Raw genomic sequence first — 54,926 nt, 5'->3', positions numbered from 1 at the left:
ATCTTCGCCTTGAGGTCCGGCAGGGCCTTCGCGACGGCGGAGGCGGCACCGGTCTCGGTGATCACCATGTTGAGCGGCGCGGACCGGCCGCGACGGTCGGCCTTGTGGTAGTTGTCCAGCAGGTTCTGGTCGTTGGTGAAGGAGTGGACGGTCTCCACGTGGCCGCGGAGCACGCCGTACTCGTCCTCCATCGCCTTCAGCGGCGGGACGATCGCGTTGGTGGTGCAGGACGCGCAGGAGATGATCTGCTCGTCCGGCTTGATGGTGTCGTGGTTGACGCCGTGCACGATGTTCGGGACGTCGCCCTTGCCGGGGGCGGTCAGCACGACCTTGGCGATGCCGGGGCGCAGGTGCTTGGACAGGCCCTCGCGGTCGCGCCAGCGGCCGGTGTTGTCGATCAGGATCGCGTCGTTGATCCCGTACGCGGTGTAGTCCACCTCGCTGGGGTCGTTCGAGTAGATCACCTGGATCGCGTTGCCGTTGGCGACGATGGTGTTGGTCGCCTCGTCCACGGTGATGGTGCCCTGGAACTGGCCGTGGATGGAGTCGCGCCGCAGCAGCGAGGCGCGCTTGACCAGGTCGTCGGCGCCGCCGCTGCGGACCACGATGGCGCGCAGCCGCAGGCCGCCGGCCTTCTCGACCAGCAGGCGGGCCAGCAGGCGGCCGATCCGGCCGAAGCCGTACAGCACCACGTCGCGGGGCGCCTGGCGCTCCAGCTTGTTCTCGCCGGTGGCGCCGGCCACTGCCTCGGCGGTGAACTCCTCGACGCTCAGGCCGCGGTCGTCCGCACGGTACGCGGCGGCGAGCAGGCCCAGGTCGATCTGGGACGGGCCGAGGTCGAGGGCGGTGAGCGCCTGGAGGAACGGGAAGGTCTCGGTGATCGAGAGCTCCTCGCCGGCTATCTGGCGGGCGAAGCGGTGGGTCTTCAGGATGCTGACCACCGACTTGTTCACCAGGGAGCGGCTGTGCAGCAGGACGGTGACGTCCCGCTCGCGGTGCAGCCTCCCGATGATCGGGATCATCGACTCCGCGAGCTCCTCGCGGTTCTTCCAGTCCGTGAACACGTCGTCGTTGACAGTCACAATTCAACTTTCGAGGGTAGAGCCAGGGCTAGGCGCCCCCATGCTAGCTTCGGCCAACCTGTCGGCGGGGCGCGGTCCCCCCGCTGACCAGCGGCGGTACCCGCGCGGAGACCGTTCCGGACGTGATCGCGGCCACACCCGCGACACTCCCCGACCGCTCCGGTGCAGCTCGGTACCGAATCTGACGCCTCGTCAGCTCTGTTCCGGGCCCGAGGGGGCGTGACCAAGCTCACCCACGTCTAATTCATCACCCCACGGGGTGATGTCTCATCATTTTCGGCCACTTGGCGCCTGCGGATGGAGGAGAGTGGGAGCCCCGGCCGGGCGGCCGCCCGATACCGGGGGGTGCAGGTCCGGCCGTCCGAGGCCGGGCCGCCGCGAGGAAGGGACGGCCGTCCATGCCACACCTGGCCTACCAGCGGGCCGCGCTGGTGTTCACCCTGTTCGACGCCAACGACAACGGGGTGCTCGACGCCGAGGACTTCGATCTGATGACCGAGCGCGTCCTGGCCGTCGCCGGCGATTCGTCGGAGGCCGACCGGCAGGCGCTGGCCGACAGCATCAACAACTACTGGGAGGTGATGGCCAAGACACTGGACATCGACGGCAACGGCCTGATCACCCCCACCGAGTTCCGCGGCTTCGTCCTCAACCCGGAGCTGTTCGGCGCCACCGCCGCCGTGTTCGCCGACGCGCTGGCCGCGCTCGGCGACCCGGACGGCGACGGCCTGATCGAACGGCCCCGCTTCCTCGCCCTGATGACCGCGATCGGCTTCGAGAAGCCCAACATCGAGGCCCTGTTCGACGCCTTCGGCCCGGACGCCACCGACCGGATCACGGTCGCGGTATGGGCCCAGGGCATCCGCGACTACTACTCCCCCGAAAAGGTCGGCATCGCCGGCGACCGCCTGGTCCCGAATCCGCTCTGACCTCTTCCTCCGCTTGTGAAGGAGCCCGTTTTGACCGCACCGCTCATTGCCCTGGCCGTCGGCCACGGCACCGGCCCGGACCTCGCCTCCGTTTTCGAACGGGTGCTCCGCCGGATCACCCGACTGCACGGTGTGGAGGCCGAGTTGGTGCGGTCACCACGGCTCTACCACTCGTACCTCTCGCTGCGCGCCGAGTGCGCCGACACCGCCGAGATCACCCGGATCACCGCGCAGGACGCCGCGCACTACGAGCAGTTCTGCCGCGAGCAGGCGGCGGCCGGCGTCCGGGCCGTGTTCCGCACCGCGATCAACGCCCAGTCGCTGTACCTGGTGCGCCAGCGCCTCGCCGCCGTCAAGGTCGAACCGCTGGCCGCGGCGGGCGCCCGGCTGCTGCTGGTCCGCGACCAGGCCCAGGGCTTCTACACCGGCGAGAACCGGCACACGCCCGGCAAGGTGGTGCGCACCATGGAGTTCAGCCGCGCCGTCACCGAGCAGGTGGTGCGCTACGCCGTCCGCCGGGCCCACGACCTGTGGCCGGAGGGTCCCGCGCGGGTGCAGATGGCCTACAAGTTCCACCTGCTGGACGGCGCCCTGGACGACTGGACGGCCGAGCTGTCCGCCGAACTCGGCATCGAGATCGCGCTGTTCCAGCCCGACACGGTCAACCGCAATCTGATCACCCACGGCCCCGAGGACCGCACCGTGCTGGTCGCGGGCAACGAGTGGGCCGACATCATGCACGTGGTGCTGCTCGACCGGTACGGCTCGGAGCGACAGGAGAATCGTTGCACCGAGAACGTCCACCTCCACCCGGAGCTGCACGGCCTCACCGAGTACCAGACGGTGCACGGCTCCGCCGACGCCCTGGCCGGCCTCGATGTGGTCAACCCCGTCGCCACCGTCCGGGCCGCCGCCCGGATCGCCGAACGCCACGCGAACTGCCCCGGCGCCGAGGCCGCGGTCGAGGCGGCGCTGGCCGCCGCCCACGCCCGCGGGGTCCGCACCCCCGATCTCGGCGGCACCGCCGGCACCACCGAGGTGGTGGACGCGGTGCTCGGCGAGCTCCGGGTCGCGTTAAAGCCCTTCGTGCCCGCCGCCAGGTCGGGCGCGACCCGCGTCGCCGCCGCCTCGGGCACCGATCGGGCGGGCGCCCGGTGAGTACCATCGCCACACCGACGGCCCTGGTGGTCGTCGACGTCCAGAACGACTTCTGCGCCGGCGAGGTCGCCGCCGCCCGCTTCCCCGGTGACCCGGCCCGGCTGGCCCGGGTCGCCGAGCGCACCGCCACCGCCGTCGACCGGGCCCGCGCGCTCGGCGTCGAGGTGGTGTTCGTCCGTTTCCTCGGTGATGTCGCCCACCAGGGCCCGGCCTGGCGGCGGCGGGACGCCGCGCTCGGCAAGCGGCCCAAGTGCCTGGAGGGCAGCTGGGGCGCCGAGTTCCACGCCGCCCTGCCCCGCCCGGAGGAGGCGGTGTTCACCAAGCTCGCCTGCTTCGACGCCTTCCTCGACCCCGCGTTCGAGCCGTACCTGCGCTCCCGCGGCATCCAGCACCTGGTGCTGGCGGGCGTGTTCACCGACGTGTGCGTGGACTCCACGGCCCGCACCGCCTTCCAGCGCGGCTTCCACCTCACCGTGCTGCGTGACTGCACCGCCGCACTGCACCTCGCCGACCAGGACATCCTGCGCTTCATGACCAAGGTGTACGGTGCCCGGATCACCGACCTCGGGGACGAACAGCCCTTCGTGCTCCCGGAGTTGACCACCCCTGCTACCGCCGGGGCAGGGCAGTCGTGACCATGAGCGCCACCGTCCTGGACGACCCGGGCGTCACCGCCGGCGTCGGCCGCACCGCGCTGCTGGTCGCGCACGCCCGCGCGCTGGAGGCCCGCCGGCCCGACGCGCTGGCCGTCGACCAGTTCGCCGAACACTACGTCCGCGCCGACCCGGGCTGCGCCGACTGGCCACTGAACCCGGACGAGATCGCCCCGGGCGACCCGCTGTGGGGCCGGCTGGCGAGCTACTTCGCGCTGCGCACCCGGGTGCTGGACGCGCACCTGCTGACGGCCGCCCGGGCCGGGGTGCGCCAGGTGGTGCTGCTCGGCGCGGGGCTGGACTCGCGCGCGCACCGCCTGCCCTGGCCGCCCGGCACCACGGTGTGGGAGCTGGACCGGCCGGAGGTGCTGGCCTTCAAGCAGCGGGTGCTGGACGAGCTGGAGGCCGTCCCGTCGGCCTGCCGCCGCACCGTTGCGGTCGATCTGCGCGGCCCGTGGCCGCAGGCGCTGACGGACGCGGGGCTGGACCCGCGGCTGCCGGTGGCCTGGCTCGCCGAAGGGCTGTTCCTGTACCTGCCCGCCGAGGCCGAGCTGCAGGTGGCGGGCGCGCTGGACGAGCTCAGCGCGCCGGGCTCCACGCTGGCGTACGAGGTCAAGATCGGTCTGGAGGCGGCCAAGGTGCGCGCCAACCCGGTGTACCAGGCCGCCCGGACCAGGATCGGCGTCGATCTGCTGGGGCTGTTCGCCCCCGGACCTCGCCCGGACACGGCGGCGCACCTGGCCGCGCTGGGCTGGGCGACCACCGTCCGCACGCCGTTCGACCACGCGGCCGGGCTGGCCCGGGCACCGCGCCCGGAGCCGGACGACGCGCTGGCCGCGAACCGGTGGGTCACCTGCGTCAAGGGCCGATAATGCAACAGCGGGGCCGGGTGGTTGACGCCCGGCCCCGCTTCGGTGCGAGGGACGGTCAGTACGGCTCGACCAGCACGTGCGCGGCGCCTGGGACACCGATCTTGAGGAGTTCGTCCTCCTCCGGGGTGGTGGGCGTGCCGGTCTCCTGCTTGAGGATGGCCCGGGACAGCGCCTGGACGAACATCGCGCGCGGGCGGCGGCGGTCCTCCCAGGCCCGGAGCGCGGCGGGCACGTCGGCGGCGGCCTCCAGCTCCTGGGCGAGCACCAGGGCGTCCTCGACGGCCATCGCGGCGCCCTGCGCCAGGTGCGGCGTGGAGGCGTGCGCGGCGTCGCCGGCCAGCACCACCCGGCCGACGTGCCAGGGCGCGTCCACGGTGACCTGGGAGATCCGCGAGTAGACCACGGTGGACGGGTCGGTGATCTGCGCGAGCGCCTCGGCGACCGGGCCGGTGAAGTCGGCCAGCCGCTCGGCGAGCTGCTCGTGGGCGCGCTCCGGGTCGGGGCGGAAGTCCTCGGCCTCGGCGAACACCGAGCCCAGGTACATCAGTTCCTCGGTGATCGGGGTGAGCAGCGCCTTCGCGGCCAGGTTGCCGGTGCTCATCAGCACACCCTGCAGGTCGGCCCGCCGGGGCAGGGTGACCCGCCAGTTGGCGAAGCCGGTGTACTCGGGGCGGAAGCGGTCGCCGTACAGGCGGGTGCGCAGCGGGGAGCCGATGCCGTCGAAGCCGACCACCAGGTCGTAGCGGCCGGTGCTGCCGTCGGACAGCGTGACGTCCACGCCCTCGCCGTCGTCGGCGAGTTCGGTGATGGTGGTGCCGAAGTGGACGCGCGTGCCGGCCTCGGTGGCGGCCCGGCCGAGCACCTGGGCGAGCGCCGGGCGGGGGATGCCGTTGTTGGCGGGGGCCCCGTCCATCCGCGGCTGCGGGATCTTCGCGACGGGGTGGCCGGCCGGGTCGCAGATGGTCAGCACCTCCCATTCGAAGCCCACCGCCAGGCAGTCCTCCAGGATGCCGAGTTCGCGCATCACGTGCAGGGCGTTGGAGGGCTGGATGATGCCGACGCCGAGCGCGTCGAACTGCTCGCGGAGCTCGGCGACCTCGACGCTGTGGCCGCGGCGGGCGAGGGCGACGGCGAGGGTGAGTCCGCCGATGCCGCCGCCGTGGACGAGGACACGCAGGGGTGTTGCCATGGTCATCTCCGATGGGTTCGGGGGTGGGGGCGCGGTGGCCCCGCAGGAAGGTCAGCCGACGGGCAGCGCCATCAGGTGATCGACCAGGGAGAGCAGCACGTCCCGGCCGAAGGCCCGCTCCCGGACGTCGCCGACCAGCATCGGCACGTGCGGGTCGAGGTCGAGCGCGGCCCGGATCTCCTCGTCGGTACGGGTGTTGACGCCGTGGAAGCAGTTGATCGCGACCACGAACGGGATGCCCCGGCTCTCGAAGAAGTCGATCGAGGCGAAGCTGGACTCCAGCCGGCGGGTGTCGGCGATGACCACGCCGCCGAGCGCACCGTTGACCAGGTCGTTCCACATGAACCAGAAGCGCTCCTGGCCGGGCGTGCCGAACAGGTACACCACCAGCTCGGGGCTGACGGTGATCCGGCCGAAGTCCAGGGCCACGGTGGTGGTGGTCTTCTGATCGACGCCGGCCAGGTCGTCCACGCCGACACTGGCGGTGGTGAGGTACTCCTCGGTGCGCAGCGGGGCGACCTCGCTGACGGCGCCGACCAGGGTGGTCTTGCCGACGCCGAAGCCGCCGGCGACCAGGATCTTGACCGCGGCGGCTCCCGCCTGGGTGATCGTCATCTCAAAGCCTCCTCAGTCCCTCACGTACGGCGGCCAGCAGGCCGCGGTCGGCGCCGCCCGAGGCCCGGGCCACCGAGATCGGGGCCCGGGCGGTCAGGAGGCCCTGGTCGACGAGGTCGCCGAGCAGGATCTTGGTCACGGAGACCGGCAGGTCGAGGTCGGCGGCGACCTCGGCGACGGCGGCGGGGGTCTGGCAGCGGATGAGGATCAGCCGGTGCTCGGGCTGCAGCCGGCCCGGCCGGATCGGCGCGCCGAGGGCGTCGACCGGCTCGGCCACGGTCGTGAGCAGCGTGATGAGGCTGAAGTCGTCCCGCTCGGGCGCGGTGCGGCCGCTGGTGATGGTGTACGGGCGGACCATGCTGTCCGCGCCGTCGTCCGCCTCGTCGTCGTCCCAGTAGGGGCTCACCCGCGCTGCCCGCCCCGGGCGGCGAACGCGTCGAAGTCGCCGCGCTGCGGGGTGCTGAGCTTCTGGCCGACCTGTTGGACCAGGTTGTGCATGGCCAGCGACATGACCTCGGCATCGACGTCCTGAGAGGCGACGACGGCGAGGTGGGTGCCCTGGCCGGCGGCGATCACGAACAGCCACAGGTCGGCGAGTTCGACGATCACCTGGTGGACGGGGCCGCCGGTGAACAGCTGGCCGACGCCGCGGGCCAGGCTCTGCTGGCCGGTGGCGATGGCGGCGAGGCGCTCGGCGTCGGGGCGTTCGATGGTGCGGGAGTGGCTGACCACGAGACCGTCGTCGGAGAGCAGGACGGCGAGCCTCGTCCCGGCCACCGAGTCCACCAGGCCGTCGAGCAGCCAGTCGAGGTCCTGGTGGGTGGAGGTTGTGCGCGTCATGACCGGTCTTCTCTCGTCGGGATGGTCTGGGTGTTCCAGGTGTCACCGGGCTCGGGCCGCTCGGCGGGCTGCGGGGTGGTGTCCGCGGTCGGCTTGGCGGCTTCGGCCCGCGCCTCTCTGGACCGCCGCTGGAACGCTCCGACCGCTGCCCCGGCCCGTCGGGGGGCCGGTCGGAACAGCGGGTTCTCGTCCCAGCGCGGCGGAGCGGGGGCGGCCGGCGCGGTGGCCGGGTCGATCCGCAGCTCGTCGACCAGGCTGGCCTGGCGGACGCGGCGCGGCAGTGGCGGCTCGGCGCCCGGCAGTGCCGGGGTGGGCGGCACGTACGGGGCGGGCGCCGCCGGGGCGGGCCGGTACTGCGCGGGCACCCCGTACGGAGCGGGCGCGGCCTGCGCGGGCGTGGCCTGCGCGGGCGGCAGCTCGGCAGGGTACGGGTGCTCGTGGCCGGCGGTGGGCCGGTCCCCGTCCTGCGCGCCGAACGGCTCGTGCGCCTCGTACGGTCCGGGCCGGTCCTGCTGGTCCTGCTGGTCCTGCTGTTCGTGCTGCGGGAGCGGGTCGCCCGCGCCGTACGGGGTCTCGATCGGCGTGATCGGCGGGTACGCGGCCTCGATCGGCACGTACGGGGCGTCGATCGGCGCGTGCGGGGCCTCCAGCGGCGGGTACCCGTCCCCGACCGGCGGGTACGAGGTCTCCTCGGGAGCCGCGTGCAGCTCCAGCAGCGCGTTCTCCTGGTCGGGCGTCCGGGCGAGCGAGGTCGCCGCGGCCAGCGCCTGGCCGCGGGACCGGGTGGGCAGGCCGCCGGGCTGCGGCGCGGCGACCAGTCGCGGGCGGGCGTTCGGCGCGGGGACGATCAGCTCGTCGGGGACGAGCACCACGACGCGGGTGCCGCCGAACGCGGACTGCCGGAACTCGATCCGCAGGCCGCTCTGGTGGGCGAGCCGGGCGACCACGTAGAAGCCGAGGCGGATGTCGTCGCCGCGGGCCAGCACGTCGGCCTTGGGCGGGCGGGTCATCAGCAGGTTGGCTTCGTCGATCTGTTCCTCGTCCATGCCGAGGCCGCGGTCCTCGATCTCGATCGCGACGCCGCGGCTGACCCGGCCGGCCCGGACCTCGACGGGGTTCGGCGGACGGGAGAAGCTCAGCGCGTTCTCGATCAGCTCGGCGAGCACGTGGGCGACCGCGCCGACGGCGCGTTCGGACACCCAGGGGCTGCCGTCGAGGTCGATGACGACCCGTCGGTAGTCCTGCACCTCGCCCTGGGCGGCGCGCATCACGTCCAGCAGCGGGACGGGCTTGCGCCAGCGCCGGTGCGGGGTGCCGCCGGCCAGGATGACCAGGTTCTCCTCGTAACGGCGCAGGCGCGCGGTGAGGTGGTCGAGGTCGAACAGGCCTTCGAGGATCTCGGGGTCCTCGTGCTTGCGTTCCAGCTCGTCGAGCTTCTTCAGCTGCTGACCGATCAGCAGCTGGGTGCGGCGGGCGATGCGCTGCAGCAGCCGTTCGTAGGCGCGGTGCTGCTCGGCCTGGCCGACGGCGGCCTGCAGGGCGCTGGTGCGGGCCAGGTTGAACGCCTCGCCGAGCTTGGCGAGTTCGTCCTCGGTGCGGGACCACGGGTCGCGCTCGATCGCGCGGGCGTGTTCCTCGACGTCGATCTGCTCGCCGTTGCCGAGCCGCTCCACCACCTCGGGCAGGGCGTTCTCCAGGTCCTCGGCCTGCTGCTGGAGCCGGCCGATGCGGCGGCGCAGCGTGCGGGTGAGGCGCCAGCTGGTGAGGGCGACCACGACGAGGGCGATCAGGCCGGCCACGGTGGTGAGGCCCAGGCGGACCGCCAGGTCGATGGTGATGCTCTTGGCCTTCTCGATGATGGCCGCGGTGCGGTACTCCATCAGCCCGACGAGCTCGGGGTTGACGCCGTCGATGGACTGGCGCCAGGTGTCCTTGTCGGTGCCGAGCGGGATTCGGCCGTTGCGGTCGGGCGCGACGGGCTTCAGCAGGTCCTGCTCGGCGCGGCCCTTGGCCAGCCAGGCCGGGCTACTGGTGATCTGCTGCCACTTGGCGGCCTGGTCGGGCTCCAGGTTGGGCGCGACCTTGACGCCGAACTGGAAGCTCTGCTCGGAGATGGACTGCCGCAGCTGCTGGTAGTCCTCGACGCTCAGCGAGCCGGTGGGCCAGCCGCGGGCGAGCAGCGCGTCGGCGCGGGAGATCATCTCCTTGCCCCAGAACAGGTCCACGAGCGGCGCCGAGACGGTGGCGATCCGGCCTTCGTCCACGTGGCTGAGCGCTCCGAACAGTCGCAGGTCCACGGCGATCAGGTCGGTGTAGTAGCCGTAGACGGCGGCCTGCTGCTGGTCGCCGCCGCTGTCCACCAGGGCGCGCTGCGCGGGCAGCTGGTTGATCGCGGCCCGGGCCTCGTGGACGGCGTCGCGGACTTCCTGCGGCGCGTTGCCGGCCTCGACGCCGGACAGCTTCTGGAACGTGGCGACGGCCTCGTCGGTCTTGCCGCGCTGGGCGCGCAGTGCTTCGGTGACCCCGGTGTGCCCGGCAAGGACCTCGGCACTCAGGCGCCGTTCCTCCTGCAGGTTGTAGTACACGATGTTGGACGGCTGGCCGGCCTGTTCCGCGAGCATGCCCTGGGCGGCCAGTCGCTGGAAGGAGTACAGGAGCTGTCCGCTGGTGACCGCCCACAGGGCGGCCAGCGCCACTGCCGGGACGATGGCCAGCACGAGCAGGGTCGCTCGGAGCGACAGCCGGCCCTTGATCCGCCGAGAGGCGCGCGTGCGCAGGACATTCTCCTTGGAGACGACGCCAGTCGTTCAGAACTGGTCGAATCTGATGAGGACTCTGACGGATGGATCTTAGTATCACCGTATAACGGGCCAAAAAGCCGAGGCGGTCCCGCGCCCGCGCGGCACCGCCCATGGTGTCCCAACACCCGCTCCGAACAGGCACGATGAGCCGCTCGGAGGTCAACACCCCACTGCTCGGCGGCTCTTCACCGCAGGCCGGATCCGGCGCCGCGCGAACTGCCCGCCTCAGCACCGGAACTGAAGCCCCACCCGGCGCCGGACCGGCCCGCGAACCATCCGTCAGGGCCGCCGGCCGAGCCGATCCGGAGTCTAGCGCTCCCCTCCCCGCCCAGGGCATGGCCCCTGTCGAAACTTCTCAAAAACCGCACATCAACAGTCGGAATCAACCCGAAGCGTCCAGGAATCGCCCAGAACGACCGGCTCCGCTTTTCCTTACCGACTCTTGACACGGCCTCACTTACCGACCGGCCCCCTGCTCACCGCCCCGCAGCACCGGTCCGAGTTCGGCGATCAGCCGGCGGTAGGTCTCGAACGCCGCCTTGCGGGTGTGGTCGTCGCGCAGCAGGCCGAACCCGTGGAACAGGCTCTCGCCCCGGCTGTCGGCGTCGCGCAGCGCGAACAGCGTGTACCCGTCGATGTTCAGCGCGGCCGCCTGCCCGGCGACCGCCCGGACCACCGTCTCCAGCGCCCGGGACTGCGCCTGCTCCGACCGCCCGGGCCCGGTGGGCCAGCCGTTCTCACAGATCCGGACCGGCACCTCGGCCGGGATGCCCGCCTTGGGCAGATCGGTGTGCCGGAAGCCGTGCAGTACCCAGGCCACCCCGTCCACCAGCCGCTCCGCCGGGACGGGCCTGAACACGTCCGGGAAGAAGTCCAGCCCCACGTAGTCGAGCGCGTCCAGGAAGCGCCGGTCGGCGAGTTCGCCCAGCGCGTCCCAGAACAGCCCGGCCGGGCCGAAGGACGGCACCGCGTTGAAGCCGACCTCGGCGGACAGACCGAGCGAGCGCACCTCCTCCTTCGCCGCGACCACGCCCGCCACCAACGCCTCCCGCACCCCCGGGACGCTGCCGTCCAGCACGGACAGGTCCGCGTTGGGCTCCTCGCAGATCTGCACCGAGCCGAGCCGCGCCCCGAGTTCGCGCACCTGCCCGCGCACGTACCGCTCCCACCCGTCCCGGCTGCCGGTCGGCTCGCGGAACTGCAGCACCAGATCGACCCTTCGTCCGGGCCGCCCCAGGTATGCCTCCCAGCCGTCCGGGGTCTGCCCGGGCGCGGTAACGGTGGACGCGAAGGACCGGTACACCCGGACCAGGAACTCCCCCTCCGCGCCCTGCAGTTCGTCGAGCGCCTCGGCCACCCGCCGCGGGTCGTCCGGGCTGACCGGGTGCACGATCCCCCGTTCGTCACCGAGCAGCGCCCCCGGGTAGATACCGAACCTGAACTGCCGCTGCCTGTCGTCCACTTGACCCCCCGGGCCGATATTTTTGGTGTGACACCAATTTTTCAGTGACACTACCATTCGGGGAGGTGCCCGGCGCGGGGTTCCCTAGCATGGGGCGCATGGGCCTTCGTGAGACCAAGAAGCAGCAGACCCGGACCGCCATCGCGGACGCCGCGCTGCCACTCTTCCTCGAACACGGCTTCGACCAGGTCACCGTCGCCGAGATCGCCCGGCACGTGGGCGTCTCCACCAACACGGTCTTCAACTACTTCGCCACCAAGGAGGACCTGTTCTTCGACCGTCAGCACGAGGTCGAACAGCACCTGGCCACCGTGGTCCGCGAGCGCCCGCCCGGCACCTGCCCCGTGGCCGCCCTCCGCGACGAGCTGCGCACCGCCTTGGAGCGCGCCGACCTCACCCCCGGCTCCGCGACCTTCTTCCGCACCATCGAGGCCAGCCCCGCGCTGCGCGCCCGCGAACGCGAGATCGCCGACCACGCCGAGACCGCCCTCGCGGCCGCCCTTCCCCCGTCCCCCACCGCGTTTCTGCTGGCCGGTGCCCTCGTCGGCGCCCACCGCGCCACCCACCGCGAGCTCCGCCGCCGCCTGCTCGCCGGCCACCCGCCACACGCCCTCGTCAGCGAGCTCGCGGCGGCCGTCACCACCTTCTTCGACGCTCTCTGCCGCTGCCCGCAGCACTCCTGAGTCCCGCTACTCCCGCGCGCCCGTCCCGGCGACCGGGCCCCGGCGCACCGCGGGCCAGATGGTGACCAGGACGGTGCTCAGACCCAGCAGGGCGGCGGCGGTGACCGACAGTTGGGCGGGCAGGTACCGCACCCGCCCGGTCCGCCCGGTCCGCCCGGTCCGCCCGAGGATCTCCGCCGCTACGGCCGCAGTTCGAGGGTGCAGCACTTCACGGCGCCGCCGGCCTTGAGGAGTTCGGTGGTGTCGGCGCCGATCGGGTTGAAGCCGTGTTCCCGCAGGCGCTCGGCGAGACCAGTGGCGGCCTGCGGGAGGACGACGTTGTAGCCGTCGGAGAAGGCGTTGAGGCCGAACGCGGCGGCGTCCCGGGCATCGGCATGGATCGCATCCGGGAACAGGTGCTCCAGGACGGAGCGGCTGCCGGGAGTGAACGCGGCCGGGTAGTACATGATCTCGGTGTCGGAGAGGGCCGCGAGCGCGGTGTCCAGGTGGTAGTGCTCCGGGTTGACCAGGGTCAGCGAGGTGACCGGCAGGCCGAAGAACTCCTGGGCCTCGTAGTGCGACCGCTGGTCGGTGCGGAAGCCCGTACCGGCCAGGATGCGACGCCCGACGGGCAGGTAGTCGCCCTCGCCCTCGTTGATGAACTCGGGCCACAGCACGTCCCGGTAGCCCTGCCGGATGAACCAGTCCAGGTACGCCGGCCCCTCGGCGGTGCGCTCGACGTGCCGGAACCGGGCCCCGAGCACCTTCCCGTCGACCACGGTGGCGCCGTTGGCGGCGAAGACCATGTCCAACAGGCCGGGAATCGGCTCGATCACCTCGACGGTGTGACCGAGCGAGAGGTACACCTCGCGCAGCCGCTCCCACTGGTGCAGGGCCAGCGCGCCGTCGACCGGCCGCTCCGGGTGCATCCACGGGTTGATGGAGTACGCCACGTCGAAATGCTGCGGCCGGCACATCAGCAGCCGGCGCGGGGTGGCCGTCCGACCGCTCGGCCGCACAGATCCGGCCTGGTCAACGCCAACGGACACAGTGTTCTCCTCTGCGACGGCCGATCTGCACCGTCTCGGCTATCCCCGACCGGAACGTATCAGCGCCCGCGGAACACTTCGCCCCCGAAGGGCTGTTGGTGGACGATCCCATGGCGATCAGGTGACTACTCCGAAGTCCCGTTTCCTCCCCGCGCCCCGAAGGACAGGGTGCCATGAGCGGAGCCCCCATTCGCGACCCCCCTCAGCAAGGAGTTCGACCGTGTTGGACGCTGAAAACCCGGATGGGACCGAGCGCACCAGGATCGTGCTGGCGGACGCCGAATTCATGAAATCCCGATGGGACGATGTGCTGTCGGCGCTGAACAGCGCCTTCGCGGACTCCGTCTTCAACGACGCGGGCTACACCACGGACAACCCAGTGGCCTTCACACGTGCGGGCGTCGACGGGAAGCTCGGCCCCGGCATGAAACACGTGCTCGCGCTCGGTACCCGCGAAGCCGTGGTCGGCGGGTGGTTCTGCATCCCGACCGCACGGACGACGGACGCGACCGAGTGCGACGCGGGCTGGATCTTCGTCGTACCGGGTATGGAACGGGCCGCACGGCGCCAACTCGTGGACAGGATCGTGGAGATGGGCTTCCAGACCATGCGCGACGCGGGATTCCGGTACGTCGTCTCGAACATGGGGACCCCGGCCGGCGCGAAGTCAATGAGTCGCTACGGTTTCGTCCACCAGCCGATCGAGGGAAAGCAGAACCGCTGGACCAAACAGCTCTGAGCCGCCACGAGCGCGCCGCCGTTTCGCCGGTGCACGAACCGGAAACCCTGCGGGGAAACGGAACTTCCGCAGGTCGAAGGCGGTGCGGCATGGAACTCCCCAGCGTGCTCGGTGTGTTCGCACACCCGGACGACGAATCCCTCTCCGCCGGCGGCCTGCTCGCCCGGCACGCGGCGGCCGGGGCCCGGACGGCCGTGGTCACCGCGACGTGGGCGGAGGGCACCCACCGGATTCCCGAACTGGCCCGGGCGCTCGACGAGTTGGGGGCGGGGCCGCCCCGGCTGCTGGGCTACGCGGACGCCAAGGTTCCGGACTCGGCGCCCGGGCGGGCTCGGCTGCTCGATGCCCCGCTGGACGAGGCCGTGGCCCAACTCGTCGCCCACCTACGGGAGCTCCGCCCCGAGTGGGTGGTCACCCACGACGCGTACGGCGGCATGACGGGCCACCCCGATCACCAGCACACCCACCGCCTCACCGTCCTCGCCGTCCACGCGGCGGCCCTCCCCGGCCTCCACCCCGAACTGGGCGCCCCCTGGCCGGTCCGCCGGCTCCTGCTGGCCACCCACCCGCACAGCGCCGCCCGGGAGTTGGGCGCCCTGTTGCTGCGCCCCGGCCGCACCGCCTACAGCGTCCCGGACGCCACGGTCGAGGCCCTCGACGTCACCCCGTGGCTCCCCCGCAAACTCGCCGCCGTCTTCGCCCACCGCTCCGAGGTGCTGCGCGGCGCCCTTCCTGGCCGCCTCGCCGCCGCCCCGCCGTCCGTCCGCGCCCGCCTGGTGCGGACCGAGTGGTACCAGCCCCATCCGCTCCCCAACGCGCCTGTACCCGTGGCCAATTGAGTGGCAGGCCAACGACCCCGTCTGCTAGAGAGTCGACATGCGGCGCCCATCCCTCCAAGGAGTCCCGTGTCAGACCTGACCGTCCGCCTCGCCACCACCGCCGACCGGCCCGTCCTGGAACGCCTCTGGCTGATGTTCAGCCACGACATGTCGGAGTTCGACGGCCTCCTCCCGAACCCCGACGGCACCTTCCGCGACGAGCGCCTCCACCAGGCTCTCACCGACCCGGGCTGGGCCGCGTACCTCGTCACGACCACCGGCAACGCCCCGGCCGCTTTCGCCTTCGTCCGCGGCCTGACCGGCCCCACCCGCGTCCTGAACAGCTTCTTCGTGGCCCGCGGCGCACGGCGCTCGGGCATCGGACTGCGCGCCGTCCAGGAGATCGTCGCCAGACACCCGGGCCCGTGGAAAGTCGCCTTCCAGGACACCAACCCCACCGCAGTCCACTTCTGGCGCCGCGTCGCCACCCGGCTCGCCGGCCCCGCCTGGACCGAACAGCACCGCCCCGTCCCGGGCCGTCCGGATCTGCCGCCCGACACCTGGATCTCCTTCAGCCCGCCCACGTCGCCCTGAGCCCCGACCGGGTTCAGCACCGGCGCGAGCCTGTGATCGGATGATCCGAGGCTCGACGTGGCACCCGGCCCGCCCTCGCCGCCGACCCGCAGCAGCGGCACCCGGCCCGGCCACCCACGCCCCCAAGTCCCCACGCCGGCCCCGACCTTGACACACCATCTTCCCCACCCGCACAGCAGAACCCCAGCCCCCTCGCTCGCCCGGGGCTTGACGTGGCAACGACCAGAAGCGAAGGTGGCGGCACCATCTGACATGTTGCGTGTGAAATAGTACTGACCCACTCGCAAGGAAAGGCCGGGCCATGGACCTGGAGCTGCGGCACTTGCGGGTGCTCTGCGCGATCGCCGACACCGGCAGCGTCGGGCGGGCGGCCGCGGCCATCGGCGCGTCCCAGCCTGCCACGAGTACTCAGCTGCGAAGAATCGAGCGGCACTTGGGCGCCGTGGTGTTCGAGCGGACGGCAACTGGTGTGGTGCCGACCACTTTCGGGGCGGAGGTTCTCGCCGCCGCCCGCGAGGTGCTCTCGCGGGTGGACCGCCTGGGGGACGCCGTCGCCGCCAACGGTGAGCGGCCGCACCGCGAGTTGCGGGTGGCCGCGGACTGTCCGGCGCTGTTGCCGGGGACGCTGGCCCGGACCCGGCAGCTCCGCCCGGAGCTCCGGTTCTCGCTCACCGCCGGCCCGCAGGAGCCGTTCGATTTCGCGCTGGCCCTCGACCACCCCGACTCCGGCCTGCGCCCCACCCCGACGTTCGCGGCGCGCGTTCTCGCCACCGAGCCGGTGTTCGTCGCGCTGCCGGCCGGCCACCCGATCCGGCATCACGCCGAGCCCGCGCTCGGCGATCTGGCCGGCGAGACCTGGTTGCTGCCCGCCGCCGACGGCACCGCATGGCCGGCGGTGGTCCGGGCGGCCTGCGAATCGGCGGCGCTGCCACCCACAACGGTCCGCCACCTTCCGTTCGGGCAGCGGGAGATACAGGACCTGGTGGCGGCGGGGCTGGGTGCGACCCTGGTCCCGGCCAGTACGCCGCCCGCCCCGGGTGTGGTGATCAAGCCGCTGCTCGGTGCGCCACTGTGGTTGCGGTACGTCCTGCTGTGGCGCCGCGCCACGCTCGGTCCGGCGCTCGCCGACACCCTGTTCGGTGCGGCCACCGCCGCGTACCGCGAACTCGCCGCCGGGGCACCGCACTTGCACAGCTGGGCAAGCCGGACCTTCCGTCCGCCGCGCACCTGAGGACACCGCCCGCGACCGGCGGGAGACCAAGAACAGCACTTCGGTGTTATGCCACCGCAGTGCAATGTCATATGACCTGTGACATTGTTCTGACCCCTGCCCCAGTGCCACGATGCATGCACTCCCCCCATCTCCCCAGCCCCCACAGGAGAATCAGTGCGCATATCCCTCCCCGCACTGGCGGCCGGCCTGTTGGCCGGTTGCGCCACGGCGGCCACTCTGTTGCCCGCCCCGGCCTTCGCGGCGACCGGCGGACAGTCGAAGGCCGCCGCCCCGGCCACGTCCGCCGCCGGCAGCGACCGCAGCGCCGCCCCCAAGCCGCTCGGCCCGATCGTCGCGGCCGCCACGGAGGCCCCCGCCCCGGTCTCGGCCCCGCTGCCCCCGGCGCTGCTCGGCCAGGTGGTGATGGGTCAGCCGGCCGGCACCACCGTCCAGACCACGCCCCGCCCCCAGGCGAAGCAGCCGGCCACCCAGAACAAGGCGGCGGGCCTCGCCGCGCAGACCTGCACCCCCGGCGACTTCGGCAGCCGCTCCGGCGCCGACCTGGTGGCGTTCGTCAAGGGATCGACCACGAGCTGCCTCGGCACGCTGTACAACGTGACGGGCAGCGACGCGGGCGCGATCTTCAAGCAGGCGAACATGCTGACCGTCGCGAGCGCCTTCAAGGACCTGGCGGCGACGTACGACGGCACCAACAGCGCCAACATCCTTCAGCTGGTGCAGTTCCTGCGGGCCGGCTACTACGTCCAGTCGTACAACGCGGACTCGGTCGGCAACTACGACTCGACGCTGACCGCCGCCACCAAGGCGGGCCTGGACACGTTCCTCGCGGGGCAGCACTGGAAGGACGTCTCGGACGCCAACGGCATCGTGCTGTACGACGTGCTGGTGCTCACCGACAGCGCCAACGTGCAGGCGAACTACCTGGGCACGTACAAGCAGGTGCTGAGCGGCTACAGCAACAGCTACAACGCGTACCCGAAGATGGTGAACGCGGTGAACGCGGTGCTGTTCGCCCCGCTGTGGCGCGGCAACTGGAACACCGACTTCGTCAACGCGCTGAACGCCGACACCTCCCTGGTCTCCACCCTCGGCAGCTTCATCACGAACCACAAGGACCTGCTGGGAACGGCGAATTCCTTCCTTGAGGTCAACGCGGGCAACGACCTGGCCCGGATGTCCGGCGACAGCTCCACCGTCGAGGCGGCGACCCGGCCGCTGATCAAGCAGATCCTCGACTCGACGCCGATCGTCGGCGCGAGCGGCCCGCTGTACGTGCACACGGCCTTCCAGTCCAACGAGTTCAACCGCACCCAGTGTTCGACCTTCGGCATCTGCGACCTGCCCAACAAGCTGATCAACGCCGTCCTGCCGAACGTCCTGGTCTGCGACAACAAGACGCTGCGCGCCCAGGCCCTGACGGTGGCCCAGCTGGGTCCGGTGTGCGAGAGCCTGCGCGGCGAGGACGCGTACTTCCACAACCTGGTCAAGGACAACGGCCCGATCCCGGGCCAGTACGGCTCCACCCTTGACCTGCCGGTGTTCGCCAGCGCGGCCGACTACCAGACCTACTCGTGGGCGATCTGGAACAACTCCACCGACAACGGCGGCGTCACCCTGATGGACCCCACCGACCCGAACAACAAGCCGGTGGCGATCATGTACCAGAAGTCGTGGAACGACGACTTCCCGGGCAACGTGTGGAACCTCAACCACGAGTACACGCACTACCTCGACAACATCTACGACATGAAGGGCAACTTCAAGACCGAGACGTCCGTCCCGGACATCTGGTGGATCGAGGGCGTCGCCGAGTACGAGTCGTACGGCTACCGGGGGGTGACGGACACCCAGGCGATGTCCGAGGCCGCCAAGCACACCTACAAGCTGAGCACGATCTTCCAGAACACCTACTACAACGCCGACTCCACCCGGGTCTACCCGTGGGGCTACCTCGCCGTCCGCTACATGATGGAGAAGCACCCGGCGGACGTCACCAACATGCTCGGCCACTTCCGCACCGGTGACTACCAGGGCGGGTACGCGGTCTACAACGGCCTCGGCACCTCCTACGACGCCGACTTCGACGCCTGGCTGACCCAGTGCGCGGCCGGCGCGTGCTTCGCCACCGGCCCGACCGCGCTGTTCGACCAGTCGGTGAACGGCTCGACGGTGACCCTCACCGACCGCTCGGTGGTCACCAACTCGCCCGCGCAGCTGGTCTCCTGGCACTGGACCTTCGGTGACGGCAGCTCCTCCGACGAGCGCAACCCGTCGCACACCTACGCCGCGGCCGGCACCTACACCGTCGCCCTGACCGTCACCGACTCCACCGGCCGCTCCACCGCGACCCCGACGAGCGTCACCGTCAAGACCGGCAGCGGCGGCGGCACCACCCTGCCGACCTGCACCGACCAGCGCACCGACGCGATGGGCCAGAACTGCCAGCGCACCGGCCGCACCCGCACCGCCGGCAACGTCGACTACCTGTACGTCTACCTGCCCGCCGGCACCAGCACCCTGAAGATCACCACCAGCGGCGGCACCGGCACCGCGTACCTGTACTACAACGACGCCACCTGGGCCTCCCCCACCGCCTACACCGCCTCCTCCACCACTCCCAACAGCACCACCCAGACCATCACCGTCACCAACCCCCAGGCCGGCTACCGCTACCTGAGCCTCTACGCGGCCACCGACTTCACCAACGTCACGGTCGCCACCCAGTTCTGACCCCCACCCCCCACCAGCTGACGGGCAGTCGCCGCCTCCCATTCGCGACTGTCCGTCAGCTGCTTTCGCGCGCGAGCCGCCGCGCCGCCGCCGCCCGCAGCTCCGGCGACTCCACCGGGCTCGCGCTCAACTCGGCCAGACGGCGGCGCAGTTCGGCACCACCGGGCGCATGCTCGACGGCGAACAGGCGGGCGTCCCCCACCCGGCGGGGGCGTTGTTCAGGCCCGGCCCCGGACCAGCGGAAGGAAGACCTCGTCCACGATCTCCACCAGGACCTCGTCGGGGACGGCCGGGACGCCGCGCAGCAGGTATTCGGTGCGCAGCAGGGCCATCGGCGTGGCGGCCACGCGTGGGTGGACGGCCGCGGCGGGGGCCTCGCCCCGGGTCGCGGCGCGGGTGAGGACGGCCAGCCAGGCCTCGTCGAGTGGGTCGGGGCGGTCGGGGTCGCGGAGTTCGGCGAGGAGTTCGGGCGCGCCACCGGCGGCCGCGAGCAGGCCGCGCAGGATTTCGCCGTACGGGGAGGACCAGGTGCGGTTGGCTCGGCGCAGCAGGTCGAGGGCGTCGTCGCGGAGGGCGCCGGTGTCGGGCGGTCGGGTTTCGGCGGCGGCGAGCCTGCGGTAGGCGGCGATTCCGAGTGCGGTGCGGTGGGGCCAACGCCGGTACAGGGCGTTCTTGTTGGTGCCGGCCCGGCGGGCGACCTCGTCCATGGTGAGTCCGGCCACGCCGTGTTCGAGCAGGAGTTCGCCGGCGGCGGTGAGGATGGCGTCCTCGAGTTCGGCGCCGCGCCGCCTGGTCGCTGCCACCTGCCCACCTCCTGCTCGCTGTTGCCGCTGATCCCGGTTCGCATGGTACGTCCCCACCAGAACAAGGTACCGGCCGTACCCAATTCGCCGTAAGGTACGAGCCGTACCCTACTTCGCGAGGAGAGGACGGCTTCGCCGTGCGCGTTTTCGGCATCACCTACGACACCGGCTTCCGCAGCACCATCGACACCACCACCCGGGAACCCTTCGACCCCGACACCGTTCGCCGCGAAATGCTGGTGATCCGCCAGGAGTTGCACTGCGACGCGGTGCGCATCACCGGCGCCGTACCGGACCGGCTGGAGACCGCCGCCCGGTACGCCGCCGAGGCCGGACTGGAGATCTGGTTCTCACCGTTCACCAACGGGCTCACCCAACCCCAGCTGTTCGACCTGCTGGTGGACTGCGCCGAGCGCGCCGAGAAGCTGCGGGCCGGCGGCGCCGAGGTGGTGCTGCTCACCGGCTCCGAGATCTCCCTGTTCACGGACGGCTTCCTGCCCGGCGCCGACTACCTCGAACGCGCCGGCGTGCTCGCCGACCAGCCCCGTTTCCGCGTCCTGCTGCCCGAGCTGCACCGCACGCTGAACGCCTTCCTGGCCCGCGTCCTCAGCGCCGCGAGGTCGCGCTTCGGCGGCCGGATCGGCTACGCCTCGCTGCCCTTCGAGGGCATCGACTGGGCCCCGTTCGACATCGTCGCCACCGACGCGGGCTACCGCGACGCCACCAACGCCGAGCTGCTCGCCCCCGGCCTGCGCGCCCTCACCGACCAGGGCCGGCCCGCCGCCGTCACCGAGTTCGGCTGCGGCAGCTTCACCGGCGCCGCCGCGCTCGGTGCGCGCGGCGACCGCGCCGTACTCTTCGACGCGCACGGCCGCGCCGACCGCTTCGCCGAACCGTTCGCGCGCGACGAGCAGGAACAGGCCGACTACCTGCTCGACCTGCTCGCGGTCTTCGAGGACTCCGGCCTGGACGCCGCCTTCGTGCAGACCTTCGCCCACTACCACCTGCCCGGCTCCGACGACCCCGACCGGGACTTCGACCGCGCCTCCTTCGGCATCGTCCGCCCCCTCCCGCCCGGCCGCCCCTCCACCACCCACCCCGGCCTGCCCTGGGAGCCGAAGGCCGCCTTCCACGCCCTCGCCGCCTACGGCCGCGACCGCGACCGTTCCTGACGGACCCGAGGAGCCTCCGCCCTGACCCGGGGGGTGATGGCAGAAAAGGTGGGGTATCCGTCATTGCCGCCGCCGGGCCGCCGCCTGTCACCACTTCGGCATGGGTACGCCTGCCGGTACTGGGCCGAGGCCTTCGCCCAGGCCCGCAGGCTTGCCCGGTCCCCCAGCAGCTCGGGGTCGGCAAGGTGGCGTCGGCCATCGCGGTCGCGAGTGTCCCCGGTCCTCGGGTCGCCCGGGTCCCGGGCCTCGGCCTCCCGGCGGGGCTTGGCGAGAAGAACGAACTCCCGTTCGCCCAGCCGGTGTTCGAGCTGGGCGAGGAAGCCCTCGAAGCCCTCCGGAACCATCGCCCGGGCCGGCGCCAGGGCTTCGCGTTGCGCGGCCACGCAGCCGGGGCCGAGGCCGAGTTCGCGCATCAGCTCCAGGACGGCGCAGGCGCGGTCGGGCAGCAGGGTCCGGTCACCGTCGGCGAGCCGGTGCAGCCTGTCCCGGCGGGCGCCCAACTCGTCGATGTGGACAGCGAGTTGCCGCCCGACCTCGGCGAGCGCGGCGCCGAACTGCGCGGCCGCCGCGTCGAGCATCGACCCGGTCTCGGCCAGCGGCACGCCCGCGCCGGCCGGCATCCGCACCTGCACCAGTTGCAGCAACTCGCCGGAGCCGCACCGCCGGTAGCCGGAGCCCTGACCCGAGGTCAACCTCAACCGGGATCCGGACCACAGCCGTGGGGTGATGGCAGAAAAGGTGGGGTATCCGTCATTGCTGCCGCCGGGAGCCGCTGCGAGGGTGGGGACATGGCCGATCGCAGCGTGCTCTTCGTGCTCTTCGACGGGGTGCAGAGCCTCGATGTCACCGGCCCGCTGGAAGTGCTCGCGGCGGCCGGCTATCGGATCCGCACCGCCTCGCCCGGCGGGCTCCCGGTGCGGACGGGCAGCGGGCTGTGCCTGCTGCCCGACGAGGACCTCGCGCGCGCGGCCGCCCCGCACACGCTGATCGTCCCCGGCGGCCCGGGCACCCGGCACCCAGCGCCCGAACTCGTCAGCAGGATCGGCGAGTTGGCCGACAAGGCGGAGCGCATCGCGTCCGTCTGCACGGGCGCGTTCATGCTCGCCGAGGCGGGGCTGCTGGCCGGGCGCCGGGCCACCACGCACTGGGCGCACAGCGAGTCGCTGGCCCGGCGCTTCCCGGACGTCACCGTCGAACCCGATCCGATCCACGTCCGGGACGGGCGGGTGGCCACCTCCGCCGGGGTCACGGCCGGCATCGACCTGGCGCTCGCCCTGGTCGAGGAGGACCTCGGCCGCGAACTCGCCCTCCGCATCGCCCGGCACCTGGTGATGTTCCTGCGCCGCCCGGGCGGCCAGGCCCAGTTCTCCACCCAGCTGGCCGCCCAACTCGCCGTCCGGCAGCCGCTGCGCGAGGTGCAGCGCTGGATCACCGAACACCCCGACGCCGACCTGTCCGTCGAGGCCCTGGCCCGCCGCGCCGCACTGTCGCCGCGCCAGTTCGCCCGCGTGTTCGCCGCCGAGACCGGCATCACCCCCGGCCGCTACGTGGACGGTGTGCGGCTGGAGGTGGCCCGCCGCCTGCTGGAGGACAGCGACGACGGCATCGAACAGGTCGCCCGCCGCAGCGGCTACCGCAACCCGGAGGCCATGCGCCGCGCCTTCGCCCGCACACTGTCCGTCAGCCCGCTCGACTACCGCCGCCGCTTCCGCACCACACCTCGACGGAACGCCGGCCCACCACGGAGAGGCACCCGATGAAGATCGCCGTCCTGCTCTACGACCGCTTCACCGCACTGGACGCCGTCGGCCCGTACGAGATCCTGGCCCGGATGCCCGGCGCCGAAGTGGTGTTCACCGCCGACCGGCGCGGGCCGGTCCGCGCCGACCTGGGCAGCCTCGCGCTCACCGCCGACGCCGCCCTGGACGAAGTCACCTCCGCCGACCTGCTGCTCGTCCCGGGCGGACCGGGCTCGATCGCGCAGCAGGAACGACCCGAGGTGCTCGACTGGCTGCGCGCCATCGACGCCACCACCACCTGGACCACCTCGGTCTGCTCCGGCTCGGTCCTGCTGGCCGCCGCCGGGCTGCTCACCGGCCGCCGCGCCACCACCCACTGGTTCCTGCCGAAGGCGCTGGCCGCGTTCGGCGCCGAGCCGGTCGAGGAGCGGGTGGTGTTCGACGGCAAGTACGCGACCGCGGCGGGCGTCTCGTCCGGCATCGACCTGGGCCTGCACCTGGTGGGCCGGATCCACGGCGCCGAGACCGCCCAGGGCATCCAGCTGCTGACCGAGTACGACCCGCAGCCGCCGTACACCGCCGGCTCCACCAGGACCGCCCCGCCCGCCGTGGTCGAGGCCGTGCGCGCCCAGTTCGCCGTCCCGAGCTGAGCCGAGCCGGGCCACGCAGTCCCGTCCCGAGTCGAGCCGGACCGTCCCGAGCCGGTCCGTCCCGCGCCGAGACCCCGCAGCCCGGGCCCGGTCACCCCTCGACGGGGCCGCGCCCGGGTTGCGGGACGACGAAGAACTCGCTGACGAAGCCGGTGACTTGGCCGGCGGCGTCCCGGCCCACCCAGGTCGGGTAGTGGCCGTCGCCCCAGCCGGTGGTGAACGCCACCATGCTGTGGCCGCTCGCGGGGTCGGTGACGGTGGCCGGGCGGAGGTGGGCGTCGTGGATGGCGTCGATGACCGGGTCGGCGTCCTGTTCGACCAGTTCGCCGATCGGGCCGACGGCGGACGCGTCCAGGAAGCAGCCGGTGCCCGCGTCCACGCCGTACCCGAAGAAGTCGCCCCGGCCGAGCCGTTTCTCGTCCTGCCCTTCGCTCAGCGCCAGCTCCCACCGCACCGCCGGGCGGTCGCCGACCCGCAGCAGGGCGGCGGCGATCCGGGTGTCCGAGGAGCCGGGGCCGTACGCGTTGCGCACCTCGACCACGGCGAGCGCGACGGGGTAGCTGCCCGGCGGCGCCACGGCGAGGAACGGCTCGTTCTCGTCCACCAGGCCGATCACCGGGTCGCACGCCACCAGCCGCCCGGTGGGCAGCGCCAGCACCGCTTCGGGCAGCGCGACCACGGTGGCCGTGCGGTCGTGCCCGCAGTCGTACTGGCTGCCCGGAGTGAACAGTCGCGCCACATCGGGGGCCGCAAGGGGCATCAGGGGCTCGCTCTCGTCGCACTCGTCGTTCACGGACCGGATGCGGACGGGCGTTCCGGACAGATCATCGGACGAACACCACCCGCGCGCGGCCCCCACGGTAGCGCCCCACCCGCCCCTGGCCGGAAACCGCCCGGCCGTTGACGATCCGCCAGGGCCCGGTCCGGGTCGCCGGGCGGTCCGGCGGCCGGTCCGAGGGGGCGTGCGGGTGCCGGGCACCGCATCGGGTGGGAGATCATTCTGGGCATGACCCCCGTGCTGCTGTTCGGTATCGCCCTGGTGCTCTCGCTGCTGACCCGTCGGCGCTGGAGCGGCGGCACCGTACCGGCGCCGGCACCCGTGCAACCCCCGGTGGCCCCCACCCCCGACGGCTTCGATCCGAAGCAGTACGGGCTGGTGCCGAGCGCGGAGCTGGACCCGGGGCGCGCGGGGCCGCCGCTGCCGCTGCTGCGGCGCAAGGAACTGGAGGCACTGGCCGACTCCTGCCTGGCCGGTGGCTGGCGGGCGGCCGCGGCGTACGTGGCGGCGGCCGGGGAGGACTGGGACGAGCGGTGGTCCCGGCTGGACTTCCTGACCCGGGTGGCGGCCGAGCGCGACGAGTGGCTCACCGCGTGGCGCGAATCGGGCACCGAGGCGTGCGCGGCCACCACCGTGCACGCCCGGCTGCTGGTGCAGCGGGCCTGGGAGGTGCGCGGCAGCGCGCTCGCGCGCCAGGTCCCGGCCGAGCACCTGACCGCCTTCAAGGCGCGGCTGGCCGAGGCGAACGCGGCCGCCCGGGAGGCCGCCGCGCTGGACCCGCGCGACCCCGGCCCATGGGCGGTACTGGTCACCACGGCCCGCGGCGTCCCGCTCAGCCACCGCCGGTTCCGGGCGCTGTGGCAGGAGTTGACGGCGCGCGCACCGCACCACGTGGGCGGGCACTGGCAGGCCATGCAGTACTGGTGCGCCAAGTGGCACGGCAGCGACGCGCAGATGCTGCGCTTCGCCGAACACGCCGTCCGCACCGCCCCGCCCGGCTCCGCGCTGCCCGGGCTGTACCTCCAGGCACTGACCGAACTGGAGCAGCGGCACGGCCTGTACGGTCTGCCGGACGCGGGCCGGCTGCGCGAGTTGCTGCCCGCGGTGGCCTCGGCGCTGGACGCCGCCCCGCCGACGAACGACCAACTCCCACTGCTGCGGCACCTGTTGGCGCACTTCGCGCTGGTCTCCCGCCAACCGGCCCTCGCACTGGAGCAGTTCCGCCGGCTCGGCCCCTGGTGCGGCGCCCACCCCTGGACCTCCACCCCGCACCCCGTCCGCGCCTTCGACCACGCCCGCGCCGTCGCCGCGACCCACACCCCCACGGGCTGAACACAGGCACGGCAAGTGCCGTTACCGCCCCCGGGTTCGGTCGTTATGCCCGAACGTGAGTGCCGATCCCCTGGCCCCGACGGGCGTTCGTGACGAAACGATTCAGCACGCCCCGATCCACACCGGGCTGGTGGCCCTCTGGCACCGGTCCGGCCGCACCGCGCCCGGCCGCAGCGACCCGGAGTGGTCCCGCCTGATCACCCCGCCCCGCTTCGCCACCGAGGCCGCGCCCGAAGGCACCACCACACCCGAAAGCGCCACCCCGCCCGAGTCCGTCCACCCGAGGGAGACCCGGTGAACCACCGGAACACGCCGAGCACCTGGCTCCGACCCGCCGACGACCCGGACTGCGTCCTGCTGCTGAACGTCACCGTGCGCCCCTGCCCGGGCCTGCGCGTCCGCGTCCCGGCCCGCCTGCGCTACTACCGCACCGACCCGTACGCCGTGCACCTGGACTGCCACGCCGACCTCGAGGAGCCCATCACCTGGCTGTTCGGCCGCGAACTCCTCGCCGAGGGCCTGAACGGCCGCGCCGGCCTCGGCGACGTCACGGTCCGCCGCTCCCCCACCGACCCCCAGCTGCTGGCCATCGCCCTCACCACCCCCGGCCACACCGCCGTCCTGCACACCCCCTCCGCCCCGGTCCGCGACTTCCTCCGCCGCTCCCACCAGGTCGTCCCCCCGGGAACGGAACACCACCACCTGGACATCGCCACCCTGCTCCGCGACCTGCTGACCGACCGCCCGGCCCGCCCCGAGTGAGCCCGGCGCACCGGGCGTCGTCACCGAACGGCTGGTGCGCCGCACCGATTTCCGCTTCCGCGCGTTGAACAGGGGGCGTTTGTCGCATGCCGGTTCTCGCCGCCGACGCCGACCGTTGATCCGGGGGCCGGCCTCTCGGCGGTCCGCCCAAGGAGTTGTCGATGCCGCACGTCCGTGGACCGAATCTCGCGCTGCGCACCCGCATGGCGGAGGCCGGGTGGAACGGGCCCGCCCTGGCGGCGGCGCTGCAGAAGGTGGCCCGGGAGAGCGGGTTCAGCGTCGGCTACGACCGGACGACGGTGGCGCACTGGCTGTCGGGCACGCAGCCCCGGCATCCGGGGCCGCAACTGCTGGAGGAGGCGTTCGCCCGGCGGCTGGGACGGCCGGTGTCCCGGGCGGAGCTGGGGCTCCGCCCGGCCGGTCCCGCGACCGGTGAGGACGCCGAGACGGAGCCGGCCGACGCGCTTGCGGGGCTGCGCCGGCTGCACGCCCGGCCGCACTTCGGGGAGGCCTCGGACGAAACGTTTCATCCTCCGCTGTTCCGAATCCGCCTGCTGCCCGCCCCCCGCACCTCTCCCCCGTCCGCGCCCTCCGCCCCGCCCGTCCCCGCCGTCCCGCCCGTTGCCGCCGTCCCGCCCGTTGCCGCCGTCCCGCCGACCCGGCTCGCGCCGGTGCTGCGCCGCTCCGGCCCCGAGCGGGTGGGGGCGCGGCAGGTCGAGGCGGTGCGGGAGATGACGGCGTTCGGGGCGCGGCACTACGACGGGTACGGCGGCGCGATCGCCCGCAGCCCGCTGCTCGGGTACCTGCGCGACCACGTCCTGCCCTGGCTGACCAGCTCCGCAGGCGACCTGCGGCACCGTGAACTCCTGGTCGCCGCCTCCCAGTTGGTGCGCCTGGTGGGACGGACGTACACCGACGACAACCGGCACGGGGAGGCGCAGCGGCACTACCGGTTCGCGTACCGGCTGGCGGCGGAGGCGCAGGACGGCCAGGCGCAGGCGATGGCGCTGCGCGACCAGAGCACCCAGGCGGGGGCGCTGGGCCATCAGGCGTACGCGTCCCGGCTGGCGGAGGCGGCGGCCGAGCACCTGCCGCCGGACGCGGCGCCGGGGGTGCGGGCGTTCGTCCTGGCGCAGCAGGCGGTGGCGGCGGCCCGGCTGCGGCAGTCCGAGGAGGCGCTGCGGGTGCTGGACGCGGCCCAGCAGTGGGCGTCCCGGTCGGCGGCGGAGGGCGGCCCGCACCGGTACCCGGAGCCGGCGCTGCTGTACCAGGCGGCGCAGGTCCACCGGTCGTTGCGGGCCACCGAGTTGTCGCTGTCCTACCTGCGGGCCTCGCTGCGGGCCCGCCCGGCGGGCGAGCACCGGACCATCGGGGTGTCGTTGCTCCAGCTCGCTCACCTGGAGCTGGACGCCGGGAACATTCACCAGGCCCGGCGGGCGTACACGAGCTTCCGCGAGCGGCACGACGTGCTGCGCTCTCCGGCCACCGCGCTGCAACTCTCCCGTCTGGAGGGCCGGTTCGCCCGCCTGGGTGGTTAGCGCGAGCCCTGGGAACCGCCCCGGGCCGGGTGGGTGATCCATGGGGCATGAACGATCCCGCGTACTACCCGCTGCTGTCCCCGCCACCTGCCCCGGCCGACGCGCCTCCGTCCGCTCCGCCCGCTCCGCCCCCTCCGCCCCCTCCGCCGGACGAAGGCGTTGAGGCCCGCACGCCGGTGGGCGGCCGCGACACGCGCTGCTGAGGCCGGTCCGGCCCCGGGTGGGGTTGCCCGGGGCCGGCCCGCTTCGTCGTGACCCGGGGGGCAGAAAGGGTTCTTCCATTTCCTCCCCCGGGCGTTCTCAGGAGGCCCGTCCGCCCATGGCGGGGACCCGGAGGCGGGCGGTGGCCGGGACGGGGACGCGGCCGACGGGGGCGACGGTGGAGAGCGGGCCGATGGGGCGGACCCGGTAGCGGTTCAGGTGTCGGCGTTCCGCGTCGCGCAGCGGCCGGCTGCGGCCGGTTCCGGCGTCGGTCGGCACCGTGACCGTCCGGGCCTCGAAGGCCAGCTCGCCGTCGCGGCGCGCCTCGCAGGTGGTGGCGATGGACGCCGTACCGAGACGTTCCACCCAGATCTGCACGGGCAGTGGGGTGGGGCAGTGGTAGAGCGGCGAACGGTAGTCGATCTCATGGCGGGCGATCATGAAGCCGTCCTCGAACAGCTGCTGGCCCTCGCTCTCGTCGTACAGCAGGCAGTAGACGGCCTCCTGCACGTACTGCAGCACCTTCAGGTTGTTGATGTGCCCGAAGGCGTCCATGTCGCCCCAGCGGGTCCGGCACAGGTAGGTGTACAACGGTCAGCCGTCCGTTCGGTGTTCGGTCCCGAAGCCGAGAGTGCGGCGCAGGTAGCCGTAGGCGTACGGGGAACGGCGCAGCGCGGCGTCGTCGCCCTGCTCGTAGACCTCGCTCGCGGTGTCCAGGACGGCGAGGCCGAGAATCTTCTCCGTCCGTCGGCAGAGCCGTTCGAGTTCGGTGAGCCGCTGGGACGCGGGCAGGCCCGCGAGGGCCGCACACTCCTTCTCCACCTGATCGACCCCGCCACGGTAGTCAGTCATCGGTTCCTCTTTTCCTGTCGGACTTGATTCGTGTAGGGCCTCATCCGCCGAGGGGAAGGACAGGCGGATCCGTTGACGCCGAAGGTCCTTCCGGTGATCAAACTCGGTCCCCCCGCAGCCGGACATGGTGGGGCTCCCTGTGTTTGGTTGAAGATCGCTGCGTTCCCGGACTCTTTCAACACAGCCCTCCACCCGAGCCTGTTTCAGCGGTGGCCGACCTCCTGAACCGTACGTACACCAACCCAGAGGGCGCGATCGACACCCGGGAATGATCCAAAACGCACGACCATAGGGTGATCACATGACCAGCCAGGACGCCTTCCGCCGGCGGGAACTCAGCCCACCAGCGTGAGGGCGAGGACGGCCTCCGGGAGGGCGGCGATCACCAGACCGTCCGGGGTGACGGCGAGGGAGCGGATGGGGGCGCCCAGCCGGATGTCGGCGCCGCGGTGGCGCTCGCCCCAGCGGCGCAGGCGCAGCAGGCCGTCGGACCAGGCGGCGGCGAGGAGGAGGCCGGCGGGGGTGGCGCCGAGGGCGGTGGCGGTGACGGGGTGGGGGCGCTGATCGACGGGGGCGGGCAGTGGGGGGCGGCCGGGCATCCAGGTCCAGACCCGGCCGTCCTCGCCGCCGCTGACCACCAGGGTGCCGCCGTCCGCGTCGGTGACGCCGAGCGCGGTGACGGGGCCGTCGTGCAGCGGGGTTTCGGGGCGGCGGGTGACGCCGGTGGACAGGGTGTTGTGGCTGGTGGAGCCGTCGGGGTGGCCGAGGACGAGGGCGTCGTGGTGGCCCGCGACGGCCGTGCAGGGGCCGAGCGTTTCGAGGGCGCCGGGCGGTGCGCCGACCGCGCCGTCCAGGGTGATCGAGCCAAGGGTGCCGGAGGCGTCGAGCAGCAGGGCGCCGCCGAACGCGGTGGCGGTCAGGGCGCGCGGGTGCGGTTCGGCCAACGGGGCGCCGGGCAAGGAGAGTTCGCCGGTCGCCGGGTCGGCGAGGTGCAGGGCGGCGCCGTCGAGCAGCAGCAGTGAGCCGGTCCGCGGGCCGATGCCGAGCGCGGTCATGCACGGGCCGCCGGCCGCGGCGGCGGGGCGGTTCCAGACGGTGTGCCAGCGGGCGGCGGCGAGTTCGGCGCAGTACGCGGCGGAGGTGTCGTCGCGGCCGGTGAGCCAGGCGTGCAGGACGGCGGCCCGCTCGGCGGGGCGGGCGAGTGCGGCCCGGTCGGGTGCGGCCAGCCGCCAGGCCTCGGCGAGGGCGGTGGCGGGGGTGCCGGCGTCCTCGGCGCGCTGGAACGCGGCGGTGACGGTGGCGGGTTCGGCGTGCAGCAGCAGGTCGAGCTCGTCCAGCATCGGCGAGGCCGGGTCGGCGGCGGAGGCGTGCCGCAGCAGCAGCGCGAGGCGTTCGGGGTCGCTGGCGGCGAGGTCGGGTCCGCCGTCGGCGCGGACGGGGATGCCACCGGCCACCTCCCACATCATGGCGGGGTGGTCGACGGGCGGGCGGTCGGCGGCGACCCGGTCGGCGACCTCGTCGGGGCGCAGCCGCCAGCGGTCGGCCATCGGCGGCGGGGGCAGCAGGTCGGCGGCGGACTTGACGACCTGTTCGCCGCCCGCGCCGGGGAGGGAAGCCCACAGTTCGGTGCTGAGCGGCCCGTCGGCGGTGGACAGGGCGGTCAGGGCGCCGCGTTCGGCCTCGGGCAGCGCGGTCCACCAGGTGTCGGCGAGGGCGGTGGCGCGTTCGGCGGGCGTTCGGGCCGGGTCGAGGACGGCGCCGGGGGTGCGGGCGGCGAGCTGGGCGAGTCCCGGGCTGGGGTGGGTGGTGGCGGGATCGACCTGGTGGCCGGTCAGGCGGGCGCACCAGGCGCCGTACTGCGCGGGGTCGGTCCACTGCGGCTGGTCGAGGTCGAGGACGGCGCCGCCGGGGGCGACGGCGGTGAGCCGGTCGGCGGCGGGCCCGTGGTCGGCCTCGACGACCAGCAGCAGCCAGGGGACGGACAGCAGCGGGGCGAGCAGTTCGGCGGCGATCCGTTCGGGGGTGCCGGGCAGCGCGGGTCCGCCGGCCCGGTCGAGGTCGGTGACCACGATGGTGCGCGGAGTGCCGTCCTGGAGCGCTTCGAGCAGGTCGGCGGGGGTGCCGGCGGTGAGGCCGAGCAGGTCGGCGAGCCGGGCGGTGGCCGAACGGACCGTCAGCCCCTCGACGTCCAGCAGCGCGTGGACGCGTCGCCCGGGCCGGGGGTGGTCGGGCGGGCAGGCGGCGGCCAGCCAGGTCAGCAGGTGGGTGCGGCCGCTGCCGGACGCCCCGGCCACCCGGCACAGGCGCGGGCCCCGGGTGTCCTCCAGCCAGGACAGCAGGGCGCGCCCGGCGGGCCGGCGCCCGGCCCCGAGCGGGGGCAGGCCGGGCGGCGTGGCGTCGGCCGGGACGGGGTCGGCGAGCGGGCGGCGGTGACGCGGGTGCGGCCGGTACGCGGCGTCCGCGCCGGGTGGCCAACTGCCCTGCACCGCATGGACGGGGACCCGCCCGGCCGGGTCCACGCCCTCGTCCAGTCGGTACCGCCAGAGGTTGTCGCCCTGCCCCTGCGTGCCACTGTCCACCGCTGTGCCGTTCATTGTGTGCGCTGTCCTTCGTGTCCGTCCCCGTGCGCCGGCCCCCTCCACGGGGCGGTGCGCACGGCCCGGCTGTCGCGCCCGGCCCGGCTCGTCCCCCGTACATCTCCGGCGGCGGTCAGCCTACTGGAGGTGCGGGTACGTCCGTTCGAGCCGTGCGGGCGGCCCGGAGCCGCTCTGTGAGCCGGCTCACACCGCCCGCCCGCCATGTCACTTTTCGCCCGCCGGGAGCGCTCTCACCTGCAACACGATCGACTGAGAGGAACACCCAGGATGACCGGGGACCGGACGGGGCAGGCGGAGCGGGCGACGGCGGCGGCCTCCGACGAGGCCACACGCGAGTACGCGGAGCACCGGGAGTTGCTGTTCTCCCTGGTCTACAACCTGCTCGGCAGCGTCGCCGACACCGAGGACGTGCTGCAGGACACCTGGCTGGCCTGGGCGGCGCGGCGCGCGGACGGGACGGCGGGGCCGGTGGAGCACCCGAAGGCGTACTTGGTGCGGGTGGCGGTGAACCGGGCGCTGGCGCAGCAGGCGGCGGTGAGCCGGCGGCGCGAGACCTACGTGGGGCCGTGGCTGCCGGAGCCGCTGGTGGGCCCGTTGGCGGAGCCGGGGGCCGCGGTCGGGGACGGGCCGGCGGAGGCGGAGCGCGCCGAGGCGGTGTCCTTGGCGTTGCTGGTGGTGCTGGAGACGCTGTCGCCGCTGGAGCGCAGCGCGTTCGTGCTGCACGAGGTGTTCGGGTACAGCGGCGCGGAGATCGCCGGGATCCTGGGGCGCAGCCCGGCGGCGGTGCGGCAGTTGACGAAGCGGGCGCGGGATCACGTGCAGGCCAGGCGGCCCCGGTACGAGCCGGAGCCGGCGGTGCGGCGGCAGGTGACGGAACGTTTCCTGGCGGCGGCGCTGGGCGGGGATCTGGCGGCGCTGCTGGAGTTGCTGTCGCCGGAGGTGACGCTGTGGGGCGACGGCGGCGGGAAGGCGCCCGGGGGGCTGCGTCCGCTCACCGGCCGGGCCAAGGTGGCGCGGCTGCTGGCGGCGCTGGCGTCGAAGTCCGCCGGTCGCGGGCTGGTGGCCGACTGGCGGAGCGTCAACGGCGCTCCGGCGGTGGCGCTTTCGGCGTTCGGCCGGGCGTTCGCGGTGCTGGTGCTGGACCTGGTGCCGGACGGCGACCGGATCTCCGGCATCTACGCGGTGTCCAACCCCGACAAGCTGGGCGGTCTGGCGTGAACCGGCTGAGGTCGTGGCTGACGGTGCCCGCAGGCCGGCGCGGCAAGTGGGTGGTGCTGGCGCTGTGGGCGGTGCTGCTGGTGCCCGCGCTGCTGCCGGCGGGGCGCCTCGGCGAGGTGGAGCAGAACGACAACGCGGCGTGGCTGCCGGGCGGGGCGGAGTCCACCGCCGTGGTGCAGCGGGCCGCGGCGCTCGGGGCGGCGGACACCGTCCCGGCGATCGTCCTGTACGACCGTCAGACCGGCATCACACCCGCTGATCTGACCAAAGCACAGTCCGACGCGGCGGCGTTCGCCTCCGTCGAGGCGGTGGTCGGCACCGTGCAGGGGCCGGTGGCCTCGCCGGACGGGCAGGCGCTGCAGACCGTCGTCCAGCTGCACAAGGGGCAGGACGGCTGGGAGGGCCTGGGGCGCACCGTGGACGCGCTGACCGCGATCGGCACCGCGCACGCCGACGGCCTGGGCTTCCACGTCACCGGGCCGGCCGGGTACGCCTCCGACTCGATCAAGGCGTTCGGCGCGGGCGGCGGCCTGACCACGATCACGGCCGTCGTGGTGGTGCTGATCCTGCTGCTCACCTACCGCAGTCCGTGGCTGCCGCTGCTGTCGCTGGTCACCGTCGGCGGGGCGCTGGCGCTCGCCCAGGCGCTGGTGTTCGTGCTGGCCCGGTACGCCGGGCTGGTCGTCAACAAACAGACCGGGTTCATCCTGGTGGTGCTGGTGTTCGGCGCGGCCACCGACTACGCGCTGCTGCTGATCGCCCGCTACCGGGAGGAACTGGCGGGCCACCAGGACCCGCACGAGGCGATGGCGCGGGCGCTGCGCCGCTGCGCCCCGGCGATCACCGCCTCGGCGGCGACCGTCGCGGCCGGGCTCCTGCTGCTGGTCCTGGCCGAGCTCAACTCCACCCGCGGCATGGGGCCGGCCTGCGCGATCGGCGTCCTGGTCGGCTGGCTCGCCATGCTGACGCTGATGCCCGCGCTGCTGGTGGCCTGCGGGCGGCGGGCGTTCTGGCCGCGCCGCCCCGAGTACGGCGCCGCCGCACCGGAGGGCGGCCGGGCCTGGACCCGCCTGGGCGACGCGATCGCCCGGCGCCCGCGCACCATCTGGATCGGCACCTCCCTGGCCCTCGGCGCCCTCGCCGCCGGCTGCTTCGCGCTGCGCGCGGACGGCCTCGCCGACACCGAACAGTTCACCGGCCGCCCGCAGACCGCCGTCGGCAAGCAGATCCAGGCGGCCCACTTCCCGGCCGGCGCGGGCGACCCGCTGTACGTGGTGGCCCGGTCCGAGGCCGCCGACGCCGTCCGCACGGCGCTCACCTCCGTGCCGGGCGTCCGGGCCGTGCACCAGCCCCCGCTCACCGGCCCGCAGGCTCTGTTCACCGCGGAACTCTCCGCCGACCCGTCCGGCCGGGACGCGATGCGCACCGTCTCCCTCGCCCGCACCGCGGTGCACGCCGTGCCGGGCGCCGACGCGCTGGTCGGCGGGACCACCGCGATCGCCCTCGACACCCGGGACGCGGCCTCCCGCGACGACGCCGTGATCATCCCGGTGGTGCTGCTGACGGTGCTGCTGATCCTCGCCGTCCTGCTCCGCTCGGCCCTCGCCCCGCTGCTGCTGATCGGCACCGTGGTGCTCTCCTTCGGCGCGGCGCTCGGCGTCTGCGCCCTGGTCTTCCGCCACCTGTTCCACTTCGCCGGGGCGGACGCCTCCTTCCCCCTCCTCGCCTTCGTCTTCCTGGTCGCCCTCGGCGTCGACTACAACATCTTCCTGGTCACCCGCATCCGCGAGGACGCCCGCACCCTCGGCACCCGCCGCGCGGCCCGCACCGCCCTCACCGCCACCGGCGGCGTCATCACCTCCGCCGGCCTCGTCCTCGCCGGCACCTTCGCCGCCATGGCCTCCCTCCCGCTCGTCTTCGCCGCCGAACTCGGCTTCACCGTCGCCTTCGGCGTCCTCCTCGACACCCTCCTCGTCCGCTCCGTCCTCGTCACCGCCCTCACCCTCGACACCGGCCCCCGCCTCTGGTGGCCCGCCCGGCACCCCTGAACCACCCGGCAGGATTCATCAATACGAGCGACCTGACGCCCCGTTCGAAACGGCCCCACCCGGCCGCACCTCGGGTGTGGTGCCGCCGAACGGGGCCGTTGACGCCGGTGGGCCTACTGCCGTCAGACCAGGTGGTCGAAGGCGCCGGCCTTCACGCCCTGGACCATGGCCCGGATCTCGTCACGGGTGTAGACGAGAGGCGTCTGCTGCGGCCGCTTGGAGTCACGGACCGCGATGAACGCGCCGACCACGCCGAACTCCACGCAGTTGTCGTTGCCCCCGCTGAACGGGGACTTCTCCCAGACGACATCCGAGAAGTCCAGCTCGGCGGGGACGGGCTTGGTGGTGCTCAACTCTCACAGCTCCTTGAGAATCTTGGTGATCTGGCTGCGGGTCTCGGGTGGGCCGAGGGCACGGGCCCGCAGGTGGTCGAAGACCTCGGTGTAGCGCTCCACATCCTCGGATCCCTCGAAGTACACCGAGTTGGTCAGATTCTCCACCCACACCACGTCCGGATTCGAATCCGGGAAGCCCATGAGCATGAACGATCCGTAGAGTCCTGGATGAAATCCGGCCACGAACGGCAGCAGCTGAAGTGCGATGCCCGGGCGGGGCGAGACGTCCAACAGATGTTCCAACTGCCCTTTCAGAACAGTACGGTTGCTACCGATCCTTCGTATTGCTGCTTCGTCGATCACCGCCCAGAGTTTCGGGGCGTCCGCGCGGCCCAGCAGCTTCTCCTGCCGTTCCATCCGCACCGTCACCAATGCGTCGATCTGTTTGGCCGTCAGATCCACCCGCATCTCGGTGATGACCCGGCGCGCGTAGTCCGCGGTCTGCAACAGGCCGGGCATGAGCTGCGGTTCGTACGACCGCAGGCTGGTGGCGCTGGACTCCAGCGCCAGGTAACCGCCGTACTGGGTGGTGTTGATGACCGCCGAGTACTTCTTCCACCACTGCTGGCGCTGGGCCTGATCGGCGCGGACCAGGTCGAGGATGTCCTCCCGCTCGCCCGGGTCAATGACCTGGTAGCAGTCCAGCAAAGCCTTCACCAGTACCGGAGTTGTTCCCCGGTCGCCGTTCTCGATCCGGCTCAGTGAGCTCTGGTTGACCTCCACCACCTCGGCGACCTGAGTGAGCGTCAACTCCCGGTCGTCTCTCAACTCCTTGAGTCTGGACGCGAGCTGACGTCGGTACACGGACTTGGGGGCGGGGTTCCTCTTCGCCATGCGCGCCAGTCTCCACCGCGCCTCAAGCGGACAGCAACCGATCGAGGGAAAACCCGCTGGGCATATTGCCCACCTGGCAGCCCGGCGGGCATGCTGACTTCCGGTAGCACGGCGTGACCACCCGGTCGCGCCTCGTGGCACAACGCCGCTGCCTTCCTTGCGTCGGCCGACGGGGCGTCAACTCGCCCTCGCGGTCGGCGGCTTGCTCAGCCGCACGGGAGCCCGCCATGCGCGAAGACCGCGCCCCAGCACCGCCCGAACCCGACTCCGCCACCCGCGGCTTCTACCTCTCGCCGCGCCCCGACGGGTTCGTCCTGCACATGAACGCCAGCGCCGAACACCTGGTCGAGATGCGGGCCCGGGTGTTCAAAACGGTCACCTCGGCCGGAGCCGCCGAGGAAGTCGCCGAGGCCGCCCGCCTGGTGGCGAGCGAACTCGTCGGCAACGCGGTACGGCTGTGCGGCCCGCACGCGCCGGTGATCGTACGCCTGGCCGACGCCGGTCACGAGATCGTCGTCCAGGTCCACGACCCCGAACCGGCCGTCCTGCCGAGCCGGTCCGCCGAGCCGCCGGACAACCCGCGCACCGGCACCGGCCGCGGCCTGTGGATCCTCGACGCACTCGCCCCGGGCTGGACGGTCACCCCCACCCCGCTCGGCAAGCAGATCACCTGCACCCTGCCGCGCGCCCGCTCCGCCGCCGCATGACGCCTCCCGGGAATTCCGGTGCAGGGCCGCCGACTTGCTCCGCACAATGATCTCCATGACATGGGACGGACTGATCCAGCTCGGCGACGGCGCCGTATGGGCGAGCGACAGCGGGGGTGACGGGCCACCCCTGGTACTGCTGCACCCCGGGGTAGCTCCTCACCCCCATCACCGGCCGTAGGCCACCGCCCCTCCCCAAAACCGGCCCCGCCGGCCGCAGGCCCACCTCCCCCGAGACCCGCCCCGCCGGCCGCAGGCCGCCTCTCACCAGGCCCGCCGCCCCCGCAGCGGGTTGCGCAGGTGGGTGACCAGCTCGCGGCGCAGGGCGCGGTCGCGCGCCGTCTCGGTGGGGAGGTCGAGTTGGACGATGTCCACGCCCGCGGCGCGGAGGAGGTGGATGCGGGCGGCGACGGTCGCGGGGGAGCCGGTGTACGCGCTGGTGAGCTTGCGGCGGATGTAGGAGGCGACCTGGTCCGGACCGGCGGTGCCGCGGTCGCGGTCGAGGGCGACGGCGTCCAGGTGCCGGGCGGCATCGGGCCCGGCGGCCAGCCGAATCGCGTCGCGGCGCAGGCGGCGCAGGTGCTGCTGCGCGGCGGTGTCGGTGTCGGCGAGCACGACGGTGACCTGCCGCCAGATGCGCAGGGTGCGGCCGTGGCGGGCGGCGGCGGCGCGGGCTTCGGCGATCCGCAGCCGGGTGTCGGGAAGCGGTAACGGGGGGACGGCGTACACCTGCGCGTACTTCGCCGCGAGTTCGACGCCCTGGGGCGAGGAGCCGCCGAAGGAGATCAGCTCGCTGCCGGGGGCGGGCCGCAGGCCGGGTCTGGCGGCGCGCAGGGTGTAGTACTCGCCGTGGTGGTCGAGGTCGGTCTCGGTGGCGAGGTAGCGGGTGAAGACCGAGAGGTACTCCTCGGCGCGCCGGTACCGTTCGGCTTTGGGGAGGGTGTCGCCGTCCCGGGCGACCTCCGCGTCGCTGGAGCCGGTGATCACGTGGGCGCTGATCCGGCCGCCGGAGAGCCGGTCCAGGGTGGCGAGTGAACGGGCGTCCACCGTGGGCGAGTTGGTGCCGATGCGGTGTGCGGCGGCGATCCGCAGGCGGGTGGTGGCGGCGAGTGCCCAGCCGGCCACCAGCCACGGGTCGGGCCAGGAGGAGGACTGGACGACGAGTGCGCTGTCGAGGCCGTCCTCCTCCAGTTCCCGTGCGGTGCGGCTGATGTGGGCGGGGTCGGCGGTGCGTTCGCGCGGATCGGGTGCCCAGCGCAGGGCCTGCCGTTCGGCGGGGGTGTCGCCGAGGACGGGGGCGGCGCGGACGCCTCCGCGCAGTTCGAGTTCCATCGGGTGGTCTCCTGGTGAGGGTGGCGGGCTGGCCTTCGAACCAAGGCCCGCCCCTGGACAGTTCGAGCTCACCTCGCGGCGGGCCCGAGCCGGGCGAGGGTGTCGAGCAGCCGGGTGCGGCCGGCGAACACCTCGGGCGGCAGCGAGACGTACAACTGGATGGCGGTGACGCCGGGTTGCTGGTAGCGCAGGATCTGCTCGCGGCACTCCTCGGGCGAGCCGCTGACGAACAGGGTGTCGACGATCTCGTCGGGCAGGGCGCGCTGCGCGCCCTCGTGGTCGCCGTCGGCCCAGCGTTTGTGCGTCTCGGCGAGCAACTCGCCGTTGCCGAGCCACTGGTGGAACTTGCGGTAGGGCTCGCGGTTGAGGATCCAGGCGAGGAACGGCCGGCTGGCGCGGTGCGCGTACGCGGTGTCCTCGGTGGGACAGACGAACACCTTGACGACGAGTTCCTTGCCGGGCGGCTGCGGCCCGACGGCGTCGAGCACCTTCGGCAGGTCGTGGGCACCGAGCAGGTTGGTGATCGCGCCGTCGCCTTCGGTGAAGCCGAGTCGCAGCATGCCGGGCCGCAGCGCGCCGAGGATGACCTTGACCGGCTCGGCGGGCGGGTGGGGCAGGCGGTAGCCGGTGATCGAGAAGGTGTCGAACTCGCCCGCGACGTGCTCTCCGCGCAGCGCGGCGGTGAGGAAGCGCAGCACGTCCCGGGTGCGCTTGAAGGGCTCGTCGAACGGGATGCCGTTGATGTCGGTGACGTGCGCGGGCACGGACGCCCCGATGCCCAACAGGACGCGCCCGGGCGCGAGTTGGGCGAGGGTGGCGGCAGTCTGGGCGAGCACGGCGGGCCCGCGGGTGTGGACGGGGACGATGCCGGTGGCGATCCGCAGGTGCGGCGACCAGGCGGCGGTGGCGGCGAGCGGGGTGAACGCGTCGGTGCCGCCGCCCTCCGCGCTCCACACGTCGCCGTAGCCGAGTTCCGGCAGCCGTTCGACCAGGAAGCGGTGACGGTCGATGGTGAGCCCGGGCAGCGGCAGGGTGATGCCCCAGGCGGGCGCCGCCTGGTGCTGCGGAAGAGGGTTCGTCACGAACATGCCTTTCTCATGAGCCAGTTGATGGTCCGTCAGTTACCGACTCGGACGGTGGTGAGGTCGAGGAACCAGGACTGCGGCTGTACGAGGCCGTGGACGGTGGGGGCGAGGGCGCGCGGGTTGCGGTCGTTGACCACGAACAGCCACGGCGCGTCCTCGGTGACCTGCCGCAGCGCGCTGCGGTAGTCGTTCTGGCGGGCGGCTCGGTCGGGGTTGGCGGCGGCGCCCGCGAGCAGGCCGTCAACCTTCGGGCTGGTGTAATGCCCGGTCCAGAACGGGCTGTTGGAGCCGAGGAACAGCGGCAGCAGCGCCTCGGACTGGAACAGTGTGGTGGACTGGGCGATGGCGTCGGAGCCGAGCGCGACCTGGCCCTTGGCCTCGGCGCCGATCAGTGTGGTCCAGTCGGTGGTGCGGATCTCCACCTTGATGCCGACGGCGGCGAGGTCGCGTTGCAGTGCCTCGGTGATCGGCACCGGCAGCAGGTTGCCGGAGCCGCCGGTGGGCACCGTCACGGAGGTGCTGAAACCATTCGGGTAGCCCGCTTCGGCCAGCAACTGCCGCGCCTTGGACGGGTCGTGGGCGTAGCGGTCGCCGGCCGGGTCGTAGGCGGCGGTGGCCCGGGGTGCGGCCTGGTAGGCCGGGTCGGCGGTGCCGTGCAGCAGCTTGTCCGCGACGGCCTGCCGGTCGATGGCGTAGTTGGCTGCCTGCCGGACCCGCACGTCCGCCCACGGCCCCTTGGTGGTGTCGAGGATCCAGTACCAGAGGTGGTCGTAGCTGTTGGTGAGGATCTGCGCGCCGGCGGCCTTCAGGCTGTCCAGGTCGTCGGGGTTGGGGTACTCGATCCAGTTGACACCGCCCGAGCGCAGCGCGGCGGTTCGGGCCGCCGCGTCGGGCAGCGCCTTGACGATCAGCCGGTCGAGCTTCGGGGCGCCGCGCCAGTACGCCCGGTTGGCGGCGAGCTCGACCTGCTGGCCCTCGGTCTGCGAGACGAAGCCGAACGGGCCGGTGCCGACCGGGTGTTGGGAGAAGTCGGCGCTGCCGCTGCGGCGGACGGCGGTGGGGCTGGCGATCAGTACGTGCGCGAGGTCTTCGGGGAAGTGCCCGTTGGGGGCGGTGGTGACCAGTTCGATGTGGGCGTCGTCGGTCTTGCGGTAGGAGGCGATGTCGCCCGCGTACTCCTTGGCGGCCGCGCCGAGCGCATCGGTGTACTCCGGGCTGGACTTGTCCAGGTAGCGGTGCAGGTTGAACAGCACCGCGTCGGCGTCGAACGGTGTGCCGTCCTGGAACGTGACGCCCTTGCGGAGGGTGAACGTCCAGGTCAGCCCGTCCGGCGCGACCTGCCAGGACTCGGCGAGCGCGCCCGTCACCTGGGGCGGCCGGTCGGTGTCCTTCAGCAGCTCGTAGCGGGTGAGCCCTTCGTAGATCTGGAAGCTCAGCAGGCGTTTGCCCTCGAACCCGGCGCCGCCGATCACGGTGTCCAGGTTCGGCAGCTTCCCGGTCGCCCCGATCACCAGCGTGCCGCCACCCGCGCCGCCCCCCGCCCCGGCGTCCGGGCCGGCACACCCGGCCGTCGCCAGCAGGACGGTGGCGGCCGCCAGCGCGGCGGCTCTGGAACGGGTGCGGATGTACGTGCTCATGACGGTCCTTCGCTCGGTTCGGTGGTACGGGTGTGCGGCGCGTTCGCGGGGTGCGGGCCGGCCAGCGCGACGTGCGGGCCGGCGGCGGCCAACAGGGCCTGGGTGTAGGGGTGTTGGGGATCGCTCCAGAGGGTGTCGGTGGGGCCCTGCTCGACCACGCGGCCGGCGCGCAGCACCAGGGTGCGGTGAGCGAAGCGGGCGACGGCCGACAGGTCGTGCGAGACGAACAGGTAGGCGGTGCCGGTGCGTTCGCGCAGTTCGGTCAGCAGCTCCAGCAGCCGCCGCTGGGTGGCCGGGTCGAGCGCGGAGGTCGGCTCGTCACACACCACCAGGGCCGGTCCGGTCGCCAACGCCCTTGCCACCGCGACGCGTTGAAGCTGGCCGCCGGACAGCTCGCGCGGGAACCGCCGGGCCAGCTCGGGCGCGAGACCCACCTGCCGGAACAACTCCGCGACCCGATCGGCCCGTTGACGCCTCGGCACGCCGTGCGCCCGCAAGGCGAACCCGACCGCCTCGCCGGCCCGCAACGCCGGGTTGAGCGATCCGCGCGGATGCTGCGGCACGAACTGCAACCTGCCCCGCACCGCCCGGTCCGCCCGCGCCCGCAGGCGGGACGGGTCCCGCCCCTCGAACGCCACCGTCCCGCCGTCCGGCCGCAGCAGCCCCAGCGCGAGCCGCGCCAGCGTCGATTTCCCCGACCCCGACTCCCCCACCAGCGCGACGGTCTCCCCGGCCCGCACCTCCAGGCTCACCCCACTGACGGCGGGCCGGCCCGCCCAGCTCTTCGACACGGCGTCGAGCCTCAGCAGGGGCGCCCGGGTGCTCGACGCCACGGTCATCGGCGCGCTCCCCTCGTTTCGGCCGGGACGAGGAGGGTCTCGGCGGGTCCGGTGGTGGTCAGGCGGCCGTGCTGAAGGACGGCGACGGTGCCGCCGATTCGGGCGGCGGCGGAGAGATCGTGGGTGACCAGCAGCAGGGCGAGGCCCTGCTGGGTGCGCAGGGTGGTGAACAGGTCGAGGATGCGGGCCCGGACCAGGGCGTCCAGGGCGGTGGTCGGCTCGTCCGCGATCAGCAACTCGGGCCCGCACGCCACCGCGAGGGCGATCGCGGCACGCTGCCGCAGCCCGCCGGAGAGTTCGTGCGGGTACGCGGCGGCGGCCCGCTCCGGGTCCGGCAGCCCGGCGGCGGCAAGCACCGGGAGAGCCGCGGCGCGGGCGGCGTTCCGGTCGTCGGCCAGGCCGTGCCGGCGCAGCACCTCCGCGAGCTGCGAGCCGATCCGGCGCAGCGGGTCGAGGATCGCGGACGGGTCCTGCGGGACGTAGCCGATCCGCCGGCCCCGGACACCCGACCACTCCCGTTCGGGCAGCCCGAGAAGCTCGGCCCCGCCGAGCCGCACCGACCCATGCACGACGGCGCCGCGCCCGGGCAGGCCGAGAATGGTCCGCGCCACCGTGGTCTTCCCGCTGCCGGACTCCCCGAGCAGCACCAGCGCCTGCCCCGCCGGTACCTCCAGGCTCACGCCGTCCACGGCCCGCACCCCACCGGGGTACTCGACCGTCAGCTCCTCGATCGTCAGCACGCCGGTCGGTGCACGACCAGGGAGAGCACCACCAGGGAGAGCACGACCAGGGAGAGCACCACCAGGGGCGCGGGGAACTGCGCGAAGAGGAACGCGTCCACCAGCCAGATCGCGACGCGGGACAGTCAGTTGCAGGTGATGGCGACCTCGCCCACGGGCTCGCGCCCCCGGTTTCGCATCCTCTCCGGCGCGCGCCCTGAGCGTCTCGCCGAGGGTGTTGAAGAGCACCGAGACCGCGAGGATCACCAGCGCGGGGATGGCGGCGAGCCAGGGGTGGGTGAAGATCGCGGGGCGGAGTTCATCGAGCATCGCGCCCCATTCGGGCGTGGGCGGGGCGACGCCGAGGCCGAGGAAGGAGAGACCGGCGGCGTAGACGATGGCGAGGCCGACCAGCGAGGTGGCGTAGACGAGCACCACGGGGGCGACCACCGGCAGGACTTGGCGCAGGACCAGCGCGGGCCAGGTCGCGCCGCTGACTCTCGCGGCCTCCAGGTACTCCGCGCCCCGAATCCGCCGCGTCTCGGTGAACGCGACCCGCGCGACCGCAGGTGTGAGCACCACGGACAGCGCCAGCACCGTCGCACCGAGGCCCGGCGTGAGCAGGGACGCGACGGCGATGGCGAGCAGCACGCCGGGGAAGGCGTACAGCACGTCGAGGGTGCGCAGCAGCGCCTGTTCGGTGGCGCGTCCGCCCAGCCCGGCGGCGATGCCGAGCAGCGAACCCGCCAGGCCCGCCACCGCGACAGGCAGCAGTCCGGCCGTCAGCGAGGGCCGGGCCGCCCACAGCAACCGGCTGAGCAGGTCCCGACCTTGGCTGTCCGTGCCGAGCAGGTGCCCCGCGCTGCCGGGGTCGAGCAGCCGCTCGGCGAGCTGCCCGGCAGTGGGGTCGGCGGGCGCGAGCAGCGGCGCGGCGACGGCCAGCAGGACGGGCAGCAACACACCTGCGACCAGCGCGATGACGGGAAGTCGTTTTGTCGTCATGTCCTCAGCCCCGCACTCTGGGATCGATCGCGGCGTGCGCGGCGTCCACCAGCAGGTTGATGCCGACGAAGGAGGCGCCGACGATCAGCACCCCGCCCTGGATCAGCGGCAGGTCGCGGGCGGTGAGCGCGTCGTAGAGCAGGCGGCCGAGGCCGGGCCAGGCGAACAGGGTCTCCACGAAGACCACGCCCTCCAGCAGGTAGGCCAGTTGCAGGCCGCCGATGGTGAGCAGCGCGGGCGAGGCGTTGTGCGCGCAGTGGCGCAGCACCGCGGCCCGGCCCAGGCCGCGGGCGCGCAGGCCGTCGGCGAGCTCGCCGTCCAGGACGGCGGACAGTGCGGCGCGGTGGACGCGCGCGGTGAGGCCGAGCGGGACGAGGGCGGCGGCGGTCGCGGGCAGCAGCAGGTGGCGCAGCAGGTCGCCGGGCCCGCCGCCGGAACCGAACGCGTCGTGGGTGCCGCCGGCCGGGAGCAGTTGCCAGTGGACGGCGAACACCGCGATCAACAGCAGCGCCACCGAGTACTGGGGGGCGGAGACGGCGAGGGTGGAGGCCGCGCCGCACAGGCGTCCCCACCGGCCGCGCGGGCGCAGCGCGCCGAGGGTGCCGAGCAGGACGCCGCCGGCCAGGACGAGGGCGAACGCGGCGGCGGTGAGCGTGAGGGTCTGGCCGATGGCGGGCAACAGCAGTGCGGTGACCGGGCGTTGGGTGGACGTCGAGGTGCCGAGGTCGCCGGTGAGGGTGTGGCCGAGCCAGTCCAGGTAGCGGACGGGCAGCGGCCGGTCGAGGCCGATCCGTTCCGCCAGGGCGTGCCGGGCCTCGGCGGGTGCGCCGGGGCCGAGGAAGGCGGTGACGGGGTCGCCGGGGACGAGTGCGACGGTGGCGAACACGACGGCGCTCACCCCCAGCAGGGTGGGTACCGCGAGCAGCAGGCGGCGCAGCAGGAAACGGGTCACGGGGTGCTCGGGTCGAGACGGGCGCTGTCGGACATCGGCGGGCAGGTCCTCCGGTTCGGCGACGGGGCGGGGGCACCAGGGCCGGTCTTCAGACGGCCCTGGGTGCGCTCGGTGCTCGCGGCGCGGCCCGTCGGGTTGTCCACGAGGGTTGCGAACAGTGCGCGTGGGCAGCCAGCCAGGCGTTCATGCTGGTACCGGTGGTCATAGGAGCAGCGGGACGGGGTATCGCGCTGGGGCCGACTCCGGGGCTGCGGACCGTCCTTGACCGCCCCTCGACGGCCTACATACGATTTCCGGTATGGCATATCGGCGGACCGACTTCACCCTCTGGGGGATCGGCGGCTCGTGGCACCGCAGGTGCTTCGACGAGACGTGTCGCCCCGGCACGGTGCGCCGCCCCCGGGCCTGACCAGGCCCCGGCGGCCGTCCGTCCTCCGCCGGGATCCGCGTGCCGCCGTCCGGCCGCCGCCGATCCCCACCTCCCGTGCCGGGCCCTGTGCCCCGGCCCGCCGCCTTCGAGGGGACCGATCCGCCATGCACTCGCACCCCGTCACGCCCTCCCGCCGGGAGGTGCGGTGCCCGCGCTGACCCGTGGCTCCACCCGCGCCCTGCGCCCGCCCACCCGGCGTGGCACCCGGACCCTGGACGCCCTGCACACCGAGATCGACAACCCGCTCGACCTGCTGGCGGGCCATCAACTGCTGACCGACACCGCCCCCGCCTGCGCCTGCGGCCACCCGCTGTGCCCGTCCGGCGGCACCCACCGGCCGGACGCGACCCGGATCTTCCTGGTCGAACGCCACCCGGTGGTCAGCGCCGGGCTGCGCAGCGTCCTCGCACCCGATCCGGGCCTCGCGGTGGTCGGCACCGCGACCGACGCGGCGCACGCGGTGGCCGCCGTCCACCGGGCCCGCCCCGATCTCGTCCTGCTCGGCCGGGGAACCGGGCGGGGCACCGGTCTGGACGCCGACCTCGCCGCCGTCGCCGCACTGCGCCGGCCCGAGGGCGCGCCCGACGCGCGGGTCCTGCTGCTGCGGCGCGCCGCGACCACCACCGAGGCCAGCCGCATCCTGATGGCGGGCGGCAGCGGCTGCTTCCCGCTCGACCTGCCGCCCGAGCGCATCATCGACGCCGTCCAGCTCGCCGCCGCGGGCGCGACCCTCTTCCTCCCCGCCCCCACTCCGCTGCGCCCGCACCCCGCCCCGGCCGAACGTCCCCTCGATCAGGCCGGCCTGACCGACCGCGAACGCCAGGTCCTCACCCAGCTCGCCCTCGGCCTCAGCAACGCCGAGATCGCCCGCCGCCTCACCCTGGCCGAGGCCACCGTCAAGAAACACCTCACCCATGCCATGCGGAAAACCGGCCAGTCCGACCGCCTCCGCGCGGCGCTCTACGCCGTCCGGCACGGCCTGACGGGCTGAGCGCCCGCGAGGACTTTCCGGCCCGGACGCCCCGACCACCGGAAGGTGCTGCCCGGTCGGGAGTTCGAGCAGCCGGTGGCTCCCGGCCGCCCGTGGAACACCGCGCCGTCGTGCTCGGTGAACGGCCGCAGCTCGCGAAACCGGCTCCCGGCGAGCAGTCGCGACCGCAGCTGCGGCCACTCGCGGGCCGGCGACTCCACGGTCGGCGGGTAGCCGGTCCGGTGCCGGTCACTCCTGAGCGTCGGGGCGACTCCACTCCAGCTCCAGGACGAAGTGGGCGTCACCGGTTCCCTTGGCGACGACGAGCCCGGCCTCGGCCGTCAGGCGGATCCCGAACTCGGCCCGGATGCGTTCGGGGCTGCGGGGCAGGTCCGCCAGCCGTTCCAGCAGGGCTTCGGCGACGTGCCGGACCCGGCCGAGCCCCGATTCGAAGGTCTCGGTCGAGGACTCGACCAGCGCGTCGCCGCGGCTCGCCCGCAGGACGCCCGTCCCCTGGCCTTCGGGCAGTTCGACCAGGATCTCCTTGCCGCTCTCGAAGGGCACGCTGAGGTACACCCGATTCCTCCCCTGGTGGATCGCCGGCCGGGCCCCGCGCGGGCCGCCGGTCTCCGTCATGGTAGGACGCGCACGGCCGGGACGCCGACTCTTTGCACCGGAACTCCTTTGGCACGTCCGGGAGTTGGATCAAGGAGCGACCGGCGGGTGTCCGTCACTCCCCTCTCGTTCCCGCCACCGCGCGGCGGGTGGCCCGGGCGGTCGTGGCGGCCGCGGCGGCCAGGGTGACGGCCGCGCACAGGGCGGCGGCGGCCAGCAGCTCGGGCCAGGCGACAGCGGTGTGCGGGGAGGTCAACAGGCGGGCCAGTGCCACGTGTTGGGTCAGCGCGGTGAGGGCCGTGGCGGCCGCGGCCAGCACGACTCCGGCCAGGACGGCGATCGCGGTTTCGGCGGCCGTCACGGCGACGATCTGACGGCGCACCGCGCCCGCGAGCCCCAGCAGCGCGAACTCGCGGCGGCGTCCGGCCATGGCCATGGCGACGGTCCCGGCGACCGAGATCAGCGCGTAGGCCAGTGCGACGCCGAGGATCACCACGGCCGCGTTGTCGGTCTGTTGGGCGGCCCGGGCGTGCGCGGCCGCCAACTGCTCCTGTCGGGTGGTCAGTTGCGCACCGGTACCGGCCAACACGTCCCGGACCGAGGCGAGTTGCCCGGCGTCCAACCGACCGTCCGGCCCGTCGAGGTACAGCATGGTGGGCGCTGCGGCCCCGATCAGCGACGCCGACAGGTATGCCTCGTCGCCGCCGAGCCCGCGCGCCACCACCGCCGCGACCACCACCGGAACACGGGCACCCGTCGGCAGCAGGGCCACCAGGTGGTCGCCCACGGCGATGCCGTCGGCCTCGGCCGCGTGTTCGTCGATCACCAGGAAGTCGGCGGGCAGCGCGGCCGTCGACCCCTCCCGCACCGGCGGCGTGAACGTCCGGCCGAACGCCGCCGCCGGCACCGCCTGTACCCGCAGCGAGTCGAGCTGCTCGCCCTGCGGCGTACCGATCTTGACGTTCAGCGAGGTCACGGGCGTGACCCGGAGGCCGGGAACGGCGGCCAGGCGCTCGGCCAGACCCGTCGCCCCGGGTGGCGCCAGCACCACGTCCGCCGCCCGCACCTGCTGGCGCTGCCGGGCCAGCACGGCGGCGTCCGCACTCTGCTGCACCGTCAGCAGCGTGCCGACCAGCCCGACCGCGACCACCACCGGCGCCACCGTCGCGGCCGTGCGCCGCCGTTCGGTCAGCAGGTTCTCCCGCACCAGCATCGGGCCGGCCTTCGCGGAGCGCCGCAGCGGCCAGGTCAGCATCCGCACCAGCGGCGGCACCACCACCGGCGCGAGCAGCGCGAACGCGCCGACGTACAGCACCGGGACGGCCTGGTACTTGCGGGCACTGGCCGCCAGGTACGGCTCGGTCCGGGCGAGGACGGCACCCGTGACGACCGCGCCGACCAGCAGCGCACCACCCAGCAGCAGCCGCACCGGCACCCGGCCGCGCCGCTCCACCGCGCTCTCCCGCAGCGCCTCGGCCGGGCGGATCACCGACACCCGCACCAGCGTCGCCGCCGAACCCGCCAGTGCGGCGGCCACCCCCAGCACGAACGCCACCAGCAACGGCAGCGGGTGCACGGGCACGGTGAACCAGGACGGGGCGACGTCGTGCCGCAGCATCCAGCCGCGCAGCGGACCCACGGCGAGCGGCGCGAGCGCGCAGCCGAGCAGCGCGGCGGCCGTACCGATCAGCGCGGCCTCACCGAGCACCAACCGCCGCACCTGCCGGGGCGCGGCCCCGACCAGGCGCAGCAGGGCGAGTTCGCGGCGGCGCTGCTCGGTGGCGAACGCGAAGGTCGCGACGACCACGAACACGGCCACGCAGACGGCCAGTCCGGTGGTACTCCCCGCCATCGCCTGCGCATTGGCCAGCGCCTGCGCGCCGCCGGTGTCGTCGGGGTCGAGCCGGGTCCGGTCCCGACCGGCCAGCACGACGGCCCGGTCACCGACCAGCTCGCGCAGCCGAGTGTCCGTCAGGTTGCTCACCAGGGCGTTGACTCCGGGCGACAGGCGCTGCGCCTCGGCGTCGGTGAAGAACGCGGCCCGCTCGAACCAGCGCCCCTCGGTGACGCCGACCACCCGGTAGCGTCCGGCCCCCGTCTCCACCTGCCGCCCGATCAGCTCCGCCCCCGCGCCGCTCAGCACGGTCTCCTCGGGTGCCAGCGGCGGACGTCCGGCGCGCAGCCGGTAGCCGGCGAACGCGGCCGAGGACCACGGGTGGCCGGTGGCGTCGCCGTCGATCCGGACCGGGAAGCTGCGGTCGGCGGTGGCGCCGGCTTCGGTCAACTGCCGTACCAGGCCGGCGTCCAGCACCGCCGGGGCCTTCATCGGCCGTCCCCCGAAGCCTGCCGGGGCGACGACCGTGCCCGCCTCCCGGAAGCGCTGCGGGCCGGGGTGCGGGGTGCCGAAGGTCGCGGTCAGGACCAGCGCCATAGTGCCGATCATCGTGGTGCCGAGCGCGAGCGCGACGAACGCGCCGAGGAAGCTCGTCCAGCGGCCCTTCAGCGTGGCCGCCGCCAGCCTCAACACGCCTGCTCCCCCGCCTCGCCCGGCTCCAGCGCGGCCATCCGCAACGCGACCGCCTCCGCCGTCGGCTCGTGCAGCTCGCCGACCACCCGCCCGTCCGCGAGGAACAGCACCCGCTGGGCGTACGAGGCCGCCACCGGGTCGTGCGTCACCATGACCACCGTCCGGCCGTGTCGCTCCACCACCTCGCGCAGCAGCGCCAGCACCGCCCGCGCCGCGCGCGAGTCCAGGGCGCCGGTCGGCTCGTCCGCGAAGATCACCTTCGGCCCGGCGGCCAACGCCCGTGCGATCGCCACCCGTTGCTGCTGCCCACCCGACAGCTCGGCGGGCCGGTGGTTGCCACGCTCCCCCAGACCGACCTCGGCCAACCGCCGGTCGATCTCCACCGGATCGATCGGCCGCCCGGCCAACCGCAGTGGCAGCTCGACATTCTGACGGACAGTCAGTACCGGGACCAGGTTGAACGACTGGAACACGAACCCCAGTTGCTCCCGGCGCAGTTCGGTCAGCGCCCGCTCCGACATCCGGTGCACGGGCGAACCGTCCAGCAGCACCTCCCCAGCATCGACCGGCTCCAGCCCCGCCGCACAGAGCAACAGCGTCGACTTCCCCGACCCCGACGGCCCCATCACCGCCGTGAAACTCCCCGCCGCGAACCCGGCGTCCACCCCGTCCAGCGCCCGCACCACCCCCTCGCCCCGCCGGTACGCCCGCCGCACCCCGGCCAGCCGCACCACTTGCTCCCGCGTCACACCATCACTGTTCACCGACCGGACGCTAGGCCCCCGCCCCTCCCCGGCACCTCCGGGAAGCCCCCTGATCCCGCCCCTGAACCACCCCTGACGGCCACCAGGGTCGGCGCCACGACCGGCTCCCGCCCGTCACACAGCACAGCGCCACAGGAGGCGACCGCACTGTCCGCCAACAGCAGTCCCGTGACGGCCAGTTCGCGGGCGCATCGCGGTCGGCGGCGGTGCGGGAGTCGGGCGGCTGGCGGCGGTGTCCCCGAACGCTGTCCCCGCGGTCGAACTCCGAACCGGGGGGCAGGTGTTCAGGACCGCGCCGGCACATCAGGACTGCCACCGCCGACAGGCCGTGGCCGTTGTCCCGCAGGGCGGTCCGGTGGGCGAGGACGACCCTCCCTCGTCCGCGATCACGTCATCGACCGCGGCACCGCCCGGGGCCGGATCGTCGCCGACGTGGCCGCTGATCGGGTGGCCGGCCCCGTGGGGCGGGAGTGTCGCGGCCGGTTGTCCGACCGGGTGACCCAGTCTCGTCCCCAAAAGGAGGCGATGACCATGACCCCCGTACGCCGCTCCAGGCTTCTCACCCCCGCCCTGCTCGCAGCCGCCCTGCTGACCGCCGCCACCGGATGCGGCAGCAGTGGCAAGCCTCCTGCCGCAGCGGGCAGCCCCACGGGCGGTGGGCCGTCGGCGACCGTCACGGTGACCGAGAAGGAGTACTCCCTCACCTTCTCCCAGACGCAACTCACGCCCGGCAGCCACACGTTCGTCGCCCACAACGCCGGAACGACGGACCACGCGCTGGCCATCTCGGGCCCCGGCGTCTCCACCACGCAGACCTCGACCATCCCCCCGGGCGGCGACGCGCAGTTCACCGTCACACTCCAGCAGGGCAGTTACGAACTCTGGTGCCCGATCGACGGCCACAAGGCCCTCGGCATGGACGCCCACATCCAGGTCGGCGGGGGCGGGACAGGCTCGCAGCCACCGGCCACCGCCACCACACCGACCGGCAACGGCTACTGACCCAGCCCTGGCGCCGAGCGGCCGTCTCCCGGCCACCGCCAGAACGCAGGGCCCGACGGCCTACCGGCGCACGGAACACTCGGGCGGTGACGACCGAGCCGGTCCACCGCGTCTCACCTGCCGGTGGCCACCCCGTCCTCGCCCTGGTGCGCCGCAGTGGGGTGGCGGGTGACCGGGTATCCGATCTCGTACGCATCGGCCGACATGCGGGTGTCATTGACCTCCACCACGGTCCCGTCGGGGGCGGCGGCGGTCCGCAGAATGCGAAGCACCGGCGTGCCCCTGGGGAGGCGGAGATCGGTGCCGGCCACTACGGCGGCCAGAGCCGTCCCGGACCGTCATCTCTCCTTCACCGAACACCTCTGCCCCACAGACCGTGGCACGCCGGTCCTCGTGACTTCCACCCGATCGGGGCGGACCCCGGGCTCCGCAGCGGGTTGCAGGTCCGCCGTCCCACCCACGCGCTGGGCAAGGTGATCGACGTTCAGGCCGCAGGTGGGACGTTCCCCATCACCGGCACCGGCTGGCCCACCCGGGACGGCTCCGGCATCCGGGACTCCCTGCGCTGGCGCGAGGTCCGCGACGGCGTCATCGGTGACGACTGAGCAGGGCTATTTTCCGAGGCGGGACGCGTTCGCGGCGCGGCGGGCGAAGACGTCCGCCTGGCGGTCGGCCATCTCGCGGAGGGCGGACTTGCGGGCGCGGGCCGGGAGGCGGTCGAGGTAGAGGCGGCCGTGGAGGTGGTCGGTCTCGTGCTGGAGGCAGCGGGCGAAGTAGCCGTGGCCCTCGATGGTGAGGGGGCGGCCGTGGAGGTCGAAGCCGTGGGCAACGGCATGGTCGGGGCGGGCGAGTTCGCGGTGGGGGCCGGGGACGGAGAGGCAGCCTTCGGGTTCTTCGAGCAGGCGGCGGTGGAAGGCGGGGGTCTCCTCCAGGACGGGGTTGGCGAGGTGGCCGACGTGGCGCACGCCCCAGTCGTCGGTGATGTCCCAGATGAAGAGCTGGAGGTCGACGTCGATCTGATTGGCGGCCAGGCCGGCGCCCTCGGCGATGTGGTTGGTGGCGAACATGTCGTCGACGAGGCGGGCGAGTTCGGGGGTGCCGAACTCGGTGACGGGGCGGCAGCGGCGGTGCAGGACGGGCTCGCCGACCACGGTGATGCGGCGGACCGCGCCGCGCACGGTCTCGGGGGCGAGCGCCGGGTAGGCGTCGACGGGTTCGCCCTGGACGCGGACCCGGCGGTCCTGTGGGGCATCGGCCATGGGGGTACCTCAAATCGACTGTCGGACTGACGGCTTGTCATCTGCTCTGCAAAGTAGCACGCTTTGCAAAGTGACCGATGAGATTCGCGAGAGCCCCAGCCCCCTGCCGCCGGGCGTCCGGCGGCCGCTGCCCGACCACCCCGTCCGGATCGCCCTGCTCGATCTGCTGGCCGAGGCCGGCACCGTGACCTCGACCGAGGCCGCCGCGCGGCTCGGCCTCAGCTCGGGGCTGTGCTCGTTCCACCTGCGGCAGTTGGCCCGCTACGGCCTGGTCGAGGAAGTCCCGCAGGGCGGCCGCGCCCGTCCGTGGCGCCTGCGCTGGGAGACCGACGCCACGCCCGCGCCGCACCCCGTCCACGCGACCACCGAAACCGCCCAGACCCCCGAGGCCGCCGAGACTGCCGAGGCCGCCGAACCGTTCACGGCGGTGCTGCACCTGACGCCCGCGGAGGCCGAAGAACTCGACCGAGCGGTCCGGAAGTTGCTCAGCAGGTACGCCGACCGGGAGCACCGTCCGCGCAACGCCCGGCCGTACGCCGCAGCCGCCCGGATCGTTCCGCTGCTGCCCGGCTGAGGGCACCACGGAGGCGACGAAGGTCGCCCCGGGGGGATCCGTTCGGGGCTTCTGGGGCCCGGTGGGTGCTGCCTAGCGTGGCGGGCAGGACGCAGCCGTGCGGGTCGGAGGGAGAGCACCGATGGGCGTCGTACCCGAGCGCAGGACGGGGCCGGACGGGGTCGCACTCCTGCCGGTGGACAAGGAACAACAAGAGGCAGCGGAGAGTTGGCGCTCGCCGTACCGGTCGATGACGGACGGCGAGCGCTCCGCGCTCTGGCGGCGGCGCCTGCACGAGGCCGAGGCGGGGCTGACCAGGTACCTGGTGAGTCTCGGCGATCAGCCGCAGCTCGCGGAGTGGTTCGCCTTGCAGGGCGAGATCTTCGCCGATCTGCCGGACGGGGCCGCGCCGTCCGCGCAGTGGCAGCGGTTGTTCTTCCGCGGGCAGGCGCTGATGGAGCGGTTCCTGGTGCGGCACTACGGCGAGCGGGTGCTCGCGGCGTGGGCGGCGTCCAACGCGGAGGTGCACCGCGCCGTCGAGCCGGACCACGGCCGGGGTGCGGCGGATCCGATCCACCGGATCGCCCGGCAGGCCGAACTGTACGGCTCCGACTACGAGTTCGACGACGCGCGGCCGCCGGGCCCGCAGCGCGCGGCGCTGACCATCACGCACTGCGCGATCTGGGACTACCGCGAGCAGGCCCGTCGCAGCGGGGTGACGCTCACGCTCGCCTCGCCGTGCACGTACTGCACGCACGCGCTGTCCGCGAACATCCGCGCCAAGGGCTTCCGCCCGGCGCACCGCCTGCTCTCGGGGCCGGCCGGCCACGGCTGCCACTGGGAGGCGAGCGTCGACACAGCAACCGACGGGACGACGGGGGCATCCTGATGTGCGGAGTGACGGGCTGGCTGGACTGGGCGGAGGATCTGCGGCCGCACGCGGAGACGGTCCGCCGGATGACGCGGACGCTGGACTGCCGGGGGCCGGACGCCGACGGGGTGTGGCTGTCGCGGCACGCGGCGCTGGGCCACACCCGGCTGGCGGTGATCGACCTGGCGGGCGGGCTGCAGCCGTTCACCGACGGCGAGCCGGTCCGGGCGGTGCTGGCGTACAACGGCGAGCTGTACAACCACCGTGAGCTGCGGGCCGAGTTGGAGTCGCACGGGCACGTGTTCCGGACCCGCTCGGACACCGAGGTGGTGCTCCGCGCGCACCTCCAGTGGGGGCACCGGGCGCCGGCCCGGTTCAACGGGATCTTCGGGTACGCGCTGTGGGACGCCCTGCGCGAGGAACTCCTGCTGGTGCGCGACCACTTGGGCATCAAGCCGCTCTACTGGCACCAACTCGCGGGCGGCGGCGTACTGTTCGGCTCCGAGCCGAAGGCCGTGCTCGCAAACCCTTTGCTGCCCGCCGAGTTGGACGCCTCCGGCATCGCGGAGCTGTTCGCCCTCCCGGCCGCGCCGACCGCCGGGCACGGCCTGTTCCGCGGCCTGCGGGAGGTCCGGCCCGGGCACCTGGTGCTGGCCACCCGTCGGGCGATCAGCGAACTCCCGTACTGGCAACTGGAGTCGGCCCCGCACCTGGACGACGAGCGGACCACCCGGGCCACCGTGCGGGCGCTGCTCGCGGACGCGGTGGAGCGGCAGTTGGTCAGCGACGTCCCGCTGTGCACGCTGCTGTCCGGCGGCGTCGACTCCTCGGCGATCACCGCCCTGGCGGCGGCCGCCCGGGAACGGAACGGCCAGGAGAAGATCACCAGCTTCTCGGTGGACTTCCCCGGCAGCGCCGACCGCGCCCCCGACGCCTGGCGCACCGGCCAGGACGCCCCGTTCGTGCAGGCCGCCGCCGCGCACATCGGCACTGTGCACACCAGCGTGCTGATCCCCGACGACGACCTGCTGGACGCCCGCGCCGCCGTGCTGCGGGCCCGCGACCGGCCCGGCTGGGGCGAGATGGACGCCTCGCTGCACCTGCTGTTCCGCGAGGTGCGCCGCCGCTCCACGGTCGCACTGTCCGGCGAGGCGGCGGACGAAGTCTTCGGCGGCTACCCGTACTTCCACGACGCCCCGGCACTCGCCTCCGGCACCTTCCCCTGGCTGCACGGCCGCGCCACCCCGGCCGCGCTGCTGCGCCCGGAGGTGCGCGCCGAGGTCCGGCCGGCCGAGTACACCGAGGCCGCGTACCGC

General features: G+C 73.5%; 55 protein-coding genes (2 of these 55 cut by a window edge). 26 read left to right on the top strand and 29 right to left on the bottom strand.

Annotated features, from left to right (window positions below; translation table 11 throughout):
• Positions 1-1,082, bottom strand: partial view of a glyceraldehyde-3-phosphate dehydrogenase gene (locus tag ACZ6R9_RS15120; RefSeq protein WP_380477977.1) — the 5' portion only. It extends 355 nt beyond the left edge of the window; 1,082 of the gene's 1,437 nt are visible here — the first part of the coding sequence; its start codon is at positions 1,080-1,082; the stop codon falls past the left edge of the window.
• Between the two features lie 398 nt (positions 1,083-1,480).
• On the opposite strand from ACZ6R9_RS15120, the gene ACZ6R9_RS15115 reads away from it, so the two are divergent.
• From ACZ6R9_RS15115 to ACZ6R9_RS15100, 4 genes are read left to right on the top strand one after another with little or no spacing between them, the layout of a single operon-like run.
• Positions 1,481-2,011, top strand: a complete 531-nt coding sequence (locus ACZ6R9_RS15115) for an EF-hand domain-containing protein (protein ID WP_465538464.1) — start codon at positions 1,481-1,483, stop codon at positions 2,009-2,011.
• 30 nt (positions 2,012-2,041) lie between these two features.
• Positions 2,042-3,169, top strand: coding sequence for an isocitrate/isopropylmalate family dehydrogenase (locus ACZ6R9_RS15110; RefSeq protein ID WP_465538463.1), 1,128 nt, complete (start codon positions 2,042-2,044; stop codon positions 3,167-3,169).
• The gene (locus ACZ6R9_RS15105; protein ID WP_465538462.1) at positions 3,166-3,804 is read left to right on the top strand and encodes a cysteine hydrolase family protein; all 639 of its coding nucleotides are present in this window, start codon (positions 3,166-3,168) and stop codon (positions 3,802-3,804) included. Before ACZ6R9_RS15110 ends, ACZ6R9_RS15105 begins: the two co-directional genes overlap by 4 nt.
• A 2-nt stretch (positions 3,805-3,806) precedes the next feature.
• Positions 3,807-4,694 carry an SAM-dependent methyltransferase gene (locus ACZ6R9_RS15100; protein WP_380477981.1) on the top strand — a complete coding sequence of 296 codons (888 nt, stop codon included), beginning with the start codon at positions 3,807-3,809 and terminating at the stop codon, positions 4,692-4,694.
• Positions 4,695-4,749: 55 nt separating this feature from the next.
• Here the strand turns inward: ACZ6R9_RS15100 and ACZ6R9_RS15095 are convergent, their stop codons facing one another.
• The 6 genes from ACZ6R9_RS15095 to ACZ6R9_RS15070 all read right to left on the bottom strand — a co-directional run bounded on the left by ACZ6R9_RS15095 (position 4,750) and on the right by ACZ6R9_RS15070 (position 11,601).
• Positions 4,750-5,883 carry an FAD-dependent monooxygenase gene (locus ACZ6R9_RS15095; RefSeq protein ID WP_380477982.1) on the bottom strand — a complete coding sequence of 378 codons (1,134 nt, stop codon included), beginning with the start codon at positions 5,881-5,883 and terminating at the stop codon, positions 4,750-4,752.
• Between the two features lie 51 nt (positions 5,884-5,934).
• A complete protein-coding gene (locus ACZ6R9_RS15090; RefSeq protein WP_380477983.1) occupies positions 5,935-6,498 on the bottom strand; it encodes a GTP-binding protein in 564 nt (187 codons plus the stop codon).
• A gap of 1 nt (position 6,499) precedes the next feature.
• Positions 6,500-6,856, bottom strand: a complete 357-nt coding sequence (locus ACZ6R9_RS15085; protein ID WP_380478301.1) for a DUF742 domain-containing protein — start codon at positions 6,854-6,856, stop codon at positions 6,500-6,502.
• 44 nt (positions 6,857-6,900) lie between these two features.
• Positions 6,901-7,338 (bottom strand): roadblock/LC7 domain-containing protein, encoded by a 438-nt coding sequence (locus tag ACZ6R9_RS15080; RefSeq protein ID WP_380477984.1) that lies wholly within the window; start codon positions 7,336-7,338, stop codon positions 6,901-6,903.
• Positions 7,335-10,055, bottom strand: a complete 2,721-nt coding sequence (locus ACZ6R9_RS15075) for a sensor histidine kinase (protein ID WP_465538461.1) — start codon at positions 10,053-10,055, stop codon at positions 7,335-7,337. Before ACZ6R9_RS15075 ends, ACZ6R9_RS15080 begins: the two co-directional genes overlap by 4 nt.
• A 541-nt stretch (positions 10,056-10,596) precedes the next feature.
• Positions 10,597-11,601 carry a hypothetical protein gene (locus ACZ6R9_RS15070; RefSeq protein ID WP_465538460.1) on the bottom strand — a complete coding sequence of 335 codons (1,005 nt, stop codon included), beginning with the start codon at positions 11,599-11,601 and terminating at the stop codon, positions 10,597-10,599.
• A 98-nt stretch (positions 11,602-11,699) separates the two neighbouring features.
• Here ACZ6R9_RS15070 and ACZ6R9_RS15065 point away from each other — a divergent pair, with 98 nt between their 5' ends.
• Complete coding sequence (locus ACZ6R9_RS15065) at positions 11,700-12,284, top strand: TetR/AcrR family transcriptional regulator (protein ID WP_465538459.1); 585 nt, start codon at positions 11,700-11,702, stop codon at positions 12,282-12,284.
• Positions 12,285-12,290: 6 nt separating this feature from the next.
• Here the strand turns inward: ACZ6R9_RS15065 and ACZ6R9_RS15060 are convergent, their stop codons facing one another.
• Both ACZ6R9_RS15060 and ddaH read right to left on the bottom strand, forming a co-directional pair.
• The gene (locus ACZ6R9_RS15060; RefSeq protein WP_380477988.1) at positions 12,291-12,416 is read right to left on the bottom strand and encodes a hypothetical protein; all 126 of its coding nucleotides are present in this window, start codon (positions 12,414-12,416) and stop codon (positions 12,291-12,293) included.
• Positions 12,417-12,463: 47 nt separating this feature from the next.
• Positions 12,464-13,312, bottom strand: coding sequence for a dimethylargininase (gene ddaH, locus ACZ6R9_RS15055; protein ID WP_380477989.1), 849 nt, complete (start codon positions 13,310-13,312; stop codon positions 12,464-12,466).
• Positions 13,313-13,532: 220 nt separating this feature from the next.
• Between ddaH and ACZ6R9_RS15050 the strand changes: the two genes are divergently transcribed.
• The 5 genes from ACZ6R9_RS15050 (at position 13,533) to ACZ6R9_RS15030 (ending at position 19,427) form a co-directional block, all read left to right on the top strand.
• A complete protein-coding gene (locus ACZ6R9_RS15050) occupies positions 13,533-14,051 on the top strand; it encodes a hypothetical protein (RefSeq protein WP_465538458.1) in 519 nt (172 codons plus the stop codon).
• An 89-nt stretch (positions 14,052-14,140) separates the two neighbouring features.
• Positions 14,141-14,890, top strand: a complete 750-nt coding sequence (locus tag ACZ6R9_RS15045; RefSeq protein ID WP_380477991.1) for a PIG-L deacetylase family protein — start codon at positions 14,141-14,143, stop codon at positions 14,888-14,890.
• Between the two features lie 66 nt (positions 14,891-14,956).
• Positions 14,957-15,463 (top strand): GNAT family N-acetyltransferase, encoded by a 507-nt coding sequence (locus ACZ6R9_RS15040; protein WP_465538457.1) that lies wholly within the window; start codon positions 14,957-14,959, stop codon positions 15,461-15,463.
• 301 nt (positions 15,464-15,764) lie between these two features.
• Entirely contained in the window at positions 15,765-16,694 is a 930-nt protein-coding gene (locus ACZ6R9_RS15035; protein WP_380477993.1) for a LysR family transcriptional regulator, read from the top strand.
• Positions 16,695-16,850: 156 nt separating this feature from the next.
• Positions 16,851-19,427 (top strand): collagenase, encoded by a 2,577-nt coding sequence (locus ACZ6R9_RS15030; protein WP_465538456.1) that lies wholly within the window; start codon positions 16,851-16,853, stop codon positions 19,425-19,427.
• A 55-nt stretch (positions 19,428-19,482) separates the two neighbouring features.
• On the opposite strand, the gene ACZ6R9_RS15025 is transcribed toward ACZ6R9_RS15030, so the two are convergent.
• Together ACZ6R9_RS15025 and ACZ6R9_RS15020 are read right to left on the bottom strand one after the other, a co-directional pair.
• A complete protein-coding gene (locus ACZ6R9_RS15025) occupies positions 19,483-19,629 on the bottom strand; it encodes a hypothetical protein (RefSeq protein ID WP_380477995.1) in 147 nt (48 codons plus the stop codon).
• 16 nt (positions 19,630-19,645) lie between these two features.
• Complete coding sequence (locus tag ACZ6R9_RS15020) at positions 19,646-20,230, bottom strand: TetR/AcrR family transcriptional regulator (RefSeq protein WP_380477996.1); 585 nt, start codon at positions 20,228-20,230, stop codon at positions 19,646-19,648.
• Between the two features lie 137 nt (positions 20,231-20,367).
• Here ACZ6R9_RS15020 and ACZ6R9_RS15015 point away from each other — a divergent pair, with 137 nt between their 5' ends.
• Complete coding sequence (locus tag ACZ6R9_RS15015) at positions 20,368-21,402, top strand: hypothetical protein (RefSeq protein ID WP_465538455.1); 1,035 nt, start codon at positions 20,368-20,370, stop codon at positions 21,400-21,402.
• On the opposite strand, the gene ACZ6R9_RS15010 is transcribed toward ACZ6R9_RS15015, so the two are convergent.
• Positions 21,375-22,094: a MerR family transcriptional regulator gene (locus ACZ6R9_RS15010; RefSeq protein ID WP_465538454.1), complete on the bottom strand. Its 720-nt coding sequence runs from the start codon at positions 22,092-22,094 to the stop codon at positions 21,375-21,377. The two genes, ACZ6R9_RS15015 and ACZ6R9_RS15010, sit on opposite strands and share 28 nt — an antisense overlap.
• Positions 22,095-22,190: 96 nt before the next feature.
• On the opposite strand from ACZ6R9_RS15010, the gene ACZ6R9_RS15005 reads away from it, so the two are divergent.
• Both ACZ6R9_RS15005 and ACZ6R9_RS15000 read left to right on the top strand, forming a co-directional pair.
• Entirely contained in the window at positions 22,191-23,162 is a 972-nt protein-coding gene (locus ACZ6R9_RS15005; RefSeq protein ID WP_465538453.1) for a GlxA family transcriptional regulator, read from the top strand.
• Positions 23,159-23,791 carry a DJ-1/PfpI family protein gene (locus ACZ6R9_RS15000; protein WP_465538452.1) on the top strand — a complete coding sequence of 211 codons (633 nt, stop codon included), beginning with the start codon at positions 23,159-23,161 and terminating at the stop codon, positions 23,789-23,791. The genes ACZ6R9_RS15005 and ACZ6R9_RS15000 overlap by 4 nt, the downstream gene beginning before the upstream one ends.
• Before the next feature lie 91 nt (positions 23,792-23,882).
• Here ACZ6R9_RS15000 and ACZ6R9_RS14995 read toward each other — a convergent pair whose 3' ends face one another.
• On the bottom strand, positions 23,883-24,584 hold the full coding sequence (locus tag ACZ6R9_RS14995; protein ID WP_380478001.1) for a DUF4241 domain-containing protein: 702 nt from the start codon (positions 24,582-24,584) through the stop codon (positions 23,883-23,885).
• Between the two features lie 213 nt (positions 24,585-24,797).
• Here ACZ6R9_RS14995 and ACZ6R9_RS14990 point away from each other — a divergent pair, with 213 nt between their 5' ends.
• From ACZ6R9_RS14990 to ACZ6R9_RS14975, 4 genes are all read left to right on the top strand, one after another.
• Positions 24,798-25,901 carry a hypothetical protein gene (locus ACZ6R9_RS14990; protein WP_380478002.1) on the top strand — a complete coding sequence of 368 codons (1,104 nt, stop codon included), beginning with the start codon at positions 24,798-24,800 and terminating at the stop codon, positions 25,899-25,901.
• 130 nt (positions 25,902-26,031) lie between these two features.
• Positions 26,032-26,199, top strand: a complete 168-nt coding sequence (locus ACZ6R9_RS14985) for a hypothetical protein (RefSeq protein WP_380478003.1) — start codon at positions 26,032-26,034, stop codon at positions 26,197-26,199.
• Entirely contained in the window at positions 26,196-26,663 is a 468-nt protein-coding gene (locus ACZ6R9_RS14980; RefSeq protein WP_380478004.1) for an SsgA family sporulation/cell division regulator, read from the top strand. Before ACZ6R9_RS14985 ends, ACZ6R9_RS14980 begins: the two co-directional genes overlap by 4 nt.
• A 161-nt stretch (positions 26,664-26,824) precedes the next feature.
• Positions 26,825-28,201 (top strand): hypothetical protein, encoded by a 1,377-nt coding sequence (locus tag ACZ6R9_RS14975; RefSeq protein WP_465538451.1) that lies wholly within the window; start codon positions 26,825-26,827, stop codon positions 28,199-28,201.
• A gap of 300 nt (positions 28,202-28,501) precedes the next feature.
• On the opposite strand, the gene ACZ6R9_RS14970 is transcribed toward ACZ6R9_RS14975, so the two are convergent.
• The 3 genes from ACZ6R9_RS14970 to ACZ6R9_RS14960 all read right to left on the bottom strand — a co-directional run bounded on the left by ACZ6R9_RS14970 (position 28,502) and on the right by ACZ6R9_RS14960 (position 31,848).
• Positions 28,502-28,993, bottom strand: a complete 492-nt coding sequence (locus ACZ6R9_RS14970; RefSeq protein ID WP_465538450.1) for an acyl-CoA thioesterase — start codon at positions 28,991-28,993, stop codon at positions 28,502-28,504.
• A 3-nt stretch (positions 28,994-28,996) separates the two neighbouring features.
• Complete coding sequence (locus ACZ6R9_RS14965) at positions 28,997-29,254, bottom strand: hypothetical protein (protein ID WP_380478007.1); 258 nt, start codon at positions 29,252-29,254, stop codon at positions 28,997-28,999.
• Between the two features lie 335 nt (positions 29,255-29,589).
• Positions 29,590-31,848 (bottom strand): hypothetical protein, encoded by a 2,259-nt coding sequence (locus tag ACZ6R9_RS14960; RefSeq protein WP_465538449.1) that lies wholly within the window; start codon positions 31,846-31,848, stop codon positions 29,590-29,592.
• A 270-nt stretch (positions 31,849-32,118) separates the two neighbouring features.
• Here ACZ6R9_RS14960 and sigJ point away from each other — a divergent pair, with 270 nt between their 5' ends.
• Positions 32,119-33,069, top strand: a complete 951-nt coding sequence (sigJ, locus tag ACZ6R9_RS14955) for an RNA polymerase sigma factor SigJ (protein WP_465538448.1) — start codon at positions 32,119-32,121, stop codon at positions 33,067-33,069.
• The gene (locus ACZ6R9_RS14950) at positions 33,066-35,117 is read left to right on the top strand and encodes an MMPL family transporter (protein WP_465538447.1); all 2,052 of its coding nucleotides are present in this window, start codon (positions 33,066-33,068) and stop codon (positions 35,115-35,117) included. The genes sigJ and ACZ6R9_RS14950 overlap by 4 nt, the downstream gene beginning before the upstream one ends.
• Positions 35,118-35,239: 122 nt before the next feature.
• On the opposite strand, the gene ACZ6R9_RS14945 is transcribed toward ACZ6R9_RS14950, so the two are convergent.
• Both ACZ6R9_RS14945 and ACZ6R9_RS14940 read right to left on the bottom strand, forming a co-directional pair.
• Complete coding sequence (locus tag ACZ6R9_RS14945; protein WP_380478011.1) at positions 35,240-35,470, bottom strand: DUF397 domain-containing protein; 231 nt, start codon at positions 35,468-35,470, stop codon at positions 35,240-35,242.
• Between the two features lie 3 nt (positions 35,471-35,473).
• Entirely contained in the window at positions 35,474-36,346 is an 873-nt protein-coding gene (locus tag ACZ6R9_RS14940) for a helix-turn-helix domain-containing protein (protein WP_380478012.1), read from the bottom strand.
• Between the two features lie 227 nt (positions 36,347-36,573).
• On the opposite strand from ACZ6R9_RS14940, the gene ACZ6R9_RS14935 reads away from it, so the two are divergent.
• Positions 36,574-37,053 carry an ATP-binding protein gene (locus tag ACZ6R9_RS14935; protein WP_380478013.1) on the top strand — a complete coding sequence of 160 codons (480 nt, stop codon included), beginning with the start codon at positions 36,574-36,576 and terminating at the stop codon, positions 37,051-37,053.
• A 264-nt stretch (positions 37,054-37,317) separates the two neighbouring features.
• Here the strand turns inward: ACZ6R9_RS14935 and ACZ6R9_RS14930 are convergent, their stop codons facing one another.
• The 6 genes from ACZ6R9_RS14930 to ACZ6R9_RS14905 form a co-directional block, all read right to left on the bottom strand.
• A complete protein-coding gene (locus ACZ6R9_RS14930; protein ID WP_465538446.1) occupies positions 37,318-38,385 on the bottom strand; it encodes an LLM class flavin-dependent oxidoreductase in 1,068 nt (355 codons plus the stop codon).
• A gap of 68 nt (positions 38,386-38,453) precedes the next feature.
• On the bottom strand, positions 38,454-39,467 hold the full coding sequence (locus ACZ6R9_RS14925) for an LLM class F420-dependent oxidoreductase (RefSeq protein WP_380478015.1): 1,014 nt from the start codon (positions 39,465-39,467) through the stop codon (positions 38,454-38,456).
• 35 nt (positions 39,468-39,502) lie between these two features.
• Positions 39,503-41,107 carry an ABC transporter substrate-binding protein gene (locus tag ACZ6R9_RS14920; protein ID WP_380478016.1) on the bottom strand — a complete coding sequence of 535 codons (1,605 nt, stop codon included), beginning with the start codon at positions 41,105-41,107 and terminating at the stop codon, positions 39,503-39,505.
• Positions 41,104-41,946, bottom strand: coding sequence for an ABC transporter ATP-binding protein (locus ACZ6R9_RS14915; RefSeq protein ID WP_380478017.1), 843 nt, complete (start codon positions 41,944-41,946; stop codon positions 41,104-41,106). Before ACZ6R9_RS14915 ends, ACZ6R9_RS14920 begins: the two co-directional genes overlap by 4 nt.
• The gene (locus ACZ6R9_RS14910) at positions 41,943-43,667 is read right to left on the bottom strand and encodes an ATP-binding cassette domain-containing protein (RefSeq protein ID WP_465538445.1); all 1,725 of its coding nucleotides are present in this window, start codon (positions 43,665-43,667) and stop codon (positions 41,943-41,945) included. Before ACZ6R9_RS14910 ends, ACZ6R9_RS14915 begins: the two co-directional genes overlap by 4 nt.
• Before the next feature lie 4 nt (positions 43,668-43,671).
• Positions 43,672-44,619, bottom strand: coding sequence for an ABC transporter permease (locus tag ACZ6R9_RS14905; RefSeq protein ID WP_380478019.1), 948 nt, complete (start codon positions 44,617-44,619; stop codon positions 43,672-43,674).
• A 575-nt stretch (positions 44,620-45,194) separates the two neighbouring features.
• Between ACZ6R9_RS14905 and ACZ6R9_RS14900 the strand changes: the two genes are divergently transcribed.
• Positions 45,195-46,040 (top strand): LuxR C-terminal-related transcriptional regulator, encoded by an 846-nt coding sequence (locus ACZ6R9_RS14900; protein ID WP_380478020.1) that lies wholly within the window; start codon positions 45,195-45,197, stop codon positions 46,038-46,040.
• A gap of 228 nt (positions 46,041-46,268) precedes the next feature.
• Here ACZ6R9_RS14900 and ACZ6R9_RS14895 read toward each other — a convergent pair whose 3' ends face one another.
• The 3 genes from ACZ6R9_RS14895 to ACZ6R9_RS14885 form a co-directional block, all read right to left on the bottom strand.
• Positions 46,269-46,595, bottom strand: a complete 327-nt coding sequence (locus tag ACZ6R9_RS14895) for a CU044_2847 family protein (RefSeq protein WP_380478021.1) — start codon at positions 46,593-46,595, stop codon at positions 46,269-46,271.
• A 154-nt stretch (positions 46,596-46,749) separates the two neighbouring features.
• Positions 46,750-49,161, bottom strand: a complete 2,412-nt coding sequence (locus ACZ6R9_RS14890) for an FtsX-like permease family protein (protein ID WP_465538444.1) — start codon at positions 49,159-49,161, stop codon at positions 46,750-46,752.
• Positions 49,155-49,910, bottom strand: coding sequence for an ABC transporter ATP-binding protein (locus tag ACZ6R9_RS14885; protein ID WP_465538443.1), 756 nt, complete (start codon positions 49,908-49,910; stop codon positions 49,155-49,157). The genes ACZ6R9_RS14890 and ACZ6R9_RS14885 overlap by 7 nt, the downstream gene beginning before the upstream one ends.
• 546 nt (positions 49,911-50,456) lie before the next feature.
• Between ACZ6R9_RS14885 and ACZ6R9_RS14880 the strand changes: the two genes are divergently transcribed.
• Positions 50,457-50,927 (top strand): cupredoxin domain-containing protein, encoded by a 471-nt coding sequence (locus ACZ6R9_RS14880; protein ID WP_465538442.1) that lies wholly within the window; start codon positions 50,457-50,459, stop codon positions 50,925-50,927.
• A 113-nt stretch (positions 50,928-51,040) separates the two neighbouring features.
• Here the strand turns inward: ACZ6R9_RS14880 and ACZ6R9_RS14875 are convergent, their stop codons facing one another.
• Positions 51,041-51,238, bottom strand: coding sequence for a UTRA domain-containing protein (locus ACZ6R9_RS14875; RefSeq protein ID WP_465538441.1), 198 nt, complete (start codon positions 51,236-51,238; stop codon positions 51,041-51,043).
• Positions 51,239-51,400: 162 nt separating this feature from the next.
• Between ACZ6R9_RS14875 and ACZ6R9_RS14870 the strand changes: the two genes are divergently transcribed.
• The gene (locus tag ACZ6R9_RS14870) at positions 51,401-51,532 is read left to right on the top strand and encodes a hypothetical protein (RefSeq protein WP_380478026.1); all 132 of its coding nucleotides are present in this window, start codon (positions 51,401-51,403) and stop codon (positions 51,530-51,532) included.
• A 6-nt stretch (positions 51,533-51,538) separates the two neighbouring features.
• On the opposite strand, the gene def is transcribed toward ACZ6R9_RS14870, so the two are convergent.
• Entirely contained in the window at positions 51,539-52,186 is a 648-nt protein-coding gene (def, locus tag ACZ6R9_RS14865; protein WP_465538440.1) for a peptide deformylase, read from the bottom strand.
• A gap of 70 nt (positions 52,187-52,256) precedes the next feature.
• Here def and ACZ6R9_RS14860 point away from each other — a divergent pair, with 70 nt between their 5' ends.
• From ACZ6R9_RS14860 to asnB, 3 genes are all read left to right on the top strand, one after another.
• On the top strand, positions 52,257-52,760 hold the full coding sequence (locus tag ACZ6R9_RS14860; RefSeq protein ID WP_465538439.1) for a helix-turn-helix domain-containing protein: 504 nt from the start codon (positions 52,257-52,259) through the stop codon (positions 52,758-52,760).
• A 121-nt stretch (positions 52,761-52,881) separates the two neighbouring features.
• A complete protein-coding gene (locus ACZ6R9_RS14855; RefSeq protein ID WP_380478029.1) occupies positions 52,882-53,628 on the top strand; it encodes a hypothetical protein in 747 nt (248 codons plus the stop codon).
• Positions 53,628-54,926 carry the 5' portion of an asparagine synthase (glutamine-hydrolyzing) gene (asnB, locus tag ACZ6R9_RS14850; protein WP_380478030.1) on the top strand. It continues 534 nt past the right edge of the window, so the window shows 1,299 of its 1,833 coding nt (coding positions 1-1,299); it begins with the start codon at positions 53,628-53,630; the stop codon falls past the right edge of the window. The genes ACZ6R9_RS14855 and asnB overlap by 1 nt, the downstream gene beginning before the upstream one ends.

The organism is Kitasatospora sp. NPDC048662 (genome assembly GCF_055587065.1).
Note: the sequence above shows the minus strand (reverse complement) of the source record. Positions and strands in the feature narration are given on the sequence as shown.

What these genes read in the sequence shown, in the direction of transcription:
- ACZ6R9_RS15115 (WP_465538464.1), top strand. Translation starts at nt 1,481, where the DNA reads ATGCCACACCTGGCCTACCAGCGGGCCGCGCTGGTGTTCACCCTGTTC.
- ACZ6R9_RS15100 (WP_380477981.1), top strand. Translation starts at nt 3,807, where the DNA reads ATGAGCGCCACCGTCCTGGACGACCCGGGCGTCACCGCCGGCGTCGGC.
- ACZ6R9_RS15095 (WP_380477982.1), bottom strand. Translation starts at nt 5,883, where the DNA reads ATGGCAACACCCCTGCGTGTCCTCGTCCACGGCGGCGGCATCGGCGGA.
- ACZ6R9_RS15090 (WP_380477983.1), bottom strand. Translation starts at nt 6,498, where the DNA reads ATGACGATCACCCAGGCGGGAGCCGCCGCGGTCAAGATCCTGGTCGCC.
- ACZ6R9_RS15085 (WP_380478301.1), bottom strand. Translation starts at nt 6,856, where the DNA reads ATGGTCCGCCCGTACACCATCACCAGCGGCCGCACCGCGCCCGAGCGG.
- ACZ6R9_RS15080 (WP_380477984.1), bottom strand. Translation starts at nt 7,338, where the DNA reads ATGACGCGCACAACCTCCACCCACCAGGACCTCGACTGGCTGCTCGAC.
- ACZ6R9_RS15065 (WP_465538459.1), top strand. Translation starts at nt 11,700, where the DNA reads ATGGGCCTTCGTGAGACCAAGAAGCAGCAGACCCGGACCGCCATCGCG.
- ACZ6R9_RS15045 (WP_380477991.1), top strand. Translation starts at nt 14,141, where the DNA reads ATGGAACTCCCCAGCGTGCTCGGTGTGTTCGCACACCCGGACGACGAA.
- ACZ6R9_RS15035 (WP_380477993.1), top strand. Translation starts at nt 15,765, where the DNA reads ATGGACCTGGAGCTGCGGCACTTGCGGGTGCTCTGCGCGATCGCCGAC.
- ACZ6R9_RS15005 (WP_465538453.1), top strand. Translation starts at nt 22,191, where the DNA reads ATGGCCGATCGCAGCGTGCTCTTCGTGCTCTTCGACGGGGTGCAGAGC.
- ACZ6R9_RS15000 (WP_465538452.1), top strand. Translation starts at nt 23,159, where the DNA reads ATGAAGATCGCCGTCCTGCTCTACGACCGCTTCACCGCACTGGACGCC.
- ACZ6R9_RS14990 (WP_380478002.1), top strand. Translation starts at nt 24,798, where the DNA reads ATGACCCCCGTGCTGCTGTTCGGTATCGCCCTGGTGCTCTCGCTGCTG.
- ACZ6R9_RS14975 (WP_465538451.1), top strand. Translation starts at nt 26,825, where the DNA reads ATGCCGCACGTCCGTGGACCGAATCTCGCGCTGCGCACCCGCATGGCG.
- ACZ6R9_RS14965 (WP_380478007.1), bottom strand. Translation starts at nt 29,254, where the DNA reads ATGACTGACTACCGTGGCGGGGTCGATCAGGTGGAGAAGGAGTGTGCG.
- ACZ6R9_RS14960 (WP_465538449.1), bottom strand. Translation starts at nt 31,848, where the DNA reads ATGAACGGCACAGCGGTGGACAGTGGCACGCAGGGGCAGGGCGACAAC.
- sigJ (WP_465538448.1), top strand. Translation starts at nt 32,119, where the DNA reads ATGACCGGGGACCGGACGGGGCAGGCGGAGCGGGCGACGGCGGCGGCC.
- ACZ6R9_RS14940 (WP_380478012.1), bottom strand. Translation starts at nt 36,346, where the DNA reads ATGGCGAAGAGGAACCCCGCCCCCAAGTCCGTGTACCGACGTCAGCTC.
- ACZ6R9_RS14935 (WP_380478013.1), top strand. Translation starts at nt 36,574, where the DNA reads ATGCGCGAAGACCGCGCCCCAGCACCGCCCGAACCCGACTCCGCCACC.
- ACZ6R9_RS14930 (WP_465538446.1), bottom strand. Translation starts at nt 38,385, where the DNA reads ATGGAACTCGAACTGCGCGGAGGCGTCCGCGCCGCCCCCGTCCTCGGC.
- ACZ6R9_RS14920 (WP_380478016.1), bottom strand. Translation starts at nt 41,107, where the DNA reads ATGAGCACGTACATCCGCACCCGTTCCAGAGCCGCCGCGCTGGCGGCC.
- ACZ6R9_RS14915 (WP_380478017.1), bottom strand. Translation starts at nt 41,946, where the DNA reads ATGACCGTGGCGTCGAGCACCCGGGCGCCCCTGCTGAGGCTCGACGCC.
- ACZ6R9_RS14910 (WP_465538445.1), bottom strand. Translation starts at nt 43,667, where the DNA reads ATGACGACAAAACGACTTCCCGTCATCGCGCTGGTCGCAGGTGTGTTG.
- ACZ6R9_RS14880 (WP_465538442.1), top strand. Translation starts at nt 50,457, where the DNA reads ATGACCCCCGTACGCCGCTCCAGGCTTCTCACCCCCGCCCTGCTCGCA.
- def (WP_465538440.1), bottom strand. Translation starts at nt 52,186, where the DNA reads ATGGCCGATGCCCCACAGGACCGCCGGGTCCGCGTCCAGGGCGAACCC.
- ACZ6R9_RS14855 (WP_380478029.1), top strand. Translation starts at nt 52,882, where the DNA reads ATGGGCGTCGTACCCGAGCGCAGGACGGGGCCGGACGGGGTCGCACTC.